Source organism: Pseudomonas sp. URMO17WK12:I6 (assembly GCF_003253625.1).
Taxonomy (GTDB): Bacteria; Pseudomonadota; Gammaproteobacteria; order Pseudomonadales; family Pseudomonadaceae; genus Aquipseudomonas.
Window position 1 is genome coordinate 1 of the sequence record NZ_QKYZ01000019.1, and the last position, 55,546, is coordinate 55,546.

Annotated in this window: 56 protein-coding genes, 1 tRNA gene and 1 pseudogene (1 of these 58 cut by a window edge); 20 read left to right on the forward strand and 38 right to left on the reverse strand. The window is 59.7% G+C overall.

What is annotated here, in order from left to right; genetic code table 11:
- Window positions 1–40: 40 nt before the first annotated feature.
- Window positions 41–117, reverse strand: a tRNA-Met gene (locus tag F475_RS25620).
- Between the two features lie 301 nt (window positions 118–418).
- Here F475_RS25620 and dinB point away from each other — a divergent pair.
- Window positions 419–1,480, forward strand: a complete 1,062-nt coding sequence (gene dinB / locus F475_RS25625; protein ID WP_111455041.1) for a DNA polymerase IV — start codon at window positions 419–421, stop codon at window positions 1,478–1,480.
- A gap of 97 nt (window positions 1,481–1,577) precedes the next feature.
- On the opposite strand, the gene F475_RS25630 is transcribed toward dinB, so the two are convergent.
- The 4 genes from F475_RS25630 to F475_RS25645 all read right to left on the reverse strand — a co-directional run bounded on the left by F475_RS25630 (window position 1,578) and on the right by F475_RS25645 (window position 6,388).
- Window positions 1,578–2,531: a hypothetical protein gene (locus tag F475_RS25630; RefSeq protein WP_018926941.1), complete on the reverse strand. Its 954-nt coding sequence runs from the start codon at window positions 2,529–2,531 to the stop codon at window positions 1,578–1,580.
- A 17-nt stretch (window positions 2,532–2,548) separates the two neighbouring features.
- Window positions 2,549–4,264, reverse strand: a complete 1,716-nt coding sequence (locus tag F475_RS25635; protein ID WP_111455043.1) for a proline--tRNA ligase — start codon at window positions 4,262–4,264, stop codon at window positions 2,549–2,551.
- Window positions 4,265–4,394: 130 nt separating this feature from the next.
- A complete protein-coding gene (locus F475_RS25640) occupies window positions 4,395–5,963 on the reverse strand; it encodes an AmpG family muropeptide MFS transporter (protein ID WP_018926939.1) in 1,569 nt (522 codons plus the stop codon).
- Window positions 5,964–6,007: 44 nt separating this feature from the next.
- Window positions 6,008–6,388 (reverse strand): MGMT family protein, encoded by a 381-nt coding sequence (locus tag F475_RS25645; protein ID WP_219731186.1) that lies wholly within the window; start codon window positions 6,386–6,388, stop codon window positions 6,008–6,010.
- A 138-nt stretch (window positions 6,389–6,526) separates the two neighbouring features.
- Here F475_RS25645 and F475_RS25650 point away from each other — a divergent pair, with 138 nt between their 5' ends.
- Window positions 6,527–7,534 carry a DUF481 domain-containing protein gene (locus F475_RS25650; protein ID WP_111455044.1) on the forward strand — a complete coding sequence of 336 codons (1,008 nt, stop codon included), beginning with the start codon at window positions 6,527–6,529 and terminating at the stop codon, window positions 7,532–7,534.
- A 150-nt stretch (window positions 7,535–7,684) separates the two neighbouring features.
- Here F475_RS25650 and F475_RS25655 read toward each other — a convergent pair whose 3' ends face one another.
- Window positions 7,685–7,894 (reverse strand): cold-shock protein, encoded by a 210-nt coding sequence (locus F475_RS25655; RefSeq protein WP_002554837.1) that lies wholly within the window; start codon window positions 7,892–7,894, stop codon window positions 7,685–7,687.
- A gap of 354 nt (window positions 7,895–8,248) precedes the next feature.
- On the opposite strand from F475_RS25655, the gene dcd reads away from it, so the two are divergent.
- Complete coding sequence (gene dcd / locus F475_RS25660; protein ID WP_007940589.1) at window positions 8,249–8,815, forward strand: dCTP deaminase; 567 nt, start codon at window positions 8,249–8,251, stop codon at window positions 8,813–8,815.
- Between the two features lie 107 nt (window positions 8,816–8,922).
- The gene (locus F475_RS25665) at window positions 8,923–9,132 is read left to right on the forward strand and encodes a hypothetical protein (RefSeq protein ID WP_019580966.1); all 210 of its coding nucleotides are present in this window, start codon (window positions 8,923–8,925) and stop codon (window positions 9,130–9,132) included.
- Window positions 9,133–9,184: 52 nt separating this feature from the next.
- On the opposite strand, the gene F475_RS25670 is transcribed toward F475_RS25665, so the two are convergent.
- From F475_RS25670 to F475_RS25705, 8 genes are all read right to left on the reverse strand, one after another.
- A complete protein-coding gene (locus F475_RS25670) occupies window positions 9,185–9,949 on the reverse strand; it encodes an ABC transporter ATP-binding protein (RefSeq protein ID WP_007940591.1) in 765 nt (254 codons plus the stop codon).
- Window positions 9,950–9,962: 13 nt separating this feature from the next.
- Entirely contained in the window at window positions 9,963–11,081 is a 1,119-nt protein-coding gene (locus tag F475_RS25675) for a succinylglutamate desuccinylase/aspartoacylase family protein (protein WP_064619966.1), read from the reverse strand.
- A 12-nt stretch (window positions 11,082–11,093) separates the two neighbouring features.
- The gene (locus F475_RS25680) at window positions 11,094–11,804 is read right to left on the reverse strand and encodes an ABC transporter permease (RefSeq protein ID WP_018926932.1); all 711 of its coding nucleotides are present in this window, start codon (window positions 11,802–11,804) and stop codon (window positions 11,094–11,096) included.
- Window positions 11,801–12,529 carry an ABC transporter permease gene (locus F475_RS25685; RefSeq protein ID WP_018926931.1) on the reverse strand — a complete coding sequence of 243 codons (729 nt, stop codon included), beginning with the start codon at window positions 12,527–12,529 and terminating at the stop codon, window positions 11,801–11,803. Before F475_RS25685 ends, F475_RS25680 begins: the two co-directional genes overlap by 4 nt.
- A 56-nt stretch (window positions 12,530–12,585) precedes the next feature.
- A complete protein-coding gene (locus F475_RS25690; RefSeq protein ID WP_018926930.1) occupies window positions 12,586–13,368 on the reverse strand; it encodes a transporter substrate-binding domain-containing protein in 783 nt (260 codons plus the stop codon).
- Window positions 13,369–13,764: 396 nt separating this feature from the next.
- On the reverse strand, window positions 13,765–15,453 hold the full coding sequence (locus tag F475_RS25695) for an ATP-dependent DNA ligase (protein ID WP_111455046.1): 1,689 nt from the start codon (window positions 15,451–15,453) through the stop codon (window positions 13,765–13,767).
- Window positions 15,450–16,481, reverse strand: a complete 1,032-nt coding sequence (locus tag F475_RS25700) for a ligase-associated DNA damage response exonuclease (protein WP_111455048.1) — start codon at window positions 16,479–16,481, stop codon at window positions 15,450–15,452. The genes F475_RS25695 and F475_RS25700 overlap by 4 nt, the downstream gene beginning before the upstream one ends.
- Before the next feature lie 165 nt (window positions 16,482–16,646).
- Window positions 16,647–19,097, reverse strand: a complete 2,451-nt coding sequence (locus F475_RS25705) for a penicillin acylase family protein (RefSeq protein ID WP_018926927.1) — start codon at window positions 19,095–19,097, stop codon at window positions 16,647–16,649.
- Window positions 19,098–19,298: 201 nt separating this feature from the next.
- Between F475_RS25705 and F475_RS25710 the strand changes: the two genes are divergently transcribed.
- Window positions 19,299–19,856 carry a cysteine hydrolase family protein gene (locus F475_RS25710; RefSeq protein ID WP_018926925.1) on the forward strand — a complete coding sequence of 186 codons (558 nt, stop codon included), beginning with the start codon at window positions 19,299–19,301 and terminating at the stop codon, window positions 19,854–19,856.
- Window positions 19,857–20,049: 193 nt separating this feature from the next.
- Here F475_RS25710 and F475_RS25720 read toward each other — a convergent pair whose 3' ends face one another.
- The 4 genes from F475_RS25720 to F475_RS25735 all read right to left on the reverse strand — a co-directional run bounded on the left by F475_RS25720 (window position 20,050) and on the right by F475_RS25735 (window position 21,820).
- On the reverse strand, window positions 20,050–20,259 hold the full coding sequence (locus tag F475_RS25720) for an SEC-C metal-binding domain-containing protein (protein WP_007906737.1): 210 nt from the start codon (window positions 20,257–20,259) through the stop codon (window positions 20,050–20,052).
- A 5-nt stretch (window positions 20,260–20,264) separates the two neighbouring features.
- Window positions 20,265–20,753: an LEA type 2 family protein gene (locus F475_RS25725; protein WP_064619955.1), complete on the reverse strand. Its 489-nt coding sequence runs from the start codon at window positions 20,751–20,753 to the stop codon at window positions 20,265–20,267.
- Window positions 20,754–20,841: 88 nt separating this feature from the next.
- Complete coding sequence (locus F475_RS25730; protein WP_111455050.1) at window positions 20,842–21,318, reverse strand: YchJ family protein; 477 nt, start codon at window positions 21,316–21,318, stop codon at window positions 20,842–20,844.
- 4 nt (window positions 21,319–21,322) lie between these two features.
- Complete coding sequence (locus F475_RS25735) at window positions 21,323–21,820, reverse strand: DUF6231 family protein (protein ID WP_064619952.1); 498 nt, start codon at window positions 21,818–21,820, stop codon at window positions 21,323–21,325.
- Window positions 21,821–21,999: 179 nt separating this feature from the next.
- Between F475_RS25735 and F475_RS25740 the strand changes: the two genes are divergently transcribed.
- The 4 genes from F475_RS25740 (at window position 22,000) to F475_RS25755 (ending at window position 24,691) form a co-directional block, all read left to right on the forward strand.
- On the forward strand, window positions 22,000–22,695 hold the full coding sequence (locus F475_RS25740) for an OmpA family protein (protein WP_026286483.1): 696 nt from the start codon (window positions 22,000–22,002) through the stop codon (window positions 22,693–22,695).
- Between the two features lie 90 nt (window positions 22,696–22,785).
- Window positions 22,786–23,499, forward strand: coding sequence for an OmpA family protein (locus F475_RS25745; protein ID WP_028939242.1), 714 nt, complete (start codon window positions 22,786–22,788; stop codon window positions 23,497–23,499).
- 162 nt (window positions 23,500–23,661) lie between these two features.
- Complete coding sequence (locus F475_RS25750) at window positions 23,662–23,940, forward strand: DUF1145 domain-containing protein (RefSeq protein WP_018926919.1); 279 nt, start codon at window positions 23,662–23,664, stop codon at window positions 23,938–23,940.
- A complete protein-coding gene (locus F475_RS25755) occupies window positions 23,933–24,691 on the forward strand; it encodes a collagen-like protein (RefSeq protein ID WP_064619944.1) in 759 nt (252 codons plus the stop codon). The genes F475_RS25750 and F475_RS25755 overlap by 8 nt, the downstream gene beginning before the upstream one ends.
- 163 nt (window positions 24,692–24,854) lie before the next feature.
- Here the strand turns inward: F475_RS25755 and F475_RS25760 are convergent, their stop codons facing one another.
- Window positions 24,855–25,319: a CopD family protein gene (locus F475_RS25760; protein ID WP_064619942.1), complete on the reverse strand. Its 465-nt coding sequence runs from the start codon at window positions 25,317–25,319 to the stop codon at window positions 24,855–24,857.
- Window positions 25,320–25,418: 99 nt separating this feature from the next.
- On the opposite strand from F475_RS25760, the gene dinG reads away from it, so the two are divergent.
- The 5 genes from dinG to pdxH all read left to right on the forward strand — a co-directional run bounded on the left by dinG (window position 25,419) and on the right by pdxH (window position 33,358).
- Complete coding sequence (gene dinG / locus F475_RS25765) at window positions 25,419–27,563, forward strand: ATP-dependent DNA helicase DinG (protein WP_007935913.1); 2,145 nt, start codon at window positions 25,419–25,421, stop codon at window positions 27,561–27,563.
- Window positions 27,564–27,659: 96 nt separating this feature from the next.
- Window positions 27,660–30,164: a beta-galactosidase gene (locus tag F475_RS25770; RefSeq protein WP_111455052.1), complete on the forward strand. Its 2,505-nt coding sequence runs from the start codon at window positions 27,660–27,662 to the stop codon at window positions 30,162–30,164.
- Between the two features lie 264 nt (window positions 30,165–30,428).
- Entirely contained in the window at window positions 30,429–31,574 is a 1,146-nt protein-coding gene (locus F475_RS25780) for a serine hydrolase domain-containing protein (RefSeq protein WP_111455054.1), read from the forward strand.
- Between the two features lie 113 nt (window positions 31,575–31,687).
- Window positions 31,688–32,686, forward strand: a complete 999-nt coding sequence (locus tag F475_RS25785) for an OmpA family protein (protein ID WP_111455055.1) — start codon at window positions 31,688–31,690, stop codon at window positions 32,684–32,686.
- Between the two features lie 24 nt (window positions 32,687–32,710).
- Window positions 32,711–33,358 carry a pyridoxamine 5'-phosphate oxidase gene (gene pdxH, locus F475_RS25790; RefSeq protein WP_018926913.1) on the forward strand — a complete coding sequence of 216 codons (648 nt, stop codon included), beginning with the start codon at window positions 32,711–32,713 and terminating at the stop codon, window positions 33,356–33,358.
- 5 nt (window positions 33,359–33,363) lie between these two features.
- Here pdxH and F475_RS25795 read toward each other — a convergent pair whose 3' ends face one another.
- Window positions 33,364–33,600 carry a hypothetical protein gene (locus tag F475_RS25795; RefSeq protein ID WP_064619929.1) on the reverse strand — a complete coding sequence of 79 codons (237 nt, stop codon included), beginning with the start codon at window positions 33,598–33,600 and terminating at the stop codon, window positions 33,364–33,366.
- A 168-nt stretch (window positions 33,601–33,768) separates the two neighbouring features.
- On the opposite strand from F475_RS25795, the gene F475_RS25800 reads away from it, so the two are divergent.
- Complete coding sequence (locus F475_RS25800; protein ID WP_018926911.1) at window positions 33,769–34,233, forward strand: glycine zipper 2TM domain-containing protein; 465 nt, start codon at window positions 33,769–33,771, stop codon at window positions 34,231–34,233.
- Window positions 34,234–34,316: 83 nt separating this feature from the next.
- On the opposite strand, the gene F475_RS25805 is transcribed toward F475_RS25800, so the two are convergent.
- From F475_RS25805 to nhaA, 3 genes are all read right to left on the reverse strand, one after another.
- Window positions 34,317–34,553: a hypothetical protein gene (locus F475_RS25805; protein WP_018926910.1), complete on the reverse strand. Its 237-nt coding sequence runs from the start codon at window positions 34,551–34,553 to the stop codon at window positions 34,317–34,319.
- On the reverse strand, window positions 34,550–35,731 hold the full coding sequence (locus F475_RS25810; RefSeq protein WP_111455056.1) for an S-type pyocin domain-containing protein: 1,182 nt from the start codon (window positions 35,729–35,731) through the stop codon (window positions 34,550–34,552). Before F475_RS25810 ends, F475_RS25805 begins: the two co-directional genes overlap by 4 nt.
- A 121-nt stretch (window positions 35,732–35,852) precedes the next feature.
- Window positions 35,853–37,040, reverse strand: coding sequence for a Na+/H+ antiporter NhaA (nhaA, locus tag F475_RS25815; protein WP_111455057.1), 1,188 nt, complete (start codon window positions 37,038–37,040; stop codon window positions 35,853–35,855).
- Window positions 37,041–37,287: 247 nt separating this feature from the next.
- On the opposite strand from nhaA, the gene F475_RS25820 reads away from it, so the two are divergent.
- A complete protein-coding gene (locus tag F475_RS25820; RefSeq protein ID WP_173861174.1) occupies window positions 37,288–38,385 on the forward strand; it encodes a PLP-dependent cysteine synthase family protein in 1,098 nt (365 codons plus the stop codon).
- Between the two features lie 45 nt (window positions 38,386–38,430).
- Here F475_RS25820 and F475_RS25825 read toward each other — a convergent pair whose 3' ends face one another.
- The 3 genes from F475_RS25825 to F475_RS25835 all read right to left on the reverse strand — a co-directional run bounded on the left by F475_RS25825 (window position 38,431) and on the right by F475_RS25835 (window position 41,498).
- Window positions 38,431–40,044 (reverse strand): NAD(P)/FAD-dependent oxidoreductase, encoded by a 1,614-nt coding sequence (locus tag F475_RS25825; protein WP_018926906.1) that lies wholly within the window; start codon window positions 40,042–40,044, stop codon window positions 38,431–38,433.
- A gap of 95 nt (window positions 40,045–40,139) precedes the next feature.
- Window positions 40,140–40,805: a COG3650 family protein gene (locus tag F475_RS25830; RefSeq protein ID WP_096479626.1), complete on the reverse strand. Its 666-nt coding sequence runs from the start codon at window positions 40,803–40,805 to the stop codon at window positions 40,140–40,142.
- 93 nt (window positions 40,806–40,898) lie between these two features.
- Window positions 40,899–41,498 (reverse strand): short chain dehydrogenase, encoded by a 600-nt coding sequence (locus F475_RS25835; RefSeq protein WP_018926904.1) that lies wholly within the window; start codon window positions 41,496–41,498, stop codon window positions 40,899–40,901.
- A 106-nt stretch (window positions 41,499–41,604) separates the two neighbouring features.
- Between F475_RS25835 and F475_RS25840 the strand changes: the two genes are divergently transcribed.
- A complete protein-coding gene (locus F475_RS25840; RefSeq protein WP_064619915.1) occupies window positions 41,605–42,519 on the forward strand; it encodes a LysR family transcriptional regulator in 915 nt (304 codons plus the stop codon).
- 41 nt (window positions 42,520–42,560) lie between these two features.
- On the opposite strand, the gene F475_RS25845 is transcribed toward F475_RS25840, so the two are convergent.
- The 11 genes from F475_RS25845 to F475_RS25895 form a co-directional block, all read right to left on the reverse strand.
- Window positions 42,561–43,040, reverse strand: coding sequence for a DoxX family protein (locus F475_RS25845; RefSeq protein ID WP_111455058.1), 480 nt, complete (start codon window positions 43,038–43,040; stop codon window positions 42,561–42,563).
- On the reverse strand, window positions 43,037–43,798 hold the full coding sequence (locus F475_RS25850; protein WP_111455059.1) for a DUF2063 domain-containing protein: 762 nt from the start codon (window positions 43,796–43,798) through the stop codon (window positions 43,037–43,039). Before F475_RS25850 ends, F475_RS25845 begins: the two co-directional genes overlap by 4 nt.
- Window positions 43,795–44,649: a DUF692 domain-containing protein gene (locus F475_RS25855; protein WP_064619907.1), complete on the reverse strand. Its 855-nt coding sequence runs from the start codon at window positions 44,647–44,649 to the stop codon at window positions 43,795–43,797. Before F475_RS25855 ends, F475_RS25850 begins: the two co-directional genes overlap by 4 nt.
- A 26-nt stretch (window positions 44,650–44,675) precedes the next feature.
- Complete coding sequence (locus tag F475_RS25860; RefSeq protein ID WP_018926899.1) at window positions 44,676–44,981, reverse strand: DUF2282 domain-containing protein; 306 nt, start codon at window positions 44,979–44,981, stop codon at window positions 44,676–44,678.
- A gap of 216 nt (window positions 44,982–45,197) precedes the next feature.
- Entirely contained in the window at window positions 45,198–45,890 is a 693-nt protein-coding gene (locus F475_RS25865) for an RES family NAD+ phosphorylase (RefSeq protein WP_064619904.1), read from the reverse strand.
- Window positions 45,884–46,288, reverse strand: a complete 405-nt coding sequence (locus tag F475_RS25870) for an antitoxin Xre-like helix-turn-helix domain-containing protein (protein WP_018926897.1) — start codon at window positions 46,286–46,288, stop codon at window positions 45,884–45,886. The genes F475_RS25865 and F475_RS25870 overlap by 7 nt, the downstream gene beginning before the upstream one ends.
- A 214-nt stretch (window positions 46,289–46,502) precedes the next feature.
- Window positions 46,503–47,204 (reverse strand): ABC transporter ATP-binding protein, encoded by a 702-nt coding sequence (locus tag F475_RS25875; RefSeq protein ID WP_018926896.1) that lies wholly within the window; start codon window positions 47,202–47,204, stop codon window positions 46,503–46,505.
- Window positions 47,205–47,972, reverse strand: a complete 768-nt coding sequence (livG, locus tag F475_RS25880) for a high-affinity branched-chain amino acid ABC transporter ATP-binding protein LivG (protein ID WP_018926895.1) — start codon at window positions 47,970–47,972, stop codon at window positions 47,205–47,207.
- Window positions 47,969–49,225, reverse strand: a complete 1,257-nt coding sequence (locus tag F475_RS25885) for a high-affinity branched-chain amino acid ABC transporter permease LivM (RefSeq protein ID WP_111455060.1) — start codon at window positions 49,223–49,225, stop codon at window positions 47,969–47,971. The genes livG and F475_RS25885 overlap by 4 nt, the downstream gene beginning before the upstream one ends.
- A complete protein-coding gene (gene livH / locus F475_RS25890) occupies window positions 49,222–50,145 on the reverse strand; it encodes a high-affinity branched-chain amino acid ABC transporter permease LivH (protein WP_018926893.1) in 924 nt (307 codons plus the stop codon). Before livH ends, F475_RS25885 begins: the two co-directional genes overlap by 4 nt.
- Window positions 50,146–50,372: 227 nt before the next feature.
- Window positions 50,373–51,500, reverse strand: a complete 1,128-nt coding sequence (locus F475_RS25895) for a branched-chain amino acid ABC transporter substrate-binding protein (RefSeq protein WP_019580926.1) — start codon at window positions 51,498–51,500, stop codon at window positions 50,373–50,375.
- Between the two features lie 350 nt (window positions 51,501–51,850).
- Here F475_RS25895 and F475_RS25900 point away from each other — a divergent pair, with 350 nt between their 5' ends.
- On the forward strand, window positions 51,851–52,156 hold the full coding sequence (locus F475_RS25900; protein WP_026286481.1) for a DUF2288 domain-containing protein: 306 nt from the start codon (window positions 51,851–51,853) through the stop codon (window positions 52,154–52,156).
- Window positions 52,157–52,470: 314 nt separating this feature from the next.
- Here F475_RS25900 and F475_RS25905 read toward each other — a convergent pair whose 3' ends face one another.
- The gene (locus F475_RS25905; RefSeq protein WP_019647896.1) at window positions 52,471–54,669 is read right to left on the reverse strand and encodes a hypothetical protein; all 2,199 of its coding nucleotides are present in this window, start codon (window positions 54,667–54,669) and stop codon (window positions 52,471–52,473) included.
- Window positions 54,670–54,923: 254 nt separating this feature from the next.
- Here F475_RS25905 and F475_RS30870 point away from each other — a divergent pair.
- Window positions 54,924–55,306 (forward strand): annotated as a pseudogene (locus F475_RS30870) (NAD(P)-dependent oxidoreductase); the annotation flags it as partial.
- Between the two features lie 99 nt (window positions 55,307–55,405).
- A protein-coding gene (locus tag F475_RS30875; protein ID WP_256597246.1) for an NAD-binding protein crosses the window boundary here: on the forward strand, window positions 55,406–55,546 show its 5' end (the start). The gene runs 216 nt beyond the window's last position; only the first 141 of its 357 coding nucleotides appear in the window; its start codon is at window positions 55,406–55,408; the stop codon falls past the right edge of the window.

Consider the following 55,546-nt stretch of genomic DNA (forward strand, 5'->3'; position numbering starts at 1 on the left):
ACAAAAAAGGCCACTCTTTCGAGTAGCCTTTTTTGATGTTTGGTTGCGGGAGCCGGATTTGAACCGACGACCTTCGGGTTATGAGCCCGACGAGCTACCAGACTGCTCCATCCCGCGTCTGTGTGTCGGCATTCTACAGAGGATCGCCGGGCTGTCAACCTTCAATCTCGGTAAAATCTGTTCCTGTTCAATCGCTTAGGTGAAAACAGAGGGTGTGGATCGGGCTGAAACGCAGGCAGGGCAAGGCTTTTGGCTCTATCGGTAGGTGGCTTTCGATTGAGAAAATAAATTCCTCCGGTACTTTTCCTACCGCTTGAAAAGAAGATTCAGACTACTGGTGCTATATACAGGTGTCAGTGAGATACTGCCGGTACGACACGCCGATACTTCATTTCTTCGCCATGAACACCGCTTTTATATGACGCAGCGAAAAATCATCCACGTCGATTGTGATTGCTTCTATGCCGCCATCGAGATGCGTGACGACCCGCGCCTGGCCGGTAAGCCTTTGGCGGTGGGCGGCTCGGCGGATCGGCGTGGGGTGATTGCTACCTGTAACTATGAAGCGCGGGCGTATGGCGTGCGCTCGGCCATGTCTTCCGGACATGCCTTGAAACTGTGTCCGGACCTGACCATCGTCAAGCCGCGCATGGAGGCCTATAGAGAAGCGTCGAAGGAAATACATACGATCTTTCGCGATTATACCGACCTGATCGAGCCGCTTTCCCTGGACGAGGCTTACCTCGACGTGTCGGAGAGTGCGCATTTTGGTGGCAGCGCCACGCGAATCGCCCAGGACATTCGTCGCCGGGTGTCCAATCAGTTGCACATCACTGTGTCGGCCGGCGTGGCGCCGAACAAGTTTCTTGCCAAGATCGCCAGCGACTGGAAGAAGCCCAATGGCTTGTTCGTGATCACGCCTGATCAGGTGGAAGACTTTGTCAGCGGCTTGCCGGTGAGCAAGTTGCACGGTGTTGGCAAAGTGACCGCTGACAAACTGGGCAAGCTCGGCATCGTCGATTGCGCGCAATTACGCGAGTGGAACAAATTGGCGCTGGTGCGTGAATTCGGCAGCTTCGGCGAGCGACTCTGGAGCCTGGCCCGTGGGATCGATGAGCGGTTGGTGCACAACGACAGTCGTCGGCAGTCGATCAGCGTTGAAAACACCTATGACGTGGACCTGCCGGATCTGGTGAGTTGTCTGGATAAATTGCCGGAGCTGCTGGAGTCCCTGAATGGCCGAATGGCGCGGATCGACAGCAGCTATCGCCCGGGCAAACCGTTCGTCAAAGTGAAATTCCACGATTTTACCCAGACTACGTTGGAGCAAGCCGGGGCAGGGCGGGATCTGGGGAGTTATCAGCTGTTGCTGACCCAGGCCTTCAATCGCGGCGGGAAACCGGTGCGGTTGTTGGGGATTGGGGTGAGGCTGGAGGATTTGCGGGGCGGGTTCGAACAGTTGGAGTTGTTTGAGCGGTGAGATTTTAAAATCAAAAGATCGCAGCCTTCGGCAGCTCCTACAGGGTGTACTCCATCCAATATAGGAGCCGCCGAAGGCTGCGATCTTTTAATAGGCCTTAATTCGGCCCCGGATCCGCTACCAGTCGCCCGGCATCCTTGGTCAGTGACTTGAGGAACTCAGCCTGCAACTCGGGATCGTTGCGGGTCAGTTCGATCAGGCTCTGTTCCAGCTCGCTGGCTTCTTCTTCCAGACCCAGTTCCGACAGGCGCTTGACCCGGTGCACCCACTGGCTCACTTCGTCGTCTTCAAGATCGTCGTAAATCAGCCCATGGGCTTCGAGCAGCTTGCCGCGCAAGTTGTTGCTGATTGCCAGTGATGAGTCGGTGTGCACATCGTCCTTGTTGTCCTCGACACTGATCTGCAGCTTGCCCAGATGATTGAGGTCATGTTCGGCGAACGGGCTGTCCAGCAGGTTCAGGCGCAATACACCGTTGCGGTCGGTGCTCAACTCGAACGTGTCCTTGCCGGCCTTGACCTGCACCGGACGCTCGCTCCAGGGCAGACTCGAGTATTCCGTGCGCTTGTCACGCTGGACTTCGTCGATGCCCGCCAGGTTCTGCTGCGCGCGACCGTGAGACTGCACGTTCATGAACGGGTTGAGCCCGGCAAAACCATAGCTGAGCCAATCCTTCGTCACGCTGTCCGGCAGATTACCGAGGGCGAACACGTTGACCACGTTCGCACCGATGCCGGCCACTACGGCCACCGCCCCCAGCGGGATCTCATAGATCTCCCTCCAGGGTTGGTAAGGCGTGTAGCGGTCATAGTGGCGTGTGACTTCGAACTCGGTGACTTCGAAGGTCTTCTGCTCGTGGATTTTCACCCGGCGTTGCGGCAGCTCCAGCACTTTGGGCTCGCCGACATCGATCTGCAGGCTGTGATCGAGCAACTTACGCTCGACCCGCTCCTCGTGCTCGCTGCGTTGTGACATGTGATTGGCACAGCCGCTGACCAGCAGGGTACCGCACAGGGCGGCACCACCGAGGCCTAAGGTGTTTCGCTTGAACATGACGTCTCTATCTGGTGTCAGCGGCGGATACGGGCCTGGAGGAAAGACAGCACGTCAGCAACCGGCAGCGCTTGCGCCTCGGCTTCGGTACGGCTCTTGTATTCCAGATTGCCGTCGGCGAGGCCGCGGTCACTGACCACGATCCGGTGTGGAATGCCGATCAGCTCCATGTCCGCGAACTTGATGCCCGGGCTGGTTTTCTTGTCGCGGTCGTCCAGCAGCACGTCGAAGCCGGCGGCAGTCAGTTCTGCGTAGAGCTTGTCGGTGGCTTCGCGAACCTGTTCGGTTTCGTAGCGCAGCGGTACCAGAGCAATCTGGAACGGGGCCAGAGCGTCGCTCCAGATGATCCCGTTCTCGTCGTTGTTCTGTTCGATGGCGGCAGCTACTACGCGGGATACACCAATGCCGTAGCAGCCCATTTCCAGGGTGACCGGTTTGCCGTTCTCGCCCAGCACTTCGCACTTCATCGCTTTGCTGTACTTGTTGCCCAGCTGGAAGATGTGCCCGACTTCGATGCCGCGCTTGATTTCCAACGTGCCTTTGCCGTCAGGGCTTGGGTCGCCGGAGGCAACGTTGCGCAGGTCGGCAACGGTCGGAACCGGCAGATCGCGCTCCCAGTTCACGCCGAAGTAGTGCTTGTCGTCGATGTTGGCACCAATGCCGAAGTCGCTCATCAGTTCGACGGAACGGTCGATGATGATCGGCAGCGGCAGGTTCAGCGGGCCGAGGGAACCGGCGCCGGCGCCAATGGCGTCGCGCAGTTCGGCTTCGGAAGCCATGACCAGCGGGCTGGCAACGCCAGGCTGGTTGGCGGCCTTGATTTCGTTCAGTTCGTGGTCGCCACGGATGATCAGGGCAATCAGCTTGCCTTTCTCTTCAGCGTGCACTACCAGGGTCTTGATGGTTTTTTCGATCGGCAGGTTGAAGCCTTCGACCAGTTGCGCAATGGTCTTGGCGTTCGGCGTGTCGACCAGACGCAGCTCTTCGGCAGGCAGTGGACGAGAGGTTTCCCGCGGTACGGCTTCGGCTTTCTCGATGTTCGCGGCGTAGTCGGAACCGTTGCTGAAGACGATGTCGTCTTCGCCGGACTCGGCCAGTACGTGGAACTCGTGGGAACCGGCGCCACCGATGGAGCCGTTGTCGGCTTCAACCGGACGGAATTTCAGGCCCAGGCGGGTGAACACGTTGCAGTACGCCTGGTGCATGCGGTCGTAGGTGACCTGCAGCGATGCCTGGTCGGCATGGAACGAGTAGGCGTCCTTCATGATGAATTCGCGGCCACGCATCAAACCGAAGCGTGGGCGGATTTCGTCACGGAATTTGGTCTGGATCTGATACAGGTTGATCGGCAGCTGTTTGTAGCTGCTCAACTCGTTGCGCATCAGGTCGGTGATGACCTCTTCGTGAGTCGGGCCGGCGCAGAAGTCGCGACCGTGGCGATCCTTGAAGCGCAGCAATTCAGGGCCGTATTCTTCCCAGCGACCCGATTCCTGCCACAGCTCAGCCGGTTGAGTGCTCGGCATCAACACTTCGAGAGAACCGGCGGCGTTCATTTCTTCACGCACGATGGCTTCGACCTTGCGCATCACTCGCAAGCCCATCGGCAGCCAGGTGTACAGGCCCGAGGCGAGTTTGCGGATCATGCCGGCGCGCAGCATCAGCTGATGGCTGATGACGACCGCGTCGGAAGGTGTTTCTTTCTGTGTGGCGAGCAAAAATTGACTGGTGCGCATGGTTGGCCGTTGTCGGTTGCTGATAACGAGAAGTAATGGGGCATTGTACGGGCGAGATCTGCTGGCGTACAGGCGTGCGGCCGGCTGTGTGGCTGGAGGGCGAGAATCTGCTCGCCCTCTGCGACCTGTATCAAAGAGGCTGCGATTCTTCCGTGACCGGGGTCTGAGCCGGTTCAGGCGTCGGGGTCGGACCGGCACGGCGGTTTTCCTGGAACCAGTGCAAGGCGATCAACAGCAGCGTCGGAACGCCCAGCAGGGCAGTGATCAGGAAGAAGTTGTGGTAGCCGAATTTTTCCACCATGACCCCTGAATAGCCGCCGATCAGGCGAGGCAACAAGAGCATGATCGAGCTGAGCAGGGCGTACTGGGTCGCGGAGAATTTGAGGTTGGTCAGGCTCGACAGGTAAGCGACGAACGCCGAAGTCGCCAGGCCCGAGCTGAAGTTGTCCAGGGAAATGGTGACGATCAACATCCGCAGATTGGCGCCCATGTCCGTGAGCATCAGGAACAGCAGGTTAGTGGCCGCCGATGCGGCACCGCCGATGAACAGAATGGGCAGAATGCCGAAGCGCACGATGAGCAGGCCGCCCATACCGGCGCCGACCAATGTCATGATCAGGCCGAAAATCTTGCTGACACTGGCAATCTGATCCTTGGTGAACCCTTGGTCGATGTAGAACACGTTGGCCATCACGCCCATGACCGTATCGGACATCCGGTAGGTGGCGATCAGCCCAAGCAGCAGCAGGGCTTGCCAGCGGTAACGCAGAATGAAGTCGTTGACCGGCGTCAGCACCGGCGCCAGGCCACGGCGGCCCATGGCCGACAAGCACAGGGCGGTGAGCGTGGTATAGAGGATTGCCCGCAGGAATGCGCGGTCTTCGAGCAACAGGTCGAGCAGGCTGACGCCGTTGAATAGCACGCTGGCGAAGTCGGTGTTGTAGAACTGGGTGAACATGGCCGGTACGGACACCAGCAGTACGATCAGCACGAACACCGACGCCAGCTGGTGCACGAAGCTGTAGCGTCCGGCCTGAAGCTGAGTGCGCAGTGGCACCGGCGGTTCGCGCATGAAGAAGGAGGTCAGCAGCGCCGGGATCATCAAGATGCCGAACAGCAGATAGGTGCCAGTCCACGCCGCATGTTTGTAGTTGAAACCGGTGGAGCCGAAGCCTTCGGCAAAAAACAGCGCGCCCGCCGTTGCCAGCAGGGCCGCGACCCGATAACCGGCCATGTAGCTGGCCGCCAGTGCAGCCTGGCGGGTATCGTCGACGATTTCCAGGCGATAGGCGTCGATGGCAATGTCTTGCGTTGCCGAAGCAAAGGCGACTACCACAGCGATGGCGATCAGCCAGGACAGGTGTTTTTGCGGGTCGCAGAAACCCATGCCGATCAGGCCGAGGATCACCAGTGCCTGGGCCAGCACCAGCCAGGAGCGTCGTCGGCCCAGCTTGCCGAGCAGGGGTAGGCGCCACTGGTCGAGCAGCGGGGACCAGACCCATTTAAAGGCGTAGGCCAGGCCGATCAGGCTTGCATAGCCGATGGTTTCGCGGGCAACACCGGCCTCGCGCAGCCAGACTGAAAGCGTCGAAAACACCAGCATGTAGGGCAGGCCGGCGGCGAAACCAAGCAGCAACAGCACGAGCGTCGAGGGGCTGGCATAGGCGGCGAGCGCGGCGCGCCAGGTTTTACGGGGCATGGGCTGGAGTCTGCCTCAAGAATTACGGAAACAAAGCGCGCACTCTAACCGCTGTGCTCTACCGGGCGCCAGCCATGGCGCTGAATATCAACACGATTGTTCAGAACACTGATGCCTTCCATGCGCAATCGGGCCCGCTGTTCATCCCCTGAAGGGCTGCCTGCAGGCAGGCTGATCCGACCGCCGGCACCCAGCACGCGATGCCAGGGCAATTTAGTGTCACCGGGCAGTTGGCTCAATGTTCGCCCGACCCAGCGGGCGGCGCGACCCAGTCCCGCCAGCTCGGCGAGCTGACCGTAACTCACGACTTTGCCCTCGGGCACTTGTGCCAGGGTCAGGTAGAGCGCCGTGCGTCGGATTTGCGCTGCGCTTTCGGTTTCAGCGGTTGAGTCGGTCACGTCCGGGTTCCTGAAAAAAATACGCATTGACCGTCTGTAGAGTAAATCCTGGATTGTCAGTTGAGAAATGAACTCAATAGAAATAGCCGGGTCAGTCCTTGCCAGGGCCTTATTTCCAAGAATAATGCCGATTTTTTTTCGCAAAGTTGAGCTTTTGATTCGCTTATGTTGCCCAGAACCTTACTGTGCCTCGCTGTCGTCAGTGCATCCACTCCCTTGCTCGCCGATACGGTCTGGTTGAAGAACGGTGACAAGCTGAGCGGCAAGATTACGCTCTTCGATGGCGGCAAGCTGTTGATCCAGACCCCGTATGCCGGTGCGGTTCCGATTGACTGGAAAGAGGTCAAAACCCTGGAAAGCGATCAGCAAATGTTGGTCAAACAGGATGCTTACACTGGCGAGAAGGCCAAGTCGCTGCATGCGGCGGAGGACGGCAAGGTCATCCTGGCCAACGGCGATGGCCCCAAGACTGTGGAGTTGGCCAGCATTCAGCAGATGCTCAAGCCCAAGCCGGTGGTCGAGGATTTGGTGTGGAAGGGTAATGTCGACATGGCCCTGGATTATCGGCGGGCCGAAAAAGATACCGATGATTATGATGTCGGCTTCAAAACCAGCGCGCGTCATGGTCGGTGGCGTCATACGGCGGAAGGTGAGTACAACCGCGAGTTCCAGGATAGCGTCGTTACCACTGATAACTGGCGTGCCGAGTATTCTCTGGACCGATTCCTTACCGATAAGTGGTTCTGGCAAGGTCGTTTGAATTACAAGCGCGACAAGGTCGAAGAGCTGTCCCGGCAGCGCACCATCGGTACCGGCCCCGGTTATCAGTTCTGGGATGACGAACTGGGTGCCTTCTCCCTAGGGTCGCTCTTGAATAACACCGATTATGAGTATTCCAATGGCCGCAAGGAAAATTTCTATTCTTTGGCGATGAAGTGGGACTACAACCGTTATCTGGTCGGCAAAAAGGTTGAGTTCTTCACCAAGGGTGAGGTGGGTAAGCCTTTGTCGGGTGTCGCGGATTACGCCCTCGATGCCGAGGTCGGTCTGCGCTACAAAGTCACTGATTGGGCATCGCTGAATCTGAAGGCTGAGAGAGACATTATCAGCGGCAGCGATGAGGCTGACCTGAACAAGACCCGATATACCGCAGGGTTTGGCGTGGCCTGGTAACACGCTGGAAGATCAAAAGATCGCAGCCTTCGGCAGCTCCGCACTTGTGGGTGCCGCCGAAGGGTGCGATTTTTTGTTGCCTCACAAAACACACAGGCACAAAAAAGCCCCGCTTTTAAGGGCGGGGCCTTTTACTAAAGCAAGTACAAGTTAGATAACTTGAACTTCTTCAGCTTGCATGCCTTTCTGACCGCGGGTAGCGATGAAAGAAACCTGTTGGCCTTCTTTCAGGCTTTTGAAGCCGTCGGATTGGATAGCTTTGAAGTGAACGAACAGGTCGTCACCGGATTGTGGAGTGATGAAGCCGAAGCCTTTTTCATCGTTGAACCACTTAACGGTACCGGTTTGGCGATTAGACATGGTGTAACTCCTTGAACAAAGATAACTGCGACTCAGGAAGAACCCTGGCCGAGACTGAGTGCAAAGAGCAGGAAAAATTCTTGTAGATGGTTGGATCGAAATTCAACATATCGTGTAGAGATTCTCAGTGACACAAGCAGCACAGTGGCGCCACCTTAACCCTTTTTCCGGAACGTGCCAATGGTTCTTGCGAAGGTTTCTCTTTTTTAATGACTGACGGTTCATAACAGGGCGGTGAGGCCCCGGAATTCATGGGGGATCGGCGAGAATTGTCTCCCGGACTTTGAACCCGGAGCGCCTGCCCGGTAAGATGCCGGACAGAATTTTTCCACCTCGCTATTCAGGACACCCGCCATGAGCATCAAATCGGACAAGTGGATTCGCCGCATGGCGCAAGAGCACGGCATGATCGAGCCCTTCGTGGAACGTCAGATGCGCGGCAGTGACGACAGTCGTGTGATCTCCTATGGTGTGTCGAGCTACGGGTACGATGTGCGTTGCACCAATCATTTCAAGGTATTCACCAACATTAATTCGGCCATCGTCGATCCGAAAAACTTCGACGCTGGCAGCTTCGTCGACATCCACAGCGACGTGTGCATCATCCCACCAAACTCCTTCGCCCTGGCCAGTACCGTCGAATACTTCCGCATTCCGCGCAACGTATTGACCATCTGTCTGGGCAAGAGCACCTACGCCCGCTGCGGCATCATCGTCAACGTGACTCCGCTCGAGCCCGAGTGGGAAGGCCATGTGACCCTGGAGTTCTCGAACACCACCAACCTGCCGGCGAAGATCTACGCCAACGAAGGCGTGGCGCAGATGCTGTTCCTCGAGTCCGACGAGGAATGTGAAGTGTCCTACAAGGACCGTGGTGGCAAGTATCAGGGCCAGCGTGGCGTGACCCTGCCGCGTACCTGAGTCAACCGTCTGACAAACCGTTGGAATTCCTGGGCGGGCGTACACTCTATGGGGTGTACTGCTCCGATTCGCGCAAGGCGGATCGGGCCATCGCTCAGGAGTGCTTCATGAAGATCGATCCGCGAATAAGTGCCGAACTGGCAAGGCTCGAGCCCAATCAGGTTGGTGTGCTGGCCTGGTCCTTGTTGGCGCATCCGCCAGTCAGTATGGCAGGGGGCATCCCCCATCAGCCTGATCCCGACACCCCCAATGAAGATCCGACAGAACCCGGAGAGCCCACCCTGCCGGATGAGCCACCTCCCGCACCTGTGGTCTGATACCCGCTTTTGTGGGAGCGAGCATCGCTCGCTCCCACGGGAAGGTGGCGTTTTACTTGAGGTTGCCGCTCAAGAACTGCTTCAAGCGCTCACTCTTCGGATTGCCCAGCACGTCTTCCGGCGCGCCTTCTTCTTCCACCAGCCCCTGATGCAGGAACAGCACCTGGCTCGACACTTTGCGGGCGAAGCTCATTTCATGGGTGACCATGATCATGGTACGGCCTTCCTCGGCCAGGCCCTGAATTACCTTGAGCACTTCGCCTACCAGTTCCGGGTCGAGTGCTGAGGTTGGTTCGTCGAACAGCATGACTTCAGGTTCCATGGCCAGCGCACGGGCAATGGCTACCCGTTGTTGCTGACCGCCCGACAGGAACGCCGGGTACTGATCCGCCACACGCGGCGCCAGGCCAACCTTGTCGAGGTAACGTCGGGCACGGTCCTCGGCTTCTGCCTTGCTGCAACCGAGCACCCGCCGCGGGGCCATGGTGATGTTTTCCAGCACCGTCATGTGGCTCCACAGGTTGAAGTGCTGGAACACCATGGCCAGGCGGGTGCGGATCCGTTGCAGCTCATCGGGGTCGGCCACATGGATGCCGTGACGGTCCTTGGCCATGCGGATGTTCTGGCCGTCCATGCTCATGGTGCCGTCGTTGGGTTGCTCTAGAAAGTTGATGCAGCGCAAAAAGGTGCTTTTGCCCGAGCCGCTGGCGCCGATCAGGCTGATAACGTCGCCGGTTTTGGCCTTGAGCGAAACGCCTTTGAGCACCTGATGATCGCCATAGCTTTTATGCAGGCCTTCGATGGTCAGTTTGTACATGGGGCATGCATCCTCAAGGCGAAAGTAGATAGCCGCTGCGATAGGCTTCGGTGCCCGCGACGTGGGCGATTACCATGCCGGCAGTGGCCATGCGCCGCAGCGAACGGGCGTACATCAGCCCGGCGACGGTGCAATGAACAGGGGTGACGCGATCATTGATCGGGTCGATGACTTCGGCGATCAGTTGCCCGGCCTCCAGGTATTCCCCGGGCAGGACTGTAAACACCAGCAGTCCGCCCACGGGTGTCGCGACCGGTTCGACGCCGGCCAGCGGCGTGGCCGGGTAGGGCAGTTCCGGTAAGGGCGCCGGCTCACCGGCAATCGCGCCGAAGTGAATCAGATAATCGATCAGCGCTTGGCAGTCGAGGCTGGCCAACGGGTGATTAACGTCGCCCTGACCGCGCAATTCGACGGTGACCGAAAAGCTGCCCAGCGGAATATCGAAATGCTCGCCGAAGCGTTCTTTCAACTGCCACCAGAGCAGGGTGAAGCATTCATCGAATGACTGGCCACCAGAGTCGGTGGCCAACAGGCTGGCTTCGGCACCGATGTAACGCGCCAGCGGCTCGACCTGAGGCCAGGCTTCGGGCGTGGTGTAGAGGTGTGCCACGGCTTCGAAATCGCAATGCAGGTCCAGCACCATGTCCGCATCGCAAGCCAGTCGTTGCAGGGTCAGGCGTTGGGATTGCAGTTGCGTGCTGGCGGTATGGCGCGCCAATACGTCGCGCAGGCTGCTGCGGATCAGTTCGAGGTTGCGTTGTGGATTGTCGCCCAGCAAGCCTTCGATCTCGTTGCCGACTTCTTCACTCAAGTCGACGAACCAGCGATTGAAGTTCTGCCCGCTTTCCAGCTCGTAACGGCCCAATGGAACGTCCATCAACACTTGTTCCAGGCCGACCGGGTTGGCCACGGGCACCAGCACGATTTCGCTGCGCAGCCGACCGGCGGCTTCCAGCTCCGCCAGACGCTGTTTGAGGTGCCAGGCCACCAGCATGCCGGGCAGTTCATCGGCGTGCAGGGAGGACTGGATGTAGATCTTGCCTTTGGCCGCCTGGGGGCCGAAGTGAAAGCTGTGGATCTGTCGCACGGTCCCCGGCAGTGGGGCCAGCAGGTCATGAATCTGGTGGCGCATGTACGAATTGTCCTAGTGAGTCGGCCCGAGGAAGGCCAGCCATCGGCGTTCGGCGAGGCGGAACAGGCCGACCAGCGCAAAGGTAACGGTCAGGTAGATCAGCGCGGCGATGCCGAACGACTGGAAGGTCAGGAAGGTCGCCGAGTTGGCGTCGCGCGCGACTTTCAGGACATCCGGGATGGTCGCGGTGAACGCCACGGTGGTCGAGTGCAGCATCAGGATCACTTCGTTGCTGTAGTAAGGCAACGAGCGACGCAGCGCCGACGGCATGATCACGTAGGTGTACAGCTTCCAGCCCGTCAGCCCGTAGGCTTTGGCCGCTTCGACTTCACCGTGGTTCATGCTGCGAATCGCCCCGGCGAAGATTTCCGTGGTGTAGGCGCAGGTGTTCAGGGCAAAGGCCAGGATCGTGCAGTTCATCGCATCGCGAAAGAACGCATCGAGGACGGGCTGCGCGCGCACGGCCGCCAGGCTGTAGATGCCGGTGTAACAGATCAGCAGCTGAATATAGAGCGGCGTACCCCGAAACAGATAGGTGTAGAACTGCACCGGCCAGCGCAGGTAGAGCTTGGGGGAAACCCGAGCGATGGACAGCGGGATCGACACCAGAAAGCCGATGAAGATCGACGCACTGAGCAGCCACATGGTCATGGCCAGGCCGGTGATGTTGTAGCCGTCGGTATAAAGGAAGGGTTTCCAGTATTCCTGCAAGAGTTCGATCATCGTACGGCCTCCCGGGCACCGGCGGCGTAGCGGCGTTCGAGCCAGCGCAGGACGACGTTGGAGGCACTGGTGATCAGCAAGTAGATCAATGCGGCCAGCACCAGGAAATAGAACAGTTGATAGGTGCTTTTACCGGCGTCCTGCGCCGCCTTGACCAGGTCGGCCAAGCCGATGATCGAGACCAGCGCGGTGGCCTTGAGCATTACCATCCAGTTGTTGCCGATGCCCGGCAGGGCGAAGCGCATCATTTGCGGGAACACCACGAAACGAAAACGCTGGCCACGTTTGAGGCCGTAGGCAGTGGCGGCTTCGACCTGGCCCCGTGGCACGGCGAGGATCGCCCCGCGGAACGTTTCGGTGAAGTACGCGCCATAAATGAAGCCCAGGGTGATGACCCCGGCGCTGAACGGGTTGATCTCGATGTATTCCCATTCCATGAGGTCGGTTAACGAGGTCAGCCAGGTTTGCAGGCTGTAGAAGATCAGCAGCATCAGCACCAGGTCTGGTACCCCGCGAATCAGCGTGGTGTAGATCTGCGCCGGCACGCGCAGCAGTTTGACTTTTGACAGCTTGGCACTGGCGCCCAGCAGGCCGAGCAACACGGCCACCAACAGCGACAACACCGATAATTTGATGGTCATCCAAGTGCCTTCCAACAGCAACGGACCGAAGCCCTGAAGGCTGAAGGCTGAGAGCCCCAGGTTTTGTAATAGGTTTTCAAACATAAATCAGCAACCTGATCGGGTGAAAAAAGCGCCCATCGCGAGATGGGCGCCGGGCATTACTTGCCGCTGTACAGATTCAGATCGCCAAAGTGTTTCTTCTGAATGGTGGCGTAGGTGCCATCGTCGTGTAACGCTTTGATACCTTTGTCCAGAAGTGCCTTGAGGTCTTTGTTACCTTTCGAGATACCGACAGCAGTTTTGGCTGGCAGCAATTCGCTGTCGACAGGCTTGCTGACTTCGTAATCGGCGCCTTTTGGCGACTTCAGGAAGCCCAGTTCGGCTTGCAGCATGTCCTGGATCGCGGCGTCGAGACGACCGGAAGTCAGGTCGGAATACACCTGATCCTGGTTGGCGTAGGCCTGGGTTTTCACGCCGGCCTTGTCCAGCACGGCTTTGGCATAGGCTTCCTGAATGGTGCCTTGCTCGTAACCGACGGTTTTACCCTTCAGCGTGGCGACGTCAGTGGTGAGGCCGGAGCCCTTCTTGAACACGTAGGCGGTAGGGCCGGAGAACAGCTCACTGGAGAAGTCGATGACTTTTTCGCGAGCCGGCGTGACGGTCATCGAAGAGATCACACCGTCGAATTTATTGGCCTTGAGGCCTGGAATCATGCCGTCGAAATCGCTTTCGACCCATTTGCACTTGACCTTCAGCTCGGCGCAGATTGCATTGCCCAGGTCGATGTCGAAGCCCACCAGGCTGCCGTCGGCTGCCTTGGATTCGAACGGCGCATAGGAAGGGTCAACACCAAAACGCAATTCTTTGTATTCCTTTGCCAGCGCGGAGCCGGCAGCCATGCACAACGCCAGTGCAGAAAGGGTCAGCAATGCTTTTTTCATTATTCAATCCCTAAGAACCAATATGAGCGCTTGTGGCGCAGAAGTACTGTTACTGAAAAGCGTAAGACCTATTAAAAGTAGCAATTTCCGAACCAGAGTCCCGAACAAGCGTTTTAAAAGGTGGCACAGGAAATGGCAAAGCGCGATTTGTGCACGAAAACGGGCGCTGCCAGATTCTTGCGTCTGGATGGTGCACAGGGAAGCTGATACCCATTAAATCTTGATGCTATTTGTGTAGCAGCTGTCGAGCCTGCGAGGCTGCGTTCGGCTGCGCAGCAGTCGCAAAATCAGAACTTGCGGTGCGTCAGGCGGACCGCATCAGCTGGATGCACGACGGCTGCGCCGCCGAACGCAGGCTTCGCCAGCTGCTACAAAGGCAGGGCCACAAGAGTCGGGTCAAGCCAGTAAATCCCGCAACGTCGCCAGGCTGTCAGCTTCTTCCACCGACTTGTCCTGCCGCCAGCGCAATATCCGCGGAAACCGCACTGCAATCCCGCTCGGGTGCCGTTTCGACGGGGCAATGCTCTCGAATCCCAGCTCAAACACCAGGCTTGGTTTCACACGGATCACAGATCCGGACTTTTCCACCGTGGTCTTGCGCACGAGGCTGTCGATCTGGCGGATTTCTTCGTTTGTCAACCCGGAGTAGGCCTTGGCGAAAGGCACCAGTGTCCGCTCGCAGGCACAGGGTGGGCCGTCCCAAACGGCGAAAGTGTAATCAGTGTAGAGACTGGCCTGGCGGCCATGACCCTGCTGCGCATGGATCAGCACCGCATCGACACTGAACGGGTCGACTTTCCATTTCCACCACACGCCCGTGTCTTTGTTCCGCCCGACGCCATACTGCGCATCGCGGGCCTTGAGCATCATGCCTTCGACCTTCAGTTTGCGAGAGGCTTCCCGTTGGCGGGCGAGGTCGAACCAGTCTTCGCCGATCAACATGGGCGAGGCAAGTAACACCGGGTTTGCGCAGGTGGTGACGAGGTGTTCCAACTGAGTGCGGCGCATGGCCTGAGTCTGGTTGCGCAAATCCTGGCCCTGCCATTCGAGCAGGTCAAAGGCCTGAATGACCACGGGCACCTCATCGAGGATTTTCTTGTCCAGCGTGTGACGGCTGCTGCGTTTTTGCAGCAGGGCGAAAGGCTGCACCGCCAGCGACGCAGGCGATTGCCGCTCGCAAGCGTTCCCGGAGCCCGAGGGCGCGGTTTTCCAGGCGACGATTTCACCGTCGATCACCGTGCCGTCGGGCAAGTCGTGAATCAGGCTGCCCAGTTCGGGGAACCGTTCGGTCACCAGTTCTTCGCCTCGCGACCAGACCCACAAGCGCCCATCGCGCTTGACCACTTGGGCGCGGATGCCGTCCCATTTCCACTCCACTTGCCATTGGCTGGCCGGGCCGAGCAGCGCTTCGAACTGCTCAACCGGTTGCGACAACGCATGGGCAAGGAAGAACGGGTAGGGTTGGCCACCCCGTTGGGCGTGTTCATCGGGTGCTTCGGGGGCAATCAGCTTCAGGTAACTGGCGACATTCGGGCGGTGCGACGGGTCGGTGTAACCCACCAGTCGCTGGGCCACGCGTTTGCCGTCGAGCCCGGCCATTGCTGCCACGGCGCGGGTGACCAGCGATTTTGAGACACCGACACGGAAACTGCCGGTGATCAGTTTGATGCACAGCATCAGGCCCTGGCGATCCAGTTGCGCCCACAGCGCGGGCAGGCGTTCAGCGAGGACCCGCGGGGGCGCGCTGCGCAGTGGCAACAGTTTGTCCTCAATCCACACCGTCAGTCTGTCGGTAGACGTGTGAGGCGTTTCGGGCAGCACCAGCGAAATGGTTTCCGCCAGATCACCCACCGCCTGGTAGCTTTCCTCGAACAACCAGGGCGAGAGCCCGGAACACGCGATTGCCATGTCGCGCAGCACCCGTACCGGCACCCATTGCCGAAGCCGCCCGCCGGCCAGCAAATACACCGCCCAGGCGGCATCTTCGGGCGTGGCCTGGGCGAAGTAATGCTGCATCGCCGCCAGTTTGGCGTCGCTTGAGGTGGTGGCATCGAGTTCGGCATACAGCTCGGCGAAGGCTTTCATGCCTGCACCTCGGCGCTCTCGGGTTCGAAGGCTGCATTGTTCTCATCGTCGCCGTATTCGGTGCGCAACCCCATGGCATCGAGGCCCTGTTCGCGCAGATGCCGTACCAGCACTCCGATCGATCCATGGGTGACCTTCACCCGTTCGGCCCCGGACTGTTCGATGGCCCAGAGCAGGCCGGGCCAATCGGCGTGATCGGACAACACGAAACCACGATCCACGCCATGCCGCCGCTGCGTGCCGCGCAAACGCATCCAGCCGCTGGCGAGGCCATCGCTGTAGTCGCCGAAGCGCCGTACCCAATTGCCGGTACCCGTTGCAGGCGGCGCGAGGACCAGAGCTTTGCGCATCATCGGGTCCTGCTTTTTTACTTCGCTGGCATAAATCGTTGGCGGTAAATGAATGCCGCTCTGACGATAAAACTGATTGATCGGCTCAACCGCACCATGCACCAGGATGGGGCCCAGGCCGGCATCGAGGCCATGAAGAATCCGCTGAGCCTTGCCGAAAGCATGACAGAGCAGCACGCTGGTTTTATCGACTGCGGCGTTGGACTGCCACCACTGATTGATCTCGGCAAGGATCTGCGCCTGGGGTTGCCAACGGTAAATTGGCAGGCCGTACGTCGATTCTGTGATGAAGGTGTGACAGCGCACCGGTTCGAACGGTGCACAGGTGCCGTCGGGCTCTGTTTTGTAATCACCGGAGGCGACCCAAACCTCACCGCCGCATTCCAGCCGCACCTGGGCTGAGCCGAGCATGTGGCCTGCGGGGTGAAAACTCAGTTTTACGCCATGGTGCAGCAATGGCTCGCCATAGGGTAGCGTTTGCAGGTTGATGTCCTGGCCCAGCTGCGCGCGCAGAATGCCCGCACCCGGTGCCGCCGCCAGATAGTGTTGGTTGCCACGGCGAGCATGGTCGCTATGAGCGTGGGTGATGACTGAGCGCTCGACGGGGTGCCACGGGTCGATATAGAAATCCCCGGGCGGGCAGTACAAACCTTCAGGACGTGCGATAACAAGGTCCATATTGTTACCAGAATGGAGAGGCCTGTTAGCTAGGAGGTTTGCCCGAAACGAGAAGTTCTATTTATTTTCACAGAGATTAATAACAAAAGATCGCAGCCTGCGGCAGCGCTTACAGATGGGTGCGAATCCCCTGTAGGCGCCGCCGCAGGCTGCGATCTTTTGATGTTACTTGCCAGGCGTCAGCGTCAACCGCGTCTTGCCATACACCTTGTCAAAGTTCTGCGGCTGCATCGGCAGGCTCATGTATTGACCTTTGAGCCATGGATCGACGCTGTCGAGATAGTGCGGGCTGGCCGGGTTGCCGGATTGGCCGGTAGCGTTCTGGCCCATCAGCGGTTCGGCCTGGCCGAAGTCGACAATAAAGCGCATGGCCGGGGCCTGCGTGGTGTTGAAGTCCTGACCCCAGGCGAACGAGGCGGTGTTGAGCGTAGTGTGATCGCCGCCGGCCGCCAGCGGACCGCGCACGGTCTGGCCGCTGGCGTTTTTCCACTCGTAGCGGTGCAGTTTGCCCCACTGCCAGGCTTTGTGATCGCCGCCCAACTGGCTGTCGCCCGCGCTGATCGCAGCCGCCAGGCTACGGGCCAGGATCGCCGGTTTGTCTTCTTTCTGCGCGGTGCGCACGTCATCCCAGAACGGACTGTCCTCACGCCCAAGCAGGTGATCGGCCTGGGCCGCGTAGGATAATTTGCCGTTGGCGATAAAGGCTTTCCACGCCGGGCTGCTTTCCGGGCCCAGTTCGTCGAGGAAAATCTGTTTGGTACTTTCCTGCAGGAACAGCTCGTAAATCGCCGCGTCGGCGGAGGTCGGGCTGAGTTTGCCGTCGAAGGCCATCAAGCGGGTATACGCCTCGCGAGCCTTGCCGCGATCGGCCACCGGCAACGCTTCGATGGCCTGCTTGAGTGGCTGGGCCATGCCCGGCGCTTCAAACATCTTCTTCAGCTTGGCGGCGAAGGTGGTGGTCTGGTCGTATTGCATGGCGATCAGGCTGCGGGTGTCGTGTTTGCCCACGCCCGCCAGTTCGGCCATGCGTTCGCCACGCTCCGGCGCCGCCCAGGAATTGGACAGCTGCATGCCGTAGCCATGGGGAATGACCCGCTGGTTGGCGGTGCCGAGCCAGCCCTGCGCCGGGTCCTGGTCATACGGATGGAGCATCGGGTCGGCGTAACCGTCCCAGTCGTAGCGACCTTCCCAGCCCGGCGACGGCAGCAAGCCTTCGCCTTCGCGACGGTTCGGGTAGCGCCCGGTGACTTGCCAGCCGATATTGCTGGCATCGGCAAACACCAGATTCAGGGCGATGGCGCGGATTTCACGGCTAGCGTCCGACGCTCTCTCGGTACTCTGCGCCCGGGACAGGTCGAAAAAGGCGTCCAGGGTTTTGTCATCGGTGAAGTCCGGCGCCTGCAGGGCCAGGCCGAAACCATTCGCCAGCGCCGTGCCCTGAGCGCTGTTGAGCAGTGGCCCATGGCGGGTTTCGTACACCGCTTCGCGAATCGGCCGCTGGCCTTTGACGAAATAGGTTTCGTTGCGCACGATCGCCGGCTGCCATTTGCCGCCCACTTCGTAGGAAAGGCCATTGCCCTGGCGTTTGATTTTTTCCAGGAACACGTCCTGGTTGTCGCCCATGACCGAGGTCATGCTCCACGCCACTTTGCCGTTGAAACCAGCGAGCACCATCGGTAACCCGGCAATGGTTACGCCGGAGGCCTGGTATTTCGGCGCGCGAATCTGCACGTAACTGAACAGCGACGGGACGCCCAACGGTCCATGGCTGTCGCTGGCCAGCAGGCTCTTACCGCTGCGGCTGCGTTGCGGGGCGATCGCCCAGTTGTTCGAGGAGGTAGCGCCCAGCAGATTCAGATCCGACAGTTGACCAGTGGCTTTGCTGATTTCGCTCAGCCCCGGGATTTGCCCGGTGAGTTTGATGCCCTGAAGTTTTTCAGCTTCAGCCACCGGCAGTTTTTCGTCGGGAGCGGACGGGGTCAGCCACGCCAGTTTGTCGGTGCTGACAGTCTGGGCCAGCATCAGCGAGGAAATTTCTTCCGGCAGGTTCGCCGACTGGCTGAAGTTCAGCAGGCAGAACATCAGCGCCGAATCTTCCGGTTTCCAGTATTCAGGCTTGTAGCCGGTGGCCGCGAGGTCCGCAGGCAGTTTGTCGCGGTAGCGGAACAGGTAGGCGTTGACCCCGCGGGCATAGACTTCGAAGAAACGCTTGAGGCGTGGCGACGAGGCCTTATACAGCTCATCCGCGCTTTTCTTCAGGTTGACCGCACGCATGTAGCGGTCGGCATCGAGCAGGTCCGCGCCGGACATTTCCGCCAGACGGCCCTGGGCCAACAGGCGCAGAGTGACCATTTGGCTGATGCGGTCGCTGGCGTGCACGTAGCCGAGGGTGAACAGCGCATCGTGGAAGCTGTTGCTCTCGATCAGCGGCATGCCCATGGCATTGCGGCGAACCGAAACGTTTTGCGCCAGGCCCTTCAGCGCTTGCACGCCGGAGGTGGGCGGGAGGGTGTCCTGGGCGTTCCAGGTCTGACAACCGGTCAGGCTCAAAACACCGGCCACTGCTGCGGCAACGCCGAACCGGGGAAGAAAATGTGTAAGGGCTGGCGAGGCCATGGCAAAGCTCCTGCGGGGGTAGTGACGCGACAAAGGCGCTACGTTAGTGAGCAGGAGGTGGACGCGCAAGCGGCGGCTGGGTTATTTCTTTTCGGTGATCGTCGGCATCAGGTTGTCCTGTTTGCGTTTGATGGCTTGCCGGTAGCAAGAGGCGATGCTGAAGTGCGGCAAATTCAATAGCCTCGCATGGGAAAAGTCGGCATGGAACTTAAGACAAACGCGGCGCTGATCATCATCGATCAACAAAAAGGCATCCTGCATCCCAAGTTGGGCCGTCGAAACAACCCTCAGGCCGAAGAGCGCATCCTGGAGTTATTGGGGCATTGGCGTCGCACCGGGCGGCCGGTGATTCATGTGCAGCACCTGTCCCGCTCTGTGGATTCGGTGTTCTGGCCGCAGCAATCGGGGGTGGAGTTTCAGGAGCGCTTCCAGCCATCGATCGGTGAGTGGCTGATACAGAAACAAGTGCCGGATGCGTTTTGCTCGACCGGGCTGGAAGCGAGTTTGCGCGAGGCGGGGATCGATCAGTTGATCATCGTTGGCGTGGCGACGCACAACTCGGTGGAATCCACGGCGCGAACGGCTGGGAATCTGGGGTTTGAGGCGTGGGTTGTGGAGGATGCGTGCTTTACCTTCGACAAGGCGGACTTTTTCGGCAATGCCCATTCAGCTGAAGAAGTGCATGCGATGTCGCTGGGGAATCTGCATGGGGAATATGCGACGGTCGTTAGCGCCGCGAGCATTCTCATGAACGACTGAAACCTTGAACTGACCCCAAAATTAGGATTGGTGTCCAACTTTTGGGGTGCAGATCAACTTGTAGGAGCGAGGCTTGCCCGCGAAGAACGATGACGCGGTTTTTCTGATTGATCGTGGCGCCCTTTTCGCGGGCAAGCCTCGCTCCTACAGGGATTGGCGATTCAACAGGCGAAGAAGTTATTCGCCCGAAGCCTCAAGCCCCGTGGCACTTCTTGAATTTCTTGCCGTTGCCGCAGGGGCAAGGGTCGTTGCGGCCGACGTCTTTCAGAGCATTGCGCACCGGTTCCTGGTGGGCGTGGCCGCAGTTTGGGCCGTGGACATGGCCATGGTCGTGATCATGGTGGTCGTGATGGTCATGATCGTGGTTGCAGTCAGGGCCATGGACGTGGGGTTGCTGGGTCATCGGGGTCACTCCGGAATTAAATCGGCGGCGATTATCACGCCATTGCGCGCCAGGTGCACGTAGTGCGCGATGAATAAACCGGTTTCAAGTGTGCCTTCCAGACGATAGGGAATCGGTTGCTCGGGTTTTTTCAGCAGTTTCACCACATCCCGAACCCTGGGCCACAGGTTGGTGCGGATCGGCACCTTGAAGTAGGCACTGTGCTTGGGGCCGACGGTGAACCAATGTTCGTGCTCGCCTTCGGTCAGCAGGACGTCCCCCAGATGAATGCGATATTCCAGGGCGCGCACCGTCAGGTCTTCGTCATTGGGGTTGTCGACGCGAAAATGCAGCAGGAATTTCTGCTCCAGCAACTTGGCCCGGACCACCTCGACCTTGACCAGATGCACTTGCGGGTCTGGCAAGTCGTTGCTGAACCATGAGGCGCAGCCGCCGACTCCTGAAAACAGAAGCAGCAAAGTGAACAGATAGAGCGCGAATCGTCCGGTGATCATGGTCGTGTTTCTCCCTTTGTAGCAGCTGCCTCGCTGTAGCAGCTGCTACGGCCGAACGCAGCTTTCGGCAGCTGCTACAGGGGGCACCTCAAGCGCCGAAATAACTCGCGCAGCACTTCTTGAACTTCTGCCCGCTGGCGCACGGGCACGCATCGTTGCGCCCGGCCTTGAGCGGCACCGTAGGGTCGATGAAGTACCAGCGGCCGGCGTTCTGCACGAATGACGAACGTTCGCGGTGGCTGTGTTCGCCGCTGCCGTCGTGCCAGCGAGCGGTGAAGGTGACGAAGGCGTGCTCCGGCTGGCCGCCGAAGACCTCGGCGCCTTCCACTTCCAGGCCCAGCCAGGTGCTCTGGGCGCTCCAGTCGCTTATCGACTGGCGATCCAGGCCGGCCTGTTGCACGGGCAGGGTGGTCGCTACCAGATAATCGACCAGCCCCAGCACATAGGCGCTGTAGCGCGAACGCATCAGGACTTCGGCGCTGGGGGCCGGATGGCCGGCATGGTAATGACCGCAGCAGGCATCGAGCAGCGTGCCGCTGCCGCAAGGGCAAATGGATGTACTCATCGCGTTACCACCAGTATTTCCCGAAGTTTTCCGGATTGGCCCAGAAGCGTGAGTTGAGCCAGTCGGGTACCTGTTTGTAGTCAAGCAGATCGTAGGTAAACAACGTCAACACTTGATCGTCGCGCTGGAAGCGTTCGCTGGCTTGCAGGGCCAGGGAGAAAAAATCCGTCTCCTGCCAACCGCTGGCGGGCAAGTCGGCCAACACCGCAATGCGACTGGCATTGAGGTTGCGTATCCCGCCGAGCAGATTCAGGCCGTCGCGCTTGGATAAGTGTTCGAGGCAATCGACCACCAGCGCCAGATCAAACCGCTGCGCCGCCAGTTCGGCCGGCAATGCTCCGGGTGCGGCAAAAGCCACGATGCTGTCCGGGTGCGCGAGTTTGAATGCCTCGAGCGCGGGGAACTCACTGGCGCCAATCAGCAACAGACGCGTCGGGGCGTAACGATCAAGCAATGCGGCCAACGCCTGCTGGGGCGTGCGCGAAGAAATACTTGCAGTCATCGAAGATCCTCAATCAGAACGCCAAGATTAACGTGTCTTGTCGAGCGTGTTTAAGCAAAAAGCGCCGATCTTCCGTGAACATAAGGCAAAACAGCAATGGCCTATTGCTGGCGGAGATTAAAAGTCCGGTCTTTACTCCTTGAAATCGGTTATTAGCCGATCCCTCAGGAGAAAACTAGATGAGCATAGTTCGGACAGCATTACCTTTGGTTCTGCTAACCAGTGTGTTGACTGGTTGCGCAGGTTTGCAGAAAACCGACTGGCCGACCTGTGCGGCGGTCGGTGGTGTCGTCGGTGCAGGGCTCGGTGCGACAGAGAGCTCTTCATGGGCGGGGTATGGCGCACTGCTGGTCGGCGGCACGGCAGCGGCTTATTGCTGGGTGCATGGCGATGGCGACGAAGACGGCGATGGTGTGCCGGACAGCCGCGACAAGTGCCCTCACACACCGAGAGGCGTGCGAGTCGATGCCGACGGCTGTCCTCCACCCGCGCCTGCGCCGGTGGTCGAAGAGAAGGCGGTGGTCAAGGAAGAAGTCATCGTTATCCGTGATGTTCACTTCCAGTTCGACTCGTCCAAGCTCACTCCTTCCGATAAAGAGGTACTCAACACCGTTGCTACGCGCCTGAAACAGGAGCCCGCCAGCGCCCGGTTGACCGTGACCGGTCATACCGACAGCGTCGGCAGCGATAAATACAACCAGAAACTGTCGGACAAACGCGCCCATTCGGTGGTGGAGTACCTGATTTCCCAAGGCGTGCCACGCAGCAGTTTCGTGTCTGTGACCGGTGCCGGTGAAAGCCAGCCGGTGGCCGATAACAAAACCGCTGAAGGCCGTGCGCTGAACCGGCGTACGGAAATCAAAATCGACCGCTAACCCCCTTGTATTCCGCGGCTTGTGCAGTCGCGGATGCGGGTCTTTACTCCTGTGTGACCGGTATGGGCCGGTGACACAGGAGCATTCACAATGAGCGTTCTCACAAGGACCGTCTTGCCGGTTCTACTGCTTGGTAGTCTTCTGACCGGCTGCGCGACTCACAGCGATGGCACCGCCCCCTTGAATCAACGAACCTGGCCGATCTGCAGTGTCATTGGCGGACTGGTTGGCGGCGGTTTGGGCGCGATCGAAAGTGGCGGTTGGGCGGCAGGTGGAGCGGCGCTCGGTATCTTGACCGGTGGCTTGGTCTGTTACGCCCAGGATGGCGACGAGGACGGTGATGGTGTTTTCGATCGACGCGATCGTTGCCCCGATACGCCTGCCAATACACCTGTCGATCATCACGGTTGTCCGCTACCGCAATATCCGGCCAGCGTAAAACCTGCTGAACCGCCGGTATCCGAAGTCATCACGCTGAGCAGTAATGTGTTGTTCGCGTACAACAAATCCGACCTGACGCCCGAGGCACGCAGCGAGCTGGATTCGTTGATGCCCAAATTGCAGAGTGCCGATGTGGTGAGCGTCAAGGTCGTCGGCCATACCGACAGTCAGGGTTCGGACGCCTATAACCAGAAGCTGTCGGAACGTCGTGCCAGCAGCGTGGCGGCCTACCTGTTGAGCCGGGGGCTGGCGCCGAACAAACTCACCAGCGAAGGACGGGGTGAAACCCAGCCGGTGGCTGACAATGATACGGAAGAAGGGCGGGCAAAAAACCGTCGTGTGGAGTTGCACATCAATCGCTAGGCTCCGTGATCAAGAGGCCCGTGATAGAGCCGTCGGATGGCCGTCAAGGTTGACCCGGCGGCCATTCGATGCCTTTCGGAAGAATTTTCCGTTGCCCTCTGGCTTATCCCGCGTGTAAGCCGTTATGGTGCGTGCAAATAATAATTCTCGACGGGGGAGCGTATGAAGGTGTTTTGGGGGCTGGGGAAGTTGTTGACCCTGCTGTTCTGGTTGGTGGTGCTGGTCAATCTGCTCATACCGTTTGTTCGTCCACTGCACCTGTTGGTCGATCTGGCTGGCAGCCTGTTGGCGCTGGCTCATCTTCTGGAGCTGGTGTTCTGCAATCGTAGCCTCAAAGGTCGAGCCCACCCCTGGCGTGATCGCCTGAAGATTGTCTTTTTCGGCGTTTTCCACCTGCAAACCATTCCGGCCCCGGCCACTGCGAAGGCTTCCCATGCGTAAACTCTGTCTGCTCGCCGCACTTATCAGCCCATTGGCCTGCGCTCAGGTGGTGAGTGTTGAAACCAACTCGCTGATGCGCTTGCCCAACACCGCCAGCTCCCTGCAACTGGAACGACTGGAAGTCGCCGATTACGGCACCTTGCTGATTCCCTCGAACGTGACCGAAGTGACGGTCGGCGAGCTGCACCTGGGACGCGAAGCGCGGATCGCCATTGTGCCGAGCGAACAGGCTCTGGCGTTGAAGGTCAGCCGGGCCGAGTTGGCCGAAGGCAGCCAGATCACCGCGCGGGGCGCCCCCGGGACTTATCTCAAGGCTGCCCGCTCCGGGCGCAATCTGAATTTGCAGATCAAAGCGCTGAAGGCGCCGCAATTGTCGGTAGACGCTCGCGGTGGCGCGGGCGCCCCGGGTTTTGTCGGTCTTGACGGGGCCAACGGCCAAGCACCGGGTTGCACCTGGGGCCAGGCCGGTCGCGGCTTCGATGGCAGTGACGGCAGCGACGGCCAACCCGGTGCGCCGGGGGCGCTGGTTCGACTGGAAGTGCCGCGTGACTATCCGGCGGAGCAGATCAAGGTCGAGGTGGCGGGCGGAGTCGGTGGCGCGGCCGGACCGGGTGGCAAACCGGGGGCGGGCGGCAAGGCCAAGGGCTGCATTGTCTATAAAGCCGATGGCGGCAAGAGCGGTCGCCCCGGTGCCGATGGCCAGCCTGGGCCTGCCGGGGCGGCAGGCTCGGTGAGCATTCAGCGGTTGTAAGAACGACCGAGAACCCCTGTGGCGAGGGAGCTTGCTCCCGCTGGGTCGCGAAGCGGCCCCAAAGCCGGCGACCCTGTTTTTTCAGAACGTGCGCAGTGATCGATTACGACTGCTACGCAGCCGAGCGGGAGCAAGCTCCCTCGCCACAGAGACTATGCATTGCTCAGAACATCGGCCGAGCCGCAGCAATCGCCACCAGCACCAACCCGACCATCAGGTTAATCCCCACCAACCGGCGAATCTTGCCCAGCGTCGCCGCGCCCGTCGGCCAATCCTCAGCCGCTACCGCCGTGCGCAGTTCCGGCAGCAGCAACGCCTGAATCCGGATAAACAACGCGGTCATCACCACATACAATCCCATCATCGCCTGCACATACCGCGGTGCCGCTTCAAACCCGGTGAACTGCAAATGAATCATGCCCACACCGCTGATCGGCAAAAGCACCACCGCGACCCAGACCCAGCGGAAAAAACCTTGAAACACTTCCACCCACAGCTTCAACCGGGCAGGGCCTTCCAGCGCCTTCATCGCAGCGGGGCGAAGGACCATCCAGGCGAAAAACATGCCGCCGACCCAGACCAGGGCGGCCAGGACATGCAGGGTATAAACGATGCCAAAAGGTGTCATTGGGGTACTCCGTTCTGCGCGGGATTAATTAGCGGGGTATGATAGCGGCCGATCCGAACCACTGAAAATTTATCCAGCGTTTTTTGCGCCCGACAATCAATGATCAGCACTGAACTCAAAACCACGATCCAGGGCGCCTACTCGCGTTTTCTCGAAGCCAAGAGCCTCAAGCCACGCTACGGCCAACGCCTGATGATCGCCGAAATCGCCAAAGTCCTCGGTGACATCGACACCGACGACGAAGGCCGGCGCAGTGGCGACCCCGCGATTGTCGCGGTGGAAGCCGGCACCGGTACCGGCAAAACCGTGGCCTACAGCCTGGCAGCGATCCCCGCCGCCAAGGCCGCTGGCAAGCGTCTGGTGATCGCCACGGCCACCGTGGCCCTGCAAGAACAGATCGTCTACAAGGATTTGCCCGACCTGATGCGCAATAGCGGGCTGAATTTCAGCTTCGCCCTGGCCAAGGGGCGGGGGCGCTACATGTGCCTGTCCAAGCTCGACATGTTGCTCCAGGAAGGTCACGCGCAAACCGCTACCGCACAGCTGTTCGAAGAAGAAGGCTTCAAGATCGAGGTCGATGAGGCCAGTCAGAAGCTGTTCACCAGCATGATCGAGAAACTTGCCGGCAATAAGTGGGACGGCGACCGCGACAGTTGGTCCACCGCGCTCGAAGACGCCGACTGGGCGCGCCTGACCACCGATCACAGCCAGTGCACCAACCGCCATTGCCCCAACTTCGGCCAGTGCGCCTTCTACAAGGCCCGCGAAGGCATGGGCAAGGTCGACGTGATCGTCACCAACCACGACATGGTCCTGGCCGACCTGGCCCTGGGCGGCGGCGCGGTTCTGCCGGACCCGCGCGACACGATCTACGTGTTCGACGAAGGCCATCACCTGCCAGACAAGGCCATCGGCCACTTCGCCCATTACACACGCTTGCGCTCCACCGCCGACTGGCTGGAGACCACCGCCAAGAACCTCACCAAATTGCTCGCCCAACACCCGCTGCCGGGGGATCTGGGCAAGTTGATCGAACAGGTGCCGGAACTGGCCCGGGAGATCAAGACCCAGCAGCAGTTCATGTTCAGTGCCTGTGAGCAAGTCGCCGACTTCAAGCCCGGCGAAGACGTCGAAGGTCGCGAGCGGCCGCGTCACCGTTTCGTCGGCGGGGTGATTCCCGAACATATGCGTGAGATGGGCATCGAGTTGAAGAAGGGCTTTGCCCGACTGACCGACCTGTTCACCCGGCTTACCGAACTGCTCAAGGAAGGCATGGACGGCGAGGTCAACATTGGCATCGCCAGCAACCAGGCCGAAGAGTGGTATCCGCTGTTCGGTAGCCTGCTGTCGCGCTCTTCGGGAAACTGGGAGTTGTGGACCGCCTTCACCGTCGAAGACCCGGAAGATAACCCGCCCATGGCCCGTTGGCTGACGCTGGCCGAAAGCGGTTCGTTGTTCGACATCGAGGTCAATGCCAGCCCGATCCTCGCGGCGGAAATGCTCCGGCGCAACTTGTGGAACGTGGCTTACGGGGCGCTGGTGACCTCGGCGACCCTGACCGCTCTCGGCACCTTCGACCGTTTCCGCATGCGCGCCGGCCTGCCGAAAACCGCCGTGACCGCCGTGGTCCCGAGCCCGTTCCATCATGCCGACGCCGGCGTATTACGGGTGCCGGACCTGAAAGCCGACCCGCGCGATGCACCGGCCCATACGGCGGCGATCATTCGCGACTTGCCGGAACTGGTCGAGGGCTCCCGTGGCACCCTGGTGCTGTTCTCCTCGCGCAAACAGATGCAGGACGTGTTCGACGGGCTGGATCGCGACTGGCGCAAGCAAGTGTTCATTCAAGGCAACCTGTCGAAGCAGGAAACCCTGAACAAGCACAAGGCGCGGGTCGATGGCGGGGATTCCAGCGTGCTGTTCGGCCTGGCGAGCTTTGCCGAAGGCGTGGATTTGCCCGGTGCCTACTGCGAGCACGTGGTGATCGCCAAGATCCCGTTCTCGGTGCCCGACGATCCGGTCGAAGCCGCGCTGGCTGAGTGGATCGAAGCCCGTGGCGGCAATCCGTTCATGGAAATCTCCGTGCCGGACGCCTCGTTGAAACTGGTCCAGGCCTGCGGTCGCCTGCTGCGAACCGAAGAAGACCGCGGCACCATCACCTTGCTTGACCGTCGTTTGGTCACACAGCGCTACGGCAAAGCTATTCTCAATGCGTTGCCGCCATTTCGTCGTGAAATTTCCTGATGCGCCGGTGGGCAAATTTGCCCACCGCGTTGTCTACCTCACTGCCACTGCCTTTCCACTGGCCCATTGATGGTCGTTAGGGGGAACCACGTTCTTATGATTCGCCGTTCGTTGCCCGCCGTTTTTGCCTTGATGTTCGCAGCCCCTTTGCTGGCGGCCCCCGCCGGCCAGCAGACGCTGTTCAACTTTGTGCGTCCCGCCGACGTGGTTCAGGTGGCGACCCAGGACGCCAGCCTGCCGCAATCCAATGCGGAGCAAACGGCCGAAGGTGAAGTGTTGCGTCGCGTGACCTTCAACCCGGCTGCCCAGCCGACCTTGCGCCTGACACCGCAGACCGGTGCCTGGGACTGGTCGCAGTCGGGCGTCATGAGCCTGCGGATCCAGAGCGCGATGAACTGGGCCGTGACCTTGTACGTGAAAATCCAGAGTAACGACGGCAAGACTCTGGTCAGCCGTGTCGATCTGCCGGCCGGCCCGGCGCAGACCTTACTGGTACCGCTGCAGCCGAGTTCACCGCTGAGCCAGGGCATGAAAGCCGGCCCGCCGATGCCGATCAATTTCGAAGGGCAGCGTGTATTGCTGGCCAGCAGTACCGGTGAGCTGGACCGTAGCCAGGTGGTGTCGGTGACCTTGTCGATGGATCAGCCGAAAGTCGCCCAAAGCATTCTGCTCGAGCGCTTCGGCGTGCAGGACGGCGAGGCCGTGACCAAAGCCGCTTATGGCGGCCTGGTGGACGCTTACGGTCAATCGACCCGGGCCAAATGGCCGGAGAAGATCAGCAGCGACGAACAACTGAAATCCGCCGCTGGCAAAGAGCAGCAACAACTGAAAACCTGGCTGGCGGAGCGCGAGAAGGCGCCTCTGGACAAGTTCGGCGGCTTGAACAAAGGCCCAGAGTTCAAGGCCAGCGGCTTTTTCCGCACTGAAAAGCGTGATGGCCGCTGGTACCTGGTGACTCCGGAAGGGCATCCGTTCTATTCCCTCGGCGTCAACACCGTGACCCCGAGCGTCAACCAGACCTACGTCGCCGGGCGCGAGTGGATGTTCGAGTCCCTGCCTAAACCCGACGAACCCTTGGCCAGTCACTATGGCGAAGGCGATAACCGTGGCGGCAACGGTGTTGATCAGGGCCGAGCCTACAACGCCGGTCGTTGGTACGATTTCTATGGCGCCAACCTGCAGCGGCTGTACGGCAAACCTTGCGCACCGGGCGGAGACATTAAGGCTGGTGTTGCCGAAGCAGCCAAGGCCGAGGCGGTAGAGGCGACGGCTGAAAAGGCCGCCGAGCAATCAGCCGCGCCTGCGCCTACCGAGTCTGGAGCCGGTGTTGCCGAGGCGGCCAAGACCGGGGCTGTTGAAGCGACGGTCGAAAAGGCGGCCGCCGAACCCTGCAAAGTAACTGTCGACGAACAACGCTGGGCCAGTCATACCCTCGATCGCCTGCAAGCCTGGGGTTTCAACACCCTCGGCAACTGGAGCGCACCGGTGTTGGGTAACGCTGACCGTGTGCCGTACACCTTGCCGCTATCGATCGTCGGCGATTACGCCAGCATCAGCACTGGCACCGATTGGTGGGGCGGCATGCCTGACCCGTTCGATCCGCGTTTCGCCATGGCCACCGAACGCGCCGTGGCCATCGCCGCCCGCGACCATCGCGACGATCCGTGGCTGATCGGTTACTTCGCCGACAACGAACTGGCCTGGGCCGGTCCAGGCGATGATCCGAAGGCTCGCTATGCGCTGGCCTACGGCACCTTGAAAATGACCACCGACGTGCCGGCCAAACGCGCCTTCCTCAAGCAACTGCGCGACAAGTACCGCAACCAGGCGGGGTTGTCGAAAGCCTGGGGCATTGATTTGCCTGCCTGGGAGTTGATGGAAGACCCAGGCTTCGTGCCGCCGGAGCCGAGCGCCGAACACCCGGAAATCGAAGCCGACTTCAAATACTTCCAGAAGGTCTTCGCCGACACCTACTTCAAGACCGTTTCCGATTCGCTCAAATGGCACGCGCCGAACCAGTTGTTGCTGGGTGGTCGCTTTGCCGTCAGTTCCCCGGAGGCAGTCGAGTCCTGTGCACAATACTGCGACGTGTTGAGCTTCAACATGTACACCCTGCAACCCCAGGACGGTTACGACTTCGCCAAACTGCGCAGTCTGGACAAACCGGTGCTGATCACCGAATTCAACTTCGGCTCGGCAGATCGGGGCCCGTTCTGGGGTGGCGTGACGCAATTGGCGAAGGAGGAAGACCGCGGCACGGCTTACGCTCACTTCCTCAAACAGGCAATGAGCGAACCGTCGATTGTCGGGGTGCACTGGTTCCAGTACCTCGACCAGCCGGTGACCGGTCGTCTGCTGGATGGCGAGAACGGGCACTTCGGTCTGGTGGGCATTACTGATTTGCCGTTCCAAGGCTTTGTCGACAGTGTGCGTAAAAGCAATGTGCAGATCATCGATCAGCTTGGCAAAGAGGCGGAGAAGGCCAGCGCTGAGGCGGATAAAGCCAGTCACGATGTCGAGGGTGGCAGGAAGGGCGAGGCAGGCAAAGGCCCGGGCAAGGGCGCAGGGCATGCGGGTGGGCATTCGGGCAATGGCCATTGATTCCTGATACACCTGTGGCGAGGGGGCTTGCCCCCGTTGGGCCGCGAAGCGGCCCCCATGCCTACAGATGCACCGCAAATACAGGTTTTTGCGACCGCTTCGCAGTCGAACGGGGGCAAGCCCCCTCGCCACAGGGATCGCATCGTTGATGTCTGCGGCATTTCCATAACCGGGCGACCATCCGACCCGATCCTGTTCCCAAATCCCTCAAGGGCTGGAACAATGCGGGCCACTTTGTAGAGCGTTTATCCGGGAGAGTTGCGGGTGCAGATTCAGGGTCATTACGAGCTTAAGTTCGAAGCGGTGCGTGAAGCGTTTGCAGCGCTGTTCGACGATCCTCAGGAACGCGGCGCGGCGTTGTGCATCCGGATCGGTGGTGAAACCGTCCTCGACCTTTGGGCCGGTACCGCCGACAAGGACGGCCATGAGGCCTGGCACAGCGATACCATCGCCAACCTGTTCTCCTGCACCAAAACCTTCACCGCCGTGACGGCGCTGCAATTGGTGGCTGAAGGCAAGTTGCAACTCGATGCCCCGGTCGCCCGCTACTGGCCCGAATTTACCGCCGCCGGTAAAGAATCCGTGACGCTGCGCCACTTGCTCTGCCATCAGGCGGGTCTGCCGGCCTTGCGCGAGTTGCTGCCCCCTGAGGCACTTTACGACTGGCAGACCATGGTCAATGCCCTGGCCGCCGAAGCACCCTGGTGGACGCCGGGCCAAGGTCACGGTTATGCGGCGATCACCTATGGCTGGCTCGTCGGTGAATTGCTGCGGCGCGCCGACGGTCGTGGGCCGGGCGAGTCCATCGTGGCGCGGGTTGCCAAGCCCTTGGGGCTGGATTTCCACGTCGGCCTGGCCGATTCAGAATTCCATCGCGTGGCGCACATCGCCCGCAGCAAGGGCAACGTCGGCGATGCCGCGGCCCAGCGCTTGCTGCAGGTGACCATGCGCGAACCGACGGCCATGACCACTCGGGCCTTCACCAACCCGCCGTCGATCATGACCAGCACCAACAAACCGGAATGGCGGCGCATGCAGCAGCCGGCCGCCAATGGCCACGGCAACGCCCGCAGCCTGGCCGGTTTCTACGCCGGACTGCTCGATGGCAGCCTGCTGGAAAGCGAAATGCTCGACGAGCTGACCCGCGAACACAGCGTTGGCGAAGACAAGACTTTATTGACCCGGACCCGCTTCGGTCTGGGTTGCATGCTCGATCAACCGGACGTACCCAACGCCACCTACGGCCTCGGCCCACGGGCGTTCGGTCACCCGGGTGCTGGCGGCTCCATCGGTTTTGCTGATCCGGAACATGATGTGGCCTTCGGTTTTGTGACAAATACGCTGGGGCCGTACGTCTTGATGGATCCACGAGCGCAAAAGCTTGTGCGAGTACTGGCCACTTGTCTGTAAATCACGCTTAAGGGGGCCAGGGCTGGAACCCGAAAGCCTTTGTGGTTTCAAAGCGTCTGTTTAGCCGGGGGCGCCCCGGCTGACTTTTCATTACCTCATTTTGTGGATACCCAATGTCGTCCAATAAAACCCTCGCCCTGGCCCTGTGCTTCGCTATCACCGGTTGTGCACAAACCCCACAAAATGATGCCGCAGGTGGCAGCAGTTGGTGGCCGTTCGGTTCATCCGACAAGGTCGCGACTAAAGAACCCGCCCCGTCCCCGTCCCCGGCACCCCTGAAACCAGCTGCCGCAGTACCCGTCGCCAAGGCTGAAGCCGATGCCGGAGGCAAATGGTGGTGGCCGTTCGGCGGTAAGGAGCAGAGCACCAGCACTGCCAAAGCAGCCGTGCCGATGCCCGATCCGAAAATCACCCAAGCCTGGCTTGACGACTATGAGCCGCGCCTGCGCGAGGCGGTCAAGGGCAGCAACCTGCAACTCGAGCGCCGTGAAAATGTGCTGGTCGTCACGGCTCCGGTGGAAGGCTCGTTCAACCCGGACCGCCCGGCCATGCTGCTGCCGGTGACCCTCGCTCCGTTCACCCGTGTCGCGAAAATCCTCGAAGCCGATCCAAAGACTGCCGTGCTGGTACTCGGCCACAGTGATACGTCGGGTGCCGCACCGGCCAACGTGAAACTGAGCCAGGAACGCGCCCAGGCGGTGGCAGCGATCTTCCGTCTCAGCGGTCTGCAGCGTGATCGCCTGATGTTGCGCGGCATGGGCGGTGACGCACCGCGCGCCGCCAACGACAGTGCTGAAGGTCGCGCCTTGAACCGTCGCGTCGAGCTGTTGTTGACGCCGCAAGACACCATGGCCGCGCTGCTGAGCAAGTACAATATGCCGGCTCCGGCACCGGTAACCAAAGTCGTCGCGCAAGACGTCAAGCCAGTGGCCAAGCCTGTGACCCCGGAACCGGCTGCGAAAAAAACCGCTGCCTCGTCGAAGAAAAAGGCACCGGCCAAGAAAGCGGCCGCCAAGGCTCCAGCCAAAAAGGCACCCGCGAAAAAGACCGCACCGGCTAAAACCGCTGTCGATTCGAAGAGCGCCACCGCCACCGATGCCACAAAGCAGTGATTCATTAACCAAAAGGAATGCGCCATGACCCGGCCCTTGGCAGATATGCGTCGCGATTACACCCGAGATGGCTTGACCGAGGCGCAAGCCCCGGCCGAGCCGTTCGCACTGTTCCATCAGTGGTTTGCCGATGCGGTGAAAACCGAGCAGGTACCGGTGGAGGCGAATGCCATGACGTTGGCCACCGTCGATCAGGACGGTCGGCCGCATTGCCGCATTCTGCTGCTCAAGGGCCTGGACGAGCAGGGCTTCACCTTCTTCACCAACTACGAGAGCGACAAGGGGCAGCAATTGGCAGCCAATCCATTTGCAGCCATGACGTTCTTCTGGCCGGCCCTGGAGCGCCAGGTGCGCATCGAAGGGCGGGTGGTGAAGGTCACGCCTGAAGAGTCCGACGCCTACTACCAGGTTCGCCCTCTGGGCAGTCGTCTCGGTGCCTGGGCGTCGCCCCAGAGCCGGGTGATCGCCGATCGCGGCGAACTGGAGGCGCTGCTCAAGGACACGGAGCAGCGTTTCAGCGATAGCCAGCCGCACTGCCCCGAGCATTGGGGGGGGTATCGCTTGCTACCCGAGCGCATCGAATTCTGGCAGGGCCGTCCGAGCCGTCTGCACGATCGCCTCAACTACCGCTTGCAGGGTGCTGACTGGGTTCGTGAGCGCCTGGCCCCGTAAACGGTCTACCGATCGGGATACCCTGCCGCAGCGGCCTCTAGCCACTGTGGCAGGTCCCGACGCTTGATCTTCTGCGCTTGAGCGTTCGCCAGTTGCTGGAGCATGAAGGCTCTTTTTTGTTCGTCTTTACCCGCCAGTGACAACGCCAGATCGCGGTCCCCCCAGCGTTTTATCCGCACGTACAACCACCAATGGAAGTACAAACCGGCGATGGTCGTGACGACAATGATGAAGTAATCCATGATATTCCTTGGGTCAGCGGCGCAGATTTCGTAATGTGACGCTACTGTATGGTGAGTTCGCAAAGTGCCTGTACCAGGCCTGAATGAAACCAATTTTATCCGGGCGATGCCGTGACAGGCGTCAAGCTGCGGGTTTTAATGGATACCTGTCCTATGGAGTTTGATGCTATGCGTAAGTCTGTTTTGCTGGTTGCTTCCTTTTCCACGATGGCGATGTTGCTCTCCGGTTGCCAATCGAGCCTGACCGGTGACTCCTACTCCCGTGACGAAGCGCGTCGCGTGCAGACGATTCGCATGGGCACCATCGAATCCCTGCGTCCGGTGAAAATCGAAGGCACCAAGACCCCGATCGGCAGCGCTGCGGGCGCAGTCGTGGGTGGCGTCGGCGGTAGCGCCGTCGGCGGCGGTCGCGGCAGCATCGTTGCAGCGGTCATCGGCGCTGTAGCGGGTGGCCTGGTGGGGTCGGCTGCCGAAGAAGGCCTGACCCGCACTCAAGGCGTTGAAATCACCGTACGCGAAGACGATGGCAGCATGCGCGCCTACGTGCAGGAAGTTCAGCCAAACGAAGTGTTCCGTGTGGGTGAGCGTGTGCGGATCTCCACTGTGGGTGGGACCAGCCGCGTTTCGCACTAAGCGGGAATGTAGGGTAAAAGAAAACCCCGATCAGGTGAGCTGGTCGGGGTTTTCTTTTGGGCTGTGGAGTTGAACCAGAGCATTTACTTGCTTGCATAACAACCGAGCTGAAAATCGTATTGTGGATCGTAAAATGATCGACCGACTAATGTTTCCAGTTTTGTTATCTGCTGGGAATCAAGGTCATAGCCATAGATTTCTTCTTCAGCCTCAGTCCAACTCATTATCGCCCTCAGCTGTGCAATGCCGTCTGCCGGGACAGGCACTTCGAATACCAGCGCTTCTGTTTCTTTATCAAAAGCATAAATTACGTGGTTCACGGTTCTATCCTTCTTTTCGGATCCGCCGGCTTGTTTTGATTACCTGTTTCAGCGTCAAACTCACCCAGATGGCGACCTCGTTTGTCATACATTTCTACTGCTCCATGCTGATAATCCCATTCTAGAATTCGCCCTTCAGCCGTTCTCCAGCGCATTCGGGTGCCTCTACCTTTGACCCGAGTCTTCTGTTTTGCCGGTGTGGCATCAGGAAAAGCGGTAAGCCCGTTTGGCGCCGGATGATATTTGTGGTCCGCAACACTCACCACAATATAAACCGGCAACACCCCCGAATCCGCCGGAAACACAAGAATGAAATCCTTGTACTCCGGCGGATAAACCGGATTCACGATGATGCTGTCAGCCGCCTTCGTCGGCGGGTAAACCCAGATGTGCGGCGCTTGTGGCGCAGCTTCCAAAGCGGGGATGCCGAGGGTGCTTGAGCCGTCCTCGGCCGGCGTCCAGATCAGCTCAACGCCGTCCCCGAGATCAGCCACTTGCTGACTGCCGCGCAAGCTGAATTGCACGACGTCGACCATCTCCCAGTCACGGTTTTTGCCAGTGTAGAAACCGTATCCCTTGAGACTGCCATCAGCTTGTTGCTCGACCCGCAGACGCACACGAGTACGGGCCTGTTTGAGGGATCGCAGTTGGTCTTCGGTGTAGAGCGAGCTGTCGCCAAGGCTCGACGGCATGACCAGGGCCACCAGACCTGCCAGGGTGGCCGCAGCGGTGCTGACTGCGACGGCGGGTAATGCGGCGAACGCTGAGCCACTCAGGGCGAAGCTGCCGAAACCCGCAGGGATGGCGGTGCCACTGATTTTCTTCAGCGGCACCACACCGGTTTCATCGGCCTCGCGAGCGCCGAGTAGAACCAGTTCGCCGTAGTCTTTCAGGCTGTCGGTCGGAACAACGCCGGAGGGATTCGTGTAGTCGATGATTGCATCGGGCAGTTTGCAGGACTTGGCGAACACGCATCCTGAGCGGGCAACGTCGTCTTTTTTCGTCGGGACCAGAACGCTGTCTTCGAAGGCCTGCTGCCTTGCGAGCATGGCGTCGTGGGCGTTTTGTCTGGCATCACGCTCGGCCAATTCGGTGGCCGTCATGAATCGGTGAGTGACGTGATGCCCGTCACCTGACGGTGGGTTTTGTACCCGGGGGATGTCCTTGTGGCCAGCCACTGATTGTCCTTTCGCTCGTCCATCGGCAACCCCCAAAGAGGGGGCTGCGCGACGTTAACGAACGTGGCTAATCGTGACTGTAGGACGAATCCTCAATGTTGCTAAGAGTGTTCTCTATCGTTCAGGAAGGCAGCGCAGCACTCTTGCGGCTCGCCGCCGCCGTCACCGCATAACCGATCAATGCCGCCAGGATCGAGCCGGTCAGAATACCCATGCGGTCCATCCCGGCATATTCACTGGCGCCCGGCACGAAGGCCAGGGAACCGACGAACAGGCTCATGGTGAAGCCGATGCCGCAAAGGATCGCCACCCCCAAAATCTGGCCCCAGTTGGCGCCTTGGGGCAGGGTGGCGATGCCGATTTTTACCGCCAGCCAGGTCAGGCCGAAGACACCGACGGTCTTGCCCAACAGCAGGCCGACGGCGATGCCCATCGGTACATGATGGGTGAAGCTTTCGACGGTCACGCCGCTCAGGGACAAGCCAGCGTTGGCGAAGGCAAACAGCGGCAGGATGCCGTAGGCCACCCACGGATGCAGGGCATGCTCCAGGGTCAGCAGCGGCGAAGGCTCGGCGTTTTTCGTGCGCAGTGGAATGCAGAAGGCCAGGGTCACACCCGCCAGCGTCGCGTGCACGCCACTCTTGAGTACGCAGACCCAAAGGATCAGCCCGATGATCATGTACGGCCCGAGTTTCACCACACCAAGTCGGTTCATTCCGATCAAGGCCGCGATGCAGGCCGCGGCCAGCGCCAGGGACAGGGTCGACAGAGCGCCGGAATAGAAGATCGCAATGATGATGATTGCGCCAAGGTCATCGATGATCGCCAGGGTCATCAGGAACAGTTTCAGCGACACTGGCACGCGTTTACCCAGCAGGGCCAGCACGCCAAGGGCGAAGGCAATGTCGGTAGCCGTCGGGATGGCCCAGCCGCTCAGGGCGGACGGGTTATCGCGGTTGAGGAACCAGTAGATCAGCGCCGGCACCACCATGCCGCCAATTGCGGCCGCGCCGGGCAGGACGATCTGAGACGGTTTCGACAGTTGGCCGTCGAGGACTTCGCGCTTCACTTCCAGGCCGATCAACAGAAAGAACAGGGCCATCAGGCCGTCGTTGATCCACAGCAGCAATGGCTTGGCGATTTTCAGCGCGCCGATCTGAGCCACCACGGGGGTGTCCAGCAGGCCGTTATAGAGCCACGACAGCGATGAATTGTTGATGATCAGGGCCAGGACAGCTGCGGCGATCAATAGCAGACCGCTGGCAGCTTCCAACTGAAAGAAACGCGTGAACGTGCTACGCAGAGGCAAGGTCGCTCTCCATCGATGAATTCAAAAGGTGGCACACCCTAACCCGTACCGTTGGTTGTTAAAACAAAAGTTATATTCTTTTTTGTTATATACCGTTACAACGTGCCCGGTCAGCAAAGGCCTGAGCCTAGCAGTTGCCGGACGTATTGAACCCCAGCTGTATCTGTGCGTGATGTAGGTTTTTTCCTAAGCTTGTGGACTGAGCCTTGCGACAAGGCCGACTCTTGCCTGATTCAACGAGAAAACCATCATGAGCGACAACCGACAGTGGGCCCGCGAAGCCATCCGGATCATCGAAGCCGACTTCCAGCGCAGCGCTGATACCCACCTGATCCCCTTGCCGCTGCCGGGGTTGCCGGGCATCGAGTTGTACTTCAAGGATGAGTCGAGCCATCCCACCGGCAGCCTGAAACATCGGTTGGCCCGCTCATTGTTCCTCTATGCACTGTGTAACGGCTGGCTCAAACCCGGTGCGCCGGTGATTGAAGCGTCCAGCGGTTCGACGGCGATTTCCGAGGCGTACTTCGCCCGGCTGCTGGGTTTGCCGTTCATTGCGGTGATGCCCGCGAGCACGTCCAAGGAAAAGATCGCGCAAATCGCTTTCTACGGTGGCAAGAGCCATCTGGTGGACGATCCGACGCAGATTTACGCTGAGTCCGAGCGCCTGGCTCACGAACACGACGGGCATTTCATCGACCAGTTCACCTACGCCGAACGCGCCACCGACTGGCGAGCGAACAACAACATCGCCGAATCGATCTTCCATCAGATGCGCTTCGAGCAGCACCCGGAACCGAGCTGGCTGATTTCCAGCCCTGGCACCGGCGGTACCACCGCGACGCTGGGCCGTTACGTGCGCTATCGCCAGCATTGCACCCGTGTGCTGTGCGCCGATGCCGAGCGTTCGGTGTTTTTCGATTACTACAAGACCGGCGACGCTAGCCTGCGCCTCGATCACGGGTCACGGATTGAAGGCATTGGCCGGCCGCGTGTCGAGGCGTCGTTCCTGCCCAAAGTCATCGACGCGATGGTCAAGGTGCCGGACGCCTTGTCACTGGCAGCCATGCATTACCTGGCACAACGTTTGGGGCGACGGGTGGGTGGTTCGAGCGGGACCAACCTGATCGGCGCCTTGATGGCGGCCCAGCAGATGGCGACGGCGGGGGAGTCGGGGTCGATCGTGGCGATTCTGTGCGATGGCGGCGAGCGCTATGCCGACACCTATTACGATCAGGCCTGGCTGAAGGCCCAGGGGTATGAGTTGAGTGGTCTGATGGATGCCGTGGCGGCCAGCGTTGAGCGCGGAGAGCCGCTGCCGGCCAGCGTGTTGCGCGCCAATATCTGAGATATTTGATCGTTCCCACGCTCTGCGTGGGAACGATCATCTGGGTCAGGCTTCTAGGCCAAGGATATCCCGGGCAACCGCTTCAGCAATCCGAATCCCGTCGACACCCGCCGACAGAATCCCGCCCGCATAACCCGCGCCTTCACCCGCCGGGAACAACCCCTTCACGTTCAGGCTCTGCATCGACTCGTTACGGGTAATGCGCAGCGGCGATGAGGTGCGCGTCTCGATCCCGGTCAACACGGCGTCGTGCAGCGAGTAGCCACGAATCTGCTTCTCGAACGCTGGCAAGGCTTCGCGAATCGCTTCGATGGCGAACGCCGGCAGGGCCAGGGCCAAGTCACCCAAGGCAACGCCCGGTTTGTAGGACGGCTCGACGCTGCCCAATTCGGTGGACGGCTTGCCGGCAATGAAGTCGCCGACCAGTTGCGCCGGTGCTTCGTAGTTGCTGCCGCCCAGCACAAAGGCGTGGGATTCCAGGCGTTCCTGCAACTCGATGCCGGCTAGCGGGCCGCCCGGATAATCGACTTCCGGGGTGATGCCGACGACGATCCCGGAGTTGGCGTTGCGCTCGTTACGCGAGTATTGGCTCATGCCGTTGGTGACCACGCGGTTCGGCTCGGAGGTCGCCGCCACTACGGTGCCGCCCGGGCACATGCAGAAGCTGTAGACCGATCGACCGTTTTTGGCGTGGTGCACCAGTTTGTAGTCGGCAGCGCCGAGTTTCGGGTGGCCGGCGTATTTGCCAAGGCGCGCGCGGTCGATCAGCGACTGCGGGTGTTCGATGCGGAACCCCACCGAGAACGGCTTGGCTTCCATGTACACACCACGGCCGTGCAGCATGCGGAAGGTGTCCCGGGCGCTGTGGCCGAGGGCCAGAATCACGTGCTTCGAATGGATCTGTTCGCCGCCATGGAGTTCGACGCCCACCAGTTGGCCGTCGTCGATCAGCACATCGGTAACCCGCTGCTGGAAGCGCACTTCGCCGCCCAGGGCGCGAATCTGCTCACGCATGTTTTCCACCACACCGGTCAGACGGAACGTCCCGATGTGCGGCTTGCTGACGTAGAGGATTTCTTCCGGCGCACCGGCCTTGACGAACTCATGCAGAACCTTGCGACCGAGGAATTTAGGGTCTTTGATCTGGCTGTAGAGCTTGCCGTCGGAGAACGTTCCCGCGCCGCCTTCACCGAATTGCACGTTGGATTCGGGGTTGAGCACACTTTTACGCCACAGGCCCCAGGTGTCCTTGGTGCGCTGGCGCACTTCGGTACCGCGTTCGAGGATGATCGGCTTGAAGCCCATCTGCGCGAGCACCAGGCCGGCGAAGATCCCGCACGGGCCGAACCCGACCACGATCGGACGCTGGCTCAGGTCGGCCGGCGCCTGGCCGACCACTTTGTAGCTGACATCCGGCGCCACGTTGACGTTACGGTCATCGGCGAACGTGCGCAGCACCGCCGCCTCATCGCGAACGTTGAGGTCGATGGTGTAGATGAAACACAGTTCGGAGGACTTTTTGCGCGCATCGTAGCTGCGCTTGAACAAGGTGAAGTCGAGCAGGTCATCACTGGCGATGCCCAGGCGCTGCACGATGGCAGGGCGCAGGTCTTCTTCGGGATGGTCGATCGGCAACTTGAGTTCGGTGATTCGTAACATGACGGGATCCGGTTCGCGGGGCGCACAACTGCGCCAAGGCGTTTGAAGCCCGCGATTATAAGCCTCAAAGGATGATTCCCGTGAGGCTAAAACGATCAGTCGTTACGCGATCCGCCAAAATACCCGCAGCCGCGTTGCACCTGGCCGTCGATACGCAACTCGGCGCTCATGTGCTGCACGCTGCCGGTGCTGCTGTCGACGCAACGTTGCGGCGCGACCCAGAGCTCGATGCGCTGATTATTGGCTTCGGTGCTGAGGTTGAAGCGGCCATCGCCCAGTTGTTCTTCAACGTACGGCAGGGCCAGGGGCGGCTGACCAGCGCGGTCGATGATCATGCCCTTGCCGCTGACCTTGACGTTCCACTCCGGGCCATGGCCGGCGGCGCGCAGGATCAGCTGCTTGAAATTGGGATCGTCGCACGCCGTGCCCGAGCGCTCGACGCGGTACAGCTGCGTAAGGTCGAGTTGGCTGTCAGCACCACTGGCAACGATCCGGCCGCGCACATCGGCGAACAGCTTGCCCTGATCATCGGCCAGGGTCGCGGCCTCTTGCAGGATGCTGGTGCCACCGATGTCATTGACTACGAAACTGCGTTGCTCATTACATGGCTGGAACAGCAGCTTGCCGTCGGCCGCCGTCAATTGGCCCTGCATGCGGGTCTGGCCCACGTGGGAAGCACTTTGCCGTGGGCCATCGAGCAGTTGGCAAGCGGCGAACAACGGAAGCAGGGCAACAAGTACCAGGGAACGGGCAACACGCATCTTTGAGTCTCCAGACAAGTGTCGCCACGTTACTCAGCCTGACCGTTCATCACAACCCTGCGATGTTCTCGCTTTCCTGTGTGCGAGTCTGGTTTAGCCGACGCGATAGGTCTGGCCGGTCTGCAGGCCTTCCACGCTTTTGGCGTAGGCCAGCGCCACCTCGGCGGCGGGAACCGGTTTGAAACCACGGAAGTACGGCGCATAGCTCCCCATGGCTTCGACCAGCACGTTCGGGCTGACCGAGTTGATGCGCAGACCGCGTGGCAGTTCGATCGCTGCCGCTCGGACGAAGGCGTCAAGGGCGCCGTTGACCAGGGACGCGGAGCTGCCGGTACGAATCGGATCGTGGCTGAGGATGCCGGTGGTGAAGGTGAAAGACGCACCGTCATTGGCGAATTCCCGGCCGATCAGCAGCAGGTTGACCTGGCCCATCAGCTTGTCCCGCAAGCCGAGTTCGAAGTCTTGTGCGGTCATGGTGGCCAGCGGCACGAAGTTGACACTGCCGGCGGCGCAGATCAGTGCATCGAAGTTGCCGGTCTGTTCGAACAGTTTGCGGATCGAGGCGCTGTCACTGATGTCGACCTGGAAATCACCGCTTTTACGGCCGATACGGACGATTTTGTGGCGCTGGGACAGTTCATGGTCAATGGCCGAACCGACGGTGCCGGAGGCGCCAATCAACAGAATTTTCATCGTGCAGTTCCTCAAGTGGGTTGGATTTAAAGTTAAGTCTAGTGTGGTTTTTTTTATAAATAAGCGTGCTAATGGGCAACCTTTGGTTTTCAAATGGAAACAATCCATGAGTGAAATGGACGATCTGGCGGCGTTCGCGGTATTGATCGAGGCGGGCAGTTTCACCCTGGCCGCCCAGCAACTGGGGTGCAGCAAGGGGCAACTCTCCAAGCGCATCAGCCTGCTGGAAACGCGCTTTGGCGTGGTGTTGCTGCAACGCACCACACGTCGCTTGAGCCTGACGGCGGCGGGTGCGGCGTTGTTGCCGCAAGCCCAGGCGCTGGTGGTGCAAGTGGAGCGTGCGCGTCAGGCGTTGGCGCGGCTGAAAGACGACATGGCCGGCCCTGTGCGGATGACGGTGCCGGTTTCACTGGGGGAAACGTTCTTTGACGGCGCACTGCTGGAATTTTCCCGGCAGTACCCCGAGGTGCAGATCGAGCTGGAGCTCAACAATAACTACCGCGACTTGTCCCGGGACGGGTTTGACTTGGCGATCCGCTCGGAAGTGGCCAACGACGAACGCCTGGTCGCCCGACCGCTGCTGGCCTGGCACGAAATGACCTGTGCCAGCCCCGCGTATCTTGAGCGATTCGGTGAGCCGCTGACGCCTCAGGCACTGGCCGAACACCGCTGCCTGCTCAACAGCCATTACAGCGGTCGCGAAGAATGGCTCTATCACCAACAGCACGAATTAACGCGGGTGCGAGTGTCGGGTCCGTTCGCCAGCAACCATTACAACCTCTTGAAGAAAGCTGCACTGACCGGTGCGGGCATTGCGCGTTTGCCGTCGTATCTGTTGCAAGAGGAATTGGCTGATGGACGTTTACGCTGGCTCCTGCGTGATTATCAAACCCGCAGCATGCCGATGTATCTGGTGCATCCGTATCAGGGCGGGTTGCCTAAGCGTACCCAAGTGCTGGCGGACTATTTGATCGGTTGGTTCAAGCGCAGTGGTGAGGCGTTGGATCGGCTTCAACGATAACGTCTCACCACACAACCTTTATGGGAGTTCTGAGGTTGGTATCAGCGGGCGTAACGCCGGGCAATCAGGTGATCGATCGACAACTTGCCAGGTCCAGTCGCCATCAAGTACAGCAACACCGCCGCCCAGGTGCCGTGGGTCGGATACGCATCGGGGTACACGAACAGTTGAATGGTCAGGGTCATACCCAGCAGCGCCAGGGCCGAAAAGCGTGTGGCGAAGCCGATCAGGATCAGAATCGGAAAGAAATGCTCGGCGAAGGCCGCCAGGTGCGCCGCCAGTTCCGGGGAGAGCAACGGCAGGTGATATTCGCTCTGGAATAACGGAATGGTCGAGTCCGCCAGCCTTGGCACACCGAGTTCAAAGGTGCCGTCGATCAAGTCGATGGCCAAGCCTTCCACCTTGGTTTGCCCGGACTTCCAGAACACCGCGGCAATGGAAAAACGCGCGATAAAGGCGATCAGGCTGTGGGGGATTTTTTCCAGCAGCGTGATGGCGCGGGTAATGGGGTTTGTGTTCATGGCGATACCTGGTTGTGGTGTAAATGAGTGATGGCGTTGTGGCTGATCAGCAGCGCCAGGGTTTGGCTGAGATCGAAGGCCGGCGCGTTTTCCAGCGCTTGGCTCAGGGGCTGGCCGAGTCGCAGGCTCTGAATGAAGATTCTGGCGCCGTGGTCGATGGCGAAGACCTCAACCTCCAGTTCGTTACGCAGCACCAGCGCGTTTTGCCCGTGGCCGAGGTCGATCCCGGCCAGCGTCGCGTCCTGTTGATGCGCCGCCCAGATTGCGACCACGGCGAAGGCTGAAGTCAGCAGATTGAGGGAGGGATGAAGCCCAAGCGTCAGCTCGCTCAATGCCTGTGGGTCCGACAGCACGGCGGCGATTTGCTCATGGCCCAAAGGCTGCGCATCAGCGGCGTGATAGGCCTGAACGCGCAAGCGCTCCAGCCGCGCCACATCGGCCAGATAAGGCACGCTGGCTGCCGGTTCAAAATTGTCGATGAACTCGGCGAAGTCCTTGCCGTAGTCGTTGATGAGCGGGCTTTGCGGTGGGCAACTTTGCACATACAACCCTGCTATCGCCCGGAAAAATTCATCACCGACCAACTGCATAACCACCGGATAGCTGTCGGCCAAGGCGTTGATCAGCGAGCTCTGCACATTGTTGCGATACACCGCGAAACGGCTGGCCGGATCGGCACCGTTGGCACTGAACACGCCCTCGGGGCAGGGCCGTTGCGGATCGAGCAGGGCGGCGGAAAAAGCGGCTTGAGTGCTCATGGCCGGCTCCCTGCGCGGTGCAGCAACTCATCGGCATGACGGGCTTCGGCGTGCAACACACTGAAGGCCGGTAACCGGTTGTCGCGTTCGATCAACGTGGCGATCGGGCCGACCCGCTCCAGCACCTGCGAGTACAGCGCCCACACCGCGTTATCGACGGGCGCACCGTGATCGTCGATCAGTAGTCGGTCACCAAGGCTGTCGGTGTCTTCGGCAAACCCCGCCAGATGAATCTCTCCCACAGCGTGCAGTGGCAGGGCGTCGATGTAGGCCCGCGGATCTCTTTGGTGATTGATGCAGGAGACGTAAACGTTGTTGACGTCCAGCAGCAGGCCGCAGCCGGTGCGGCGAATGACTTCACTGATGAAGTCGGCTTCATCGATTGTCGAGTTCTGGAACGCCAGGTATGTCGCCGGGTTTTCCAGCAGCATCGGGCGTTTGAGGGTGTTCTGTACCTGATCGATGTGCTCGCAGACACGGTTCAGCGTCGGCGCGTCGTAGGCCAGGGGCAGCAGGTCATTGAGAAACACCGGGCCATGGCTGGACCAGGCCAGGTGTTCGGAAAAGGAGTGGGGTTGATAGCGCTCGATCAGCGCGGCCAGCCTTTGCAGGTGCTGACCATCCAGCGGACCTTCGGCACCGATGGACAGGCCAACACCGTGCAGCGACAGCGGATACTGCTCGCGGATCAATCCCAGAAAATGATGAAACGGGCCGCCGGCCACCATGTAGTTTTCGGCGTGGACTTCGAAGAAACCGATGTCCGGTTGTGCACCGAGCACTTCACGAAAGTGCTCGGTCTTGAGCCCCAGCCCGGAGCGGGGCGGGAGCCCGGAGAATGAATGGTTCATGGTCGACACTCTGGCTGGGGGGCTGATTACGACTTGGCTTTGTAGGCTTCCATCTGGCCGAAGCCGGTTGGCGAGGTCTTGCTCATTGTGGTGGCGCAGGTGCCCTTGGGGACAAGCTTCCAGGCGTTGGCCTGGTAGTCGGTTTTGGCGGTGCCAGCGCAAGTGGTACCAGCACCAGCGGCGCAATCGTTATGACCTTTCATGGCCACGCCGAAGCATTTTTCCATGTTGGCGTCAGCGGCATGGGCCGTGGAGACAGCGGCGATGCTCAGGGCAGAACCAAGTGCCAGAACCAGGGCGGTGGCGGACAGGGTGCGGGTGGTAGCAGTCATGATGTTTCTCCGAAATTGAGCTTGGTATGGCAAGCGTTTGTGCTTGCTTACCGCTCTAGAGAAACGACAGGGCGGGGTGTTACAGCTGACTGCAGATTTTTTTCAAAAATCCTCAAAACACCATCAATCCCCTGTGGGAGGGCGCGCGATAGCGTCATGACATTTAGCATTGATGCTGACTGACAACGGATTCGTGCTATCGCGCCGATAAGACAGTCATGCAATGCTGATTTTATTAACGCTAGTGATCTGACCGTTCCAGATCATCTCGTAGTGGGCTGTTTGAATGACTGATGAGACTGGTCTGGGAGTCATCAGCGCCCAGCAGTAGTTGCCATGCATACGCACGGAGTTGTATCGCAGGCCAAGGCCCCCTGCATCCTTGACTACCTTACCCAAGCGATGTGAGTGCGTGTAGTCGACGGGATCGTAGATAGGATCGTGCATCGGAATGGATACGGCATCCCTCATTGCTTCGTCAACGAAAGTGCAGGATAACCCCCGGAAAACAAACCTCTCGTAATTGAGATTCTGGACATTCGACCAATACTGATTTTGGTGATGCTGTACCTCAGCCAGAGCAGTTTCCATCGAGGCAGCCAAGTACAACACGCCGAAACTGCCATCGCTGAAACGCGAGCCAGTTGGGTTGACGTGGGTGAAAGGGGCTGTCGCATAAGAGCATCCAGGGATGCCAAAGGGAATTTCCGCACGCGGTATCAGCTCAAGCCGACCTACCTCATTTTGCAGCCTCGGATTTGTGAGGGCCTGTATCTGATACAGAACATCAAATTCGTTCGCGTCCGCCACGTCGTCAAACAACGCAATGGGCGGAAACTTTGAATTGATCAATCGGTAGGCCTGCAACTGCTCACCGGCCAATACTGGCAACTGGCTCACCATTACCATTGTGCGCCTCGCAGCACGTCGATCCGCCGAAACGTCTCGTACAAGGAAATCATATCCCCCTGGGACATGATTTCGAGCGGGGTACGCCCGTTGAAGAACTCGTTTTCGTTCGCCATCGTCGGAAAACCATAGACGTTCTCAGGGTTATCAAAGACAAGACGCAGAACGGCATGGATGTTGAGAATAAAACTGATGCGCTGCATCTGGTCTGAATCCAGGTTTACGGACCAATCGGGATCGCGCTGCTTTGCCCGTGAGTACGTACTGCGGGAAATGCGCAGGATACGACAGGCCTGATCGCCCGATGCCTGCCACTTTTCGAGTATGCCTACAGCTGCTCGCAAACCAGTCACGCACTGGTCTTTGGTGAATCCTTGTGCCTGGGAGGTTGCTGTCATGTTGATCACTTCTTGTTTGTCTGTAGATACAAATATATGCAAGATGACTCTATAGATCAATGACGTTTATGAGGCGGGGCTCCTCCGACAGGGCTTCTTCTTTATCATTCAGGTTGTGCTAAAGATACACAGCCCCGTAGGAGCGGCCTTCGGTGAGGTTTGTGCCAGGCACAAAAAAACGGCCCGAAGGCCGTTTTTTGTTTACCGCAAAGGCTTAACCGCCGAGGTACGCTTCGCGCACTTTCGGGTCGGTCAACAGCGCTTCACCGGTCCCGCTCATCACCACCCGGCCGTTTTCCAGCACGTAGGCACGGTCGGCGATTTTCAGGGCCTGGTTGGCGTTCTGCTCCACCAGGAACACCGTCACACCGTCCTTGCGCAGTTGTTCGATGATGTCGAAGATCTGCTGGATGATGATCGGTGCCAGGCCCAGCGATGGCTCGTCGAGCAGCAGCAGCTTGGGCTTGCTCATCAGCGCGCGGCCGATGGCGAGCATTTGCTGTTCGCCGCCGGACATGGTGCCGCCGCGTTGGGCAAAGCGTTCTTTCAGGCGTGGGAAAAGTCCCAGAACCTTGTCCATCTGTTCCTGATAATCGCCCTTGTCGGTGAAGAACCCGCCCATGGCGAGGTTTTCTTCCACGGTCAGGCGGGCAAACACCCGACGGCCTTCCGGAACCACGGCGATGCTTTTACGCATGATCTGCGACGAGTCCTGGCCGACGAGCTCTTCGCCCATGTAGCGGATGCTGCCGCTGTGGGCTTGCGGCGAACCGCAGAGGGTCATCAGCAGGGTCGACTTGCCGGCACCGTTGGCGCCGATCAGGGTCACGATCTCGCCCTGGCGGACTTCGACGTTGACGCTGTGCAGCGCCTGGATCTTGCCGTAGAAGGTGGAAACGTTTTCGAACTGCAGCATTTACGCTTCCCCCAGGTAGGCTTTGATCACTTCAGGATTGTCGCGGATCTGCTCCGGCGTGCCGTTGGCCAACGGTGTGCCCTGGTTGATCACGAAGATATGGTCGGAAATGCTCATGACCAGTTTCATGTCGTGTTCGATCAACAGCACCGTCACATTATGCTCTTCACGCAGGGTGCCGATCAGCGCCTTGAGGTCGTCGGTTTCCCGCGGGTTGAGGCCGGCGGCCGGTTCGTCGAGCATGAGGATGCTTGGACGGGTCATCATGCAGCGGGCAATTTCCAGGCGGCGCTGCTGACCATAAGCCAGGGTGCCGGCCGGGCGGTTGGCGAACTCCTTGAGGTTGACCTTTTCCAGCCAGAACTCGGCGTATTCCATCGCCTCGCGTTCGCTGCGGCGAAACGCCGGGGTCTTGAACAGGCCTGCCAGGAAGTTGGTGTTCAGGTGCCGGTGCTGAGCAATCAGCAGGTTTTCCACGGCGGTCATGTCCTTGAACAGCCGCACGTTCTGGAAAGTCCGCACCACGCCTTTGCCGGCGATCTTGTGGCCGGGCAGGCCTTCGATCGCTTCACCGTTGAGCTGGATAGTGCCGGCGGTGGGTTTGTAGAACCCGGTCAGGCAGTTGAATACAGTGGTCTTGCCGGCGCCGTTGGGGCCGATCATCGAGACCACTTGTTTCTCTTTGACGCTCAAGGCTACGCCATTGACCGCCAACAGGCCGCCGAAGCGCATGCTCAGGCCATCTACTTTCAGGATCTCTCTGCTCATTTACGCAGCTCCATGTGAGGACGTTGCATGGGCAGCAGACCTTGAGGACGCCAGATCATCATCAGCACCATCAAGGCGCCGAACATCAACATGCGGTATTCGCTGAAGTCACGCATCAGTTCGGGCAACAGGATCATCACGACAGCCGCGAGAACCACGCCCAACTGCGAGCCCATGCCGCCCAACACCACGATGGCGAGGATGGTGGCCGACTCGATGAAGGTGAACGACTCCGGCGTGACCAGCCCTTGGCGCGCGGCGAAGAAGCTACCGGCGAAACCAGCGAAGCAGGCACCCAGAGTGAAGGCCGACAGCTTGATCACGGTCGGGTTCAGGCCCAGGGCACGGCAGGCGATTTCGTCTTCGCGCAAGGCTTCCCAGGCACGGCCGATCGGCATGCGCAGCAGGCGGTTGATCACGAACAGCGCGAACAGTGCCAGCAACAGCGCCACCAGGTAGAGGAAAACCACCTTGCTGACCGGGTTGTACGTCAGGCCGAAGAACTCGTGGAAGGTCTGCATGCCTTCGGTGGCCGTTCTTTCGAAGGTCAGGCCGAACAGCGACGGTTTGGGAATGTTGCTGATGCCGTTCGGTCCGCCGGTGAGGCCCGTCAGGTTACGCAGGAACAGACGGATGATCTCACCGAAGCCCAGGGTCACGATCGCCAGATAGTCACCGCGCAGGCGCAGCACCGGGAAACCGAGCAGGAAGCCGAATGTGGCCGCCATCAGGCCGGCGATCGGCAGGCAGATCCAGAAGCTCAGCCCGTAGTAGTGCGACAGCAGCGCATAGCTGTAGGCGCCCACGGCGTAGAAGCCGACGTAACCGAGGTCGAGCAGGCCGGCCAGACCGACCACGATGTTCAGGCCCAGGCCGAGCAGCACGTAGATCAGGATCAGCGTGGCGATGTCCACCGCACCGCGTGAACCGAAGAACGGCCATACCAGTGCCACGACGATCAACGCCATGATGATCCAGCGCTGGGTGGTCGGCAGGGTCAGGAAGTGGCTCGCGCTGGCCGGGATCAGTTTGCCCTTGGGCACGGAGCGCATGGCCGCCGAGTATTCGCGGTCGAACAGCACACGCAGGAACATCAACACCGAGCAGGTGGCGATGATGATCAGCGTGGAGGTGCTGGCGCCTTCCACTTCGAGGTTGATCCCGGCGATGGACAGTTTCAGGCCGAGTACCGGATAGGCCACGGCCCATACCAGCAGGGCGCTGAACAGCGCCTGTTTAAGATTCCTAGTCATACTTTCTCAACCTCCGGACGACCCAGCAGGCCGGTTGGCCGGAATAACAGCACCAGGACCAGAAGGCCGAAAGCCACCACGTCCTTGTACTGGTCACCGAATATATCGGCGCCGAATGCTTCGGCTACCCCCAGCACCAGACCACCGAGCATGGCGCCCGGAATGCTGCCGATGCCACCCAGCACCGCCGCGGTAAAGGCTTTGAGGCCTACCAGGAATCCGGCGTTTGGGTTGATCACGCCGTACTGCATGCTCAACAGTACTGCCGCCACGGCCGCCAGGGCGGCACCGATGACGAAGGTCAGGGCGATGATGTTGTTGGTGTTGATGCCCAGCAGGTTGGCCATCTTGATGTCTTCGGCACAGGCCCGACAGGCGCGTCCCAGACGTGAACGCGAGATGAACTGGGTGAGACAGAGCATCACCACCAGGGTCACCACGAACACCAGGATCTGCATGTAGGAGATCAGCACTTCCTGTGCGCCGCCTGGACCGAAGCTGAAGCTGCCCGGAATCAGGTTGGGGATCGATTTGTCCTTGGAGTCCTGCGAGAGCAGTACGGAGTTCTGCAGGAAGATCGACATGCCGATGGCGGAGATCAGCGGGATCAGACGGTTACTGCCCCGCAGAGGGCGGTAGGCGATCCGTTCGATACTGTAGCCGTAGGCACTGGTCACTACGATGGTCGCCAGGAAAGCGGCGGTCATCAACAACGGCAGAGAATGGATACCCAGCATGGCCAGTCCGGCAAGGACGATGAAGGCCACGTAGGAACCGATCATGTAGACCTCGCCATGGGCGAAGTTAATCATTCCAATAATGCCGTAAACCATTGTGTAGCCAATGGCTATAAGGGCATAGGTGCTGCCAATGGTCATCCCATTAACCAGCTGTTGGAAGAAGTGATAGATCTCAGGCATTACAGCGCTCCTAAAAACCTGATACGCATTTCACTGGTGGAGTCATGTTCCGGCCCGGGCTGTGTGGTCTGTGGCCACCTTCGCACGAGCGTTTGCCAGCGAACCGCTGGTGACGGTTTTAAGATTTTCAGGTAAGCCAACTCCCGGATCGCGGGACTCTGACTCATTAATCTCGTAAAACAAAGCCCACTGCTTGCGCAGTGGGCTTTATTAATCATGGAGCTAGCTTACTGAGGGGAAACTTCGGTTTTTGGTTTGCCGAAGTGCCACTCATAGACCACGAATTTGAAGTCTTTCAGGTCGCCCTTGCTGTCGAACGACAGATCACCGGTCGGGGTCTTGAAGGTGCCTTTGTGAATGGCTTCAGCTACCTTGGCGGTGTCTTCGCTCTTGGCAGCCTTGATACCTTCGGCAATCACTTCGACAGCCGAGTAGGCCGGGAACACGAACGGACCGCTTGGGTCCTGCTTCTTGTCGGCAAAGGCTTGTACCAGGGCTTTGTTGGCTGGGTCCTGGTCGAAGGATTTCGGCAGGGTGACCAACAGGCCTTCGGAAGCATTCTGGGCAATTTGCGAGATGGAGTCGTTGCCGACGCCTTCAGGCCCCATGAACTTGGCTTTCAGGCCTTTTTCCTGGGACTGGCGCAGGATCAGGCCCAGCTCCGGGTGGTAGCCGCCGTAGTAGACGAAGTCGACGTTGGCTTGCTTGAGCTTCTGGATGATCGAGGAGAAGTCCTTGTCACCGGCGTTGAGGCCTTCGAACACGGCAACCTTGACGCCTTTCTTCTCAAGGGTCTGTTTCACGGCGGTGGCGATGCCTTCACCGTATTGCTGTTTGTCGTGCAGCACGGCAACGATTTTCGGTTTTACGTGATCGGCAATGTAGTTACCGGCGGCAGGGCCCTGGGCGCTGTCCAGGCCGATGGTGCGGAACACCAGCTTGTAACCACGGGTGGTGATGTCCGGGTTGGTGGCGGCCGGGGTGATCATGATCACGCCTTCGTCTTCGTAGATGTCCGAAGCTGGCTGGGTGGAGCTGGAGCACAGGTGGCCGACCACGAATTTCACACCATCGTTGACCACTTTGTTGGCGACGGCCACGGCTTGTTTAGGGTCGCACGCGTCGTCGTATTCCTTGGCTTCGAGCATCTTGCCGTCGACGCCGCCCTTCGCGTTGATCTGCTCGATGGCCATCTTGGCGCCGATGAACTGCATGTCGCCGTATTGAGTGACCGGGCCGGTTTTAGGGCCGGCGATGCCGATCTTGATGGTGTCGGCGGCGAACGAATGGCTGGCAACCCCGGCCAGAACCATAGCGGCAAACAGTTTTGAAATCTGCTTAGTAGCCTTAGTCATAGTGCTCCACTCTTACTGTTGTAGTTTTTATAGTCCTGGCGCCGTAGCAGCAGAACCGGGTCAGATATCGTCGATATCCTCCGGAAAATGCCCCCGGCAACTGTACCGGTACAGTGTAGAGCGCCGATTGTTAGCCTGGGAAGCTGGCGCCAGGGGGCAAAACCTGAGGGTGTCGCTTTGTTGAAAGAAAAAGACAGAATCGCGGCAGGATGTTAGCTGGCTAATACTTGAAGCAGCAGCATTCCCTGGCTTTCCCGGGTTTTTCAATCGGTAACGCAATTGCATCCGGGTTTTTCTGGCGCAACACCGACGTTATCATTCACATCGATTTCTTTTGCGGACAGGAACCCATGACTCAAGAACCTAGCACCCTCTATGCCAAGCTGCTTGGTGAAACCGCATCTATTACCTGGAAAGAGTTGGAGCCGTTCTTCGCCAAGGGTGCCCTATTGTGGGTCGACCCAGGCCTGGATTTGATTGCTGCGGCGGAGGCGGTGGCGACCGATGAAGGCGAGAAAGTCGCTGCCTGGCTGGCCGCCGACAAGGTCGCCAAGCTGTCTGAAACGCGGGCGCTGGATCTTTTCGAGCGTGATCCGGAGCTGTGGGCCGTGGTTGTTTCGCCGTGGATTATGATCCAGGAAAGGGCGAAGGCTTGAATGCTTGCACTGATTTGGTGCTTGGTTTTGTCGGGTAAAAGTGTGTAGCCGAGTAGCGTGATGGCACGTTGCCGTGGAGAAAGGCCACAGAAAGGCCGGTATAACGGTGACGTAAACGTAACGGGAACAGTTTATTGAGCAGCCGATGGGCTGCTCAATTGTTTCTGGGTGTTGTGATCGTTCCAACGCTCTGCGTGGGAATGCAGCCCGGGACGCTCTGCGCCCCAAAAGCGGACGCGGAGCGTCCATTGAGGCGTTCCCACGCGGAGCGTGGAAACGATCATCACAAGGCTGCGATCGTTAAAGGCTCGACCTCAATAAGCCGTCTTGCCCGTATGGTTATTCAGCGAAATAACCTTGGTCTTGCCAATCCGGTGACGGTAGATCTCGCGCAGGTACTTGATCGCCTTCTTCACGCAATCGCGCGACAAACGAATGTCATTGATCGAGACGAACTTGTCCTTGTCGTTGATCAGCTCGCGGTACTTCTTCTCGTACATCGGTTTGATCGCGTACCAGTTGGTGTCGAGGATCTTCGCCGGGTTTTCGAATTCGTTGAGCAGATCGTCGATCCGGTCTTCGTCGAAGTCTTCATGGATGATGAAGTCCAGGATCGAGTTATCCAGTGTTTCGTCGAAGCGATACGGATTTTTTGCGAAGCAACGCTTGATGAACGCCACGATCAGCGTCAGGAAGTCGTCCGACAGGCACGGGCTCTTGGCGATCAGGGTGGTCAGCGACAGGTTGGCCGAGGCGCCGATCACCAGTGCATAACGCTTGAGCGTGGTGTTGGGGAACAGGCTGTTGAGGTGGGTCTTCAACCGGTTCAGGTCCATGTAGGACAGTTTGTAGTCTTTAGGCAGGGACACGATCGACACCACCGACGAGCAGTTCTTGAAGAAGTGCAGGTCGTGCAAGGCGGCCGCGTCATAGCCCGAATTCTTGTACTGCTCGAGCGAGGCGCGGTAGCGCTTGGACTCGATTGGCAACAGGCTGATGCCTTCAATCGCCTGGGTGACTTTGTTGAAGTGCGGCAGGTCGATGGAACGGAAGAACAGATCGTCGATGTTCAGGCGCTGCGGCTCTTTGTCGAACACCTTGAATTTGTCGCTGCTCGGCGGCGGGGTTTCCGGCACCACGGACTCGGCGTAGGCAATTGCCACCGGGCCGGCCAGGCTCATGAACAGGTCGTTGGCGTCCAGGCGAATGGTTTCGCCGATGTCGATGCCTGCGCGACGGAAATAGTTCTGGTCGTAGTCGGTGGTGACCGCCTGCGCCGTCAGAATGTTGAAGATCTGCTGTGAGATGTACTGGTTGGCGTGCTTTTCCATCGCGTTGACGTCGATATTCTGGATGTTGCCGTCATCGCTTTCTTCGGCATAACGCATGATGTCGTTGGAGATCAGCATCATCGCGTTCCATGGACGGATACGGCCCATGACGCTGGCTTCGCTGCTGTCTTCGTTGGCGAAGTTGTAGGAGAAGTCCCACTCTTCTGACAGGTATTTGCACAGCAGGCGACCGGCGTTGATGTGCAGCGCTTCGGACATTTCACTGCGGTGATCGGAAATGTTCGGCAGTACGCAGATGCCGCTGGTGAAGATCGGCTCGAAGACGAAGGAATGGCCGCTCTTGCCGTCGTGTTCGTCCATCGGCTTGGTGTCGAACGTCTTGTTCATGTACGAGTGCTGCTGGGCCAGGCCGAATTCCGAGGCCATGCCCGAACCGGTACCGCCGCCGGCACTGAAGATCGAGAAGTACAGGCGCGACTGGTTGGCCTTGATCCCGCAGCTGTCGATCAGGTACGAGTGAATCATCTTCCAGTCGGGGCTGGAGAAGCGCTGGGTGTCCTTGTTCAGGATGATCTTGGCCAGGTACTGGCCGAGGATCGGCGCGTTACCGGCGCCACCGGCGTGGACTTCCGACAAGTCCATGATTTTCATTTTGCTGTAGTCGCGCAAAAAGCCGCTTTTTTCGCCCTTGCGCGAGAAACGGATGCGACCGGCGATGTCCTTGTCCAGGTCGCCGAGCATCACCAGCGGTTCCACCAGGAATACCGGTTTGGTGGCCTTGTTCGGCCCCAGGCGCAGGTTATTGCGAATCCACTGCGCCGGGCTGTAGCCCTTTTCGGCGTAGCGTTTATCCGGCGACAGACGGTCTTCGTTGTTGAATTCGTTGAGGTAGAACTTGCGGGCGTTGTACACCAGCTCCGCCACGTCCAGCGCGATGTTCGAACCGCAGCGGCCCAGGCCGATCAGGCACACCGAGGGGAATTCCTGGTCGTTGTGCTGTTCGTTGTCGCCTTCCAGATGGGGCGGGCGCGGGAACACCAAGTCGCGCAGGCCGTCGAGGTTGTCGAGGATGCGGTCGGTATTGGTTTCGGTGAAGTACAGGTATTGCTGAGTCGACAGCGGACGCGACGGGGGCAATGGCTTCGACGATGAGGGGCTGTTCGCCGCGGGGCTCAGGGTCAGGTCGGATACCGCGGTGGCCGGATTGTTTTTAGAAGTCATTGTGCGCCATATACCTGGACTGGTCGGCTCGGCGACAAGTGTCATCGAGTCATCACGGAATGGGATCTCGCGTCTTTTTTTAGCGCGAATGTAGCCCAAGCGTCAGGGCCTTGGCCTGAACATCACTCGGGGGAATCCTTTCCTTAACCATGATGAATCGGCCAATATTCGATGATCTTTAATCAAGGGGAGGCTAAATGATGGCAACGTTGCCTGCGCTGGGGTTCGCCGGAATCGGCCTGATGGGTTTGCCGATGTGCCGACGCCTGTTGGCGGCCGGTTACCCGCTGACGGTGTGGAACCGCAACCCGGCCAAGTGTGCAGGCTGGTCGAGGCTGGTGCGCGGCAAGTGGCGACACCGGCCGAGCTGTGTCAGCACGCCGACGTGGTGATGTTGTGCCTGGCCGATACCGCGGTGGTTCGTGAGGTGGTGTTTGGCGCGGCTGGCGTTGCCGAGGGGGCGAAAAGCGGCCAGTTGCTGGTGGATTTTTCCAGCCTGGAGCCCACCGCAACGCGGGAAATGGCCACAGCACTGGCCAATAAAACCGGGATGGGTTGGCTCGATGCGCCAGTGTCCGGCGGGGTGGTCGGCGCCGAGGCCGGCAGCCTGGCGATCATGGTTGGTGGCGAGGCGGCAGACCTGGCGCGCGTGCGGCCGGTGTTGCTGACCCTTGGCCAGCGCGTGACCCACATGGGCGCGGTCGGCGCGGGGCAGGTGACCAAGGCCTGCAATCAGATGATCGTCGCCTGCAATGCCTTGGTCATTGCTGAAGTGGTGAGCCTGGCCGAGCGCTCCGGGGTCGATGCCAGCCTCATTGCCGAGGCGCTGGCCGGTGGTTTCGCCGATTCAAAACCGTTGCAGATTCTCGCGCCGCAA

Excerpts from the sequence above, each read along its gene's own strand:
- F475_RS25740 (WP_026286483.1), top strand. The coding sequence starts at position 22,000 with ATGAGCATAGTTCGGACAGCATTACCTTTGGTTCTGCTAACCAGTGTG.
- F475_RS25860 (WP_018926899.1), bottom strand. The coding sequence starts at position 44,981 with ATGACTGCTACCACCCGCACCCTGTCCGCCACCGCCCTGGTTCTGGCA.
- dinB (WP_111455041.1), top strand. The coding sequence starts at position 419 with ATGACGCAGCGAAAAATCATCCACGTCGATTGTGATTGCTTCTATGCC.
- dinG (WP_007935913.1), top strand. The coding sequence starts at position 25,419 with ATGATCAGCACTGAACTCAAAACCACGATCCAGGGCGCCTACTCGCGT.
- F475_RS25705 (WP_018926927.1), bottom strand. The coding sequence starts at position 19,097 with ATGGCCTCGCCAGCCCTTACACATTTTCTTCCCCGGTTCGGCGTTGCC.
- F475_RS25825 (WP_018926906.1), bottom strand. The coding sequence starts at position 40,044 with ATGTTACGAATCACCGAACTCAAGTTGCCGATCGACCATCCCGAAGAA.
- pdxH (WP_018926913.1), top strand. The coding sequence starts at position 32,711 with ATGACCCGGCCCTTGGCAGATATGCGTCGCGATTACACCCGAGATGGC.
- F475_RS25855 (WP_064619907.1), bottom strand. The coding sequence starts at position 44,649 with ATGAACCATTCATTCTCCGGGCTCCCGCCCCGCTCCGGGCTGGGGCTC.
- F475_RS25845 (WP_111455058.1), bottom strand. The coding sequence starts at position 43,040 with ATGAACACAAACCCCATTACCCGCGCCATCACGCTGCTGGAAAAAATC.
- F475_RS25840 (WP_064619915.1), top strand. The coding sequence starts at position 41,605 with ATGAGTGAAATGGACGATCTGGCGGCGTTCGCGGTATTGATCGAGGCG.
- F475_RS25675 (WP_064619966.1), bottom strand. The coding sequence starts at position 11,081 with ATGCGCCACCAGATTCATGACCTGCTGGCCCCACTGCCGGGGACCGTG.
- F475_RS25635 (WP_111455043.1), bottom strand. The coding sequence starts at position 4,264 with ATGCGCACCAGTCAATTTTTGCTCGCCACACAGAAAGAAACACCTTCC.
- F475_RS25665 (WP_019580966.1), top strand. The coding sequence starts at position 8,923 with ATGAAGATCGATCCGCGAATAAGTGCCGAACTGGCAAGGCTCGAGCCC.
- F475_RS25830 (WP_096479626.1), bottom strand. The coding sequence starts at position 40,805 with ATGCGTGTTGCCCGTTCCCTGGTACTTGTTGCCCTGCTTCCGTTGTTC.
- livH (WP_018926893.1), bottom strand. The coding sequence starts at position 50,145 with ATGCCTGAGATCTATCACTTCTTCCAACAGCTGGTTAATGGGATGACC.
- F475_RS25745 (WP_028939242.1), top strand. The coding sequence starts at position 22,786 with ATGAGCGTTCTCACAAGGACCGTCTTGCCGGTTCTACTGCTTGGTAGT.
- F475_RS25900 (WP_026286481.1), top strand. The coding sequence starts at position 51,851 with ATGACTCAAGAACCTAGCACCCTCTATGCCAAGCTGCTTGGTGAAACC.
- F475_RS25760 (WP_064619942.1), bottom strand. The coding sequence starts at position 25,319 with ATGACACCTTTTGGCATCGTTTATACCCTGCATGTCCTGGCCGCCCTG.
- F475_RS25655 (WP_002554837.1), bottom strand. The coding sequence starts at position 7,894 with ATGTCTAATCGCCAAACCGGTACCGTTAAGTGGTTCAACGATGAAAAA.
- F475_RS25710 (WP_018926925.1), top strand. The coding sequence starts at position 19,299 with ATGGAACTTAAGACAAACGCGGCGCTGATCATCATCGATCAACAAAAA.
- F475_RS25835 (WP_018926904.1), bottom strand. The coding sequence starts at position 41,498 with ATGAAAATTCTGTTGATTGGCGCCTCCGGCACCGTCGGTTCGGCCATT.
- F475_RS25875 (WP_018926896.1), bottom strand. The coding sequence starts at position 47,204 with ATGCTGCAGTTCGAAAACGTTTCCACCTTCTACGGCAAGATCCAGGCG.
- F475_RS25770 (WP_111455052.1), top strand. The coding sequence starts at position 27,660 with ATGATTCGCCGTTCGTTGCCCGCCGTTTTTGCCTTGATGTTCGCAGCC.
- F475_RS25685 (WP_018926931.1), bottom strand. The coding sequence starts at position 12,529 with ATGTTTGAAAACCTATTACAAAACCTGGGGCTCTCAGCCTTCAGCCTT.
- F475_RS25630 (WP_018926941.1), bottom strand. The coding sequence starts at position 2,531 with ATGTTCAAGCGAAACACCTTAGGCCTCGGTGGTGCCGCCCTGTGCGGT.
- F475_RS25690 (WP_018926930.1), bottom strand. The coding sequence starts at position 13,368 with ATGAAAAAAGCATTGCTGACCCTTTCTGCACTGGCGTTGTGCATGGCT.
- F475_RS25865 (WP_064619904.1), bottom strand. The coding sequence starts at position 45,890 with ATGGTAATGGTGAGCCAGTTGCCAGTATTGGCCGGTGAGCAGTTGCAG.
- F475_RS25720 (WP_007906737.1), bottom strand. The coding sequence starts at position 20,259 with ATGACCCAGCAACCCCACGTCCATGGCCCTGACTGCAACCACGATCAT.
- F475_RS25750 (WP_018926919.1), top strand. The coding sequence starts at position 23,662 with ATGAAGGTGTTTTGGGGGCTGGGGAAGTTGTTGACCCTGCTGTTCTGG.
- F475_RS25640 (WP_018926939.1), bottom strand. The coding sequence starts at position 5,963 with ATGCCCCGTAAAACCTGGCGCGCCGCGCTCGCCGCCTATGCCAGCCCC.
- F475_RS25735 (WP_064619952.1), bottom strand. The coding sequence starts at position 21,820 with ATGACTGCAAGTATTTCTTCGCGCACGCCCCAGCAGGCGTTGGCCGCA.
- F475_RS25725 (WP_064619955.1), bottom strand. The coding sequence starts at position 20,753 with ATGATCACCGGACGATTCGCGCTCTATCTGTTCACTTTGCTGCTTCTG.
- F475_RS25895 (WP_019580926.1), bottom strand. The coding sequence starts at position 51,500 with ATGACTAAGGCTACTAAGCAGATTTCAAAACTGTTTGCCGCTATGGTT.
- F475_RS25870 (WP_018926897.1), bottom strand. The coding sequence starts at position 46,288 with ATGACAGCAACCTCCCAGGCACAAGGATTCACCAAAGACCAGTGCGTG.
- F475_RS25755 (WP_064619944.1), top strand. The coding sequence starts at position 23,933 with ATGCGTAAACTCTGTCTGCTCGCCGCACTTATCAGCCCATTGGCCTGC.
- F475_RS25850 (WP_111455059.1), bottom strand. The coding sequence starts at position 43,798 with ATGAGCACTCAAGCCGCTTTTTCCGCCGCCCTGCTCGATCCGCAACGG.
- F475_RS25730 (WP_111455050.1), bottom strand. The coding sequence starts at position 21,318 with ATGAGTACATCCATTTGCCCTTGCGGCAGCGGCACGCTGCTCGATGCC.
- dcd (WP_007940589.1), top strand. The coding sequence starts at position 8,249 with ATGAGCATCAAATCGGACAAGTGGATTCGCCGCATGGCGCAAGAGCAC.
- F475_RS25885 (WP_111455060.1), bottom strand. The coding sequence starts at position 49,225 with ATGACTAGGAATCTTAAACAGGCGCTGTTCAGCGCCCTGCTGGTATGG.
- livG (WP_018926895.1), bottom strand. The coding sequence starts at position 47,972 with ATGAGCAGAGAGATCCTGAAAGTAGATGGCCTGAGCATGCGCTTCGGC.
- F475_RS25800 (WP_018926911.1), top strand. The coding sequence starts at position 33,769 with ATGCGTAAGTCTGTTTTGCTGGTTGCTTCCTTTTCCACGATGGCGATG.
- F475_RS25670 (WP_007940591.1), bottom strand. The coding sequence starts at position 9,949 with ATGTACAAACTGACCATCGAAGGCCTGCATAAAAGCTATGGCGATCAT.
- F475_RS25645 (WP_219731186.1), bottom strand. The coding sequence starts at position 6,388 with ATGCGTATTTTTTTCAGGAACCCGGACGTGACCGACTCAACCGCTGAA.
- F475_RS25795 (WP_064619929.1), bottom strand. The coding sequence starts at position 33,600 with ATGGATTACTTCATCATTGTCGTCACGACCATCGCCGGTTTGTACTTC.
- F475_RS25680 (WP_018926932.1), bottom strand. The coding sequence starts at position 11,804 with ATGATCGAACTCTTGCAGGAATACTGGAAACCCTTCCTTTATACCGAC.
- F475_RS25905 (WP_019647896.1), bottom strand. The coding sequence starts at position 54,669 with ATGACTTCTAAAAACAATCCGGCCACCGCGGTATCCGACCTGACCCTG.
- F475_RS25785 (WP_111455055.1), top strand. The coding sequence starts at position 31,688 with ATGTCGTCCAATAAAACCCTCGCCCTGGCCCTGTGCTTCGCTATCACC.
- F475_RS25695 (WP_111455046.1), bottom strand. The coding sequence starts at position 15,453 with ATGAAAGCCTTCGCCGAGCTGTATGCCGAACTCGATGCCACCACCTCA.
- F475_RS25700 (WP_111455048.1), bottom strand. The coding sequence starts at position 16,481 with ATGGACCTTGTTATCGCACGTCCTGAAGGTTTGTACTGCCCGCCCGGG.
- F475_RS25650 (WP_111455044.1), top strand. The coding sequence starts at position 6,527 with ATGTTGCCCAGAACCTTACTGTGCCTCGCTGTCGTCAGTGCATCCACT.